Origin of the sequence: Flavobacterium polysaccharolyticum (assembly GCF_038739875.1) — a bacterium.
Taxonomy (GTDB): Bacteria; Bacteroidota; Bacteroidia; order Flavobacteriales; family Flavobacteriaceae; genus Flavobacterium; species Flavobacterium polysaccharolyticum.
Map to the genome: position 1 here is coordinate 57,672 of NZ_JBCGDP010000011.1, position 57,671 is coordinate 115,342.

Sequence of the window (57,671 nt, forward strand, 5' to 3'; positions counted from 1 at the left end):
TGAAATGAAGAAATTTATCAGAAAAGTTCACAAAATGAAGCGCAACATCAATGATTCTGCTTATTTAGGTGATTTATTAGTTACCGGTTATTCCATCTTTTCAAGAAACCGTATGTTTGGGAATATGATTGGTAAAGGCTATACTGTTCAAGCAGCTATGATGGAAATGAGTATGGTCGCCGAAGGATATTATGCCGTAAAAAGTGCATACAAATTGAACCAAGGCTATGGAGCCAAAACGCCAATTATAGATGCCGTCTATCAAATTCTATATGAAGGAAAAGAAGCCAAAGCCGTCTTTAAAAAACTAACAGAAGAATTAGATTAAACAACCATAAAACTATGCTTGATAGAAAAATAAAAAATGACATCTGCTGGGGGACAGATGTCATTTTCACAAAAAACACATAACTAACTAAATATAACAACCATTAAAACCATTATTCAAAAATCATTTCTATTTAATCAAAAACAATTTACGTGCCTAACTAAAAAAACCTTTATTTTAAAGGGATTGTACTATATTTAAAATCTTGAAAGTGTCCAATTAATGGAAAATTTTTCAAATTTTGGATAAAAAAGATACCATTAAAATTACAATCCGTCTTATATAATATAAATTGCAACAGACCATCTTAAGATTACAATATCTACAAAAAACAAGCACTTCTTCCATTTTTGCTTTCATTGATGCTATTAGCTTTGTTTTTTTTTTGAATTATAACTTTACCCTAATTCTGAATTAGAAATTTCCTACAACTAAATTTTTATTCAAAATCAAGAACTTTTTTCACGAATTTATATTTATAGTGAAATTCAAGATGCACTACACTTGGTTCTCCCATTTTTGAATTCAAAATACAAAAGTATTAGCTCATCAGTTTATATAACGTATAGGTATTCACTGAACTTTGTTTCCTTCTTCAAAAATAGAGCGAGAGCTCTTTTTTATTGAATAATTGAGTTTAGCGACGAAGTCCTGTGCAGTATCTAAATTTAAATAATTCATTATTAAATTTTACAATAATTTAGTTTCATATTAATATCTCTAAAAGTTATGGTTTTTAAACATAATACAAGCACCTAACTATTTGATGATAAAAAGAAACAGGCATATAACTCAAAAAAAAAAATGACATCTGATGGGGGACAGATGCCATTTTCGCTAAAAACACATAACTAACTAAATATAACAACCATTAAAACCTTTTCTTTAAAATCATTCTCTACTTACTTAAAAACAATTGGCATGCCAAACTAAAAAACCCTTTGTTTTAAAGGGATTGCAGTTCGGAAACCAACTTGAAACTGTCCAATTAATGGATTTTATTTCAAAATTTGGACAAAAAAAGATGCCATTGGAATTCCCAATGGCATCTTTCTTAGCATAAATTATCAATAGATTATCTTACAATTACTCCATCTACGAAAAGAATAGGCACTTCTTCCATTTCAGATTCGTTGATGCTATTAGCTTTAAATATAAATTTTTTATCGTACAACGTTCCGTCAATAAAATACGTGACCATAAACTCGTTATTGAGCGTAAGTACACTTTTCTCAATCATTTCTATTTTAACGACAGAAACAGCTGGTATTTCAACGAAAGCGTGACGCAAAAGCGATGTTTTCTTCATTTCTCCATCAATCGTTCCAAAAGCTTTAGAAACGACCATAATGCCTTCTAAATTAAAATCACTATCGTTTACCAAGTAGGCGTACCACACTTTTTCCATAAAGTCGTCGCTCCATTCTTGAACGGCAGCAATAAAAACATTTTCTACTACAGGTATGATGATGTCTTTTTTCATATTATAAAAAGTGAGTCCCTAGTACTTAGCCCTCAGTCAATAAATGCTATGACTAAAAAAGACTAACTGCTAAGGACTATTAACTAGTTACTAAATAATCGATTTAAATTGCTCTAAGAAACGCACATCGTTTTCATAAAACATACGGATATCACCAATTTGATACAACAACATAGCGATACGCTCTACTCCCATTCCGAAAGCAAAACCGTTGTATTCATCCGGATTGATACCACAATTGGTCAAAACATTAGGGTCTACCATTCCGCAACCACCAATCTCTAACCAACCAGTACCTTTGGTAATACGATAATCCGTTTCGGTTTTTAATCCCCAATAAATATCTATTTCGGCACTTGGTTCCGTAAACGGAAAATAAGAAGGTCTAAGGCGTATTTTTGACTTACCGAACATTTCCTTTGTAAAATACAAAAGCGTTTGTTTTAAGTCAGCAAAAGACACATCCTTGTCGATATACAACCCTTCTACCTGATGAAAGATACAGTGTGAACGAGATGAAATGGCTTCGTTACGAAATACACGTCCTGGAGAAATCGTACGAATAGGTGGTTTGTTGTTTTCCATATAGCGCACCTGAACCGATGAAGTATGCGTACGCAGCAACACATCAGGATTGGTTTGAATGAAAAAAGTATCCTGCATATCACGAGCTGGATGGTATTCTGGTAAGTTCAATGCAGTAAAATTATGCCAATCGTCCTCGATTTCTGGTCCCTCAGAAACATTGAAACCTATGGTAGAGAAAATATCAATAATTTGATTTTTTACTAAGGATATCGGGTGACGAGAACCAATAGTAATAGGCTCGCCCGTACGGGTTAAATCACCATAAATGCCCTTACTTTCTTGTTGATTCTCTAAACCTTCCTGAATTGATTTTACTTTTTCTTCTGCAGTAGTTTTCAGTAAATTAATAACTTGTCCAAATTCTTTTTTCTGTTCGTTAGGAACATTTTTGAACTCGGCAAACAACTCTCTCAAAAGTCCTTTACTACCTAAAAACTTAATCCTGAAAGCTTCTAATTCAGCACCATTTTGAGTAGAAAATGCTTGTGCTTCTGCAATGTATTCTTTAATCTTGTCTATCATTTTCATTCCATAATTGAGGTGCAAATTTAGCTTTTTTTGGTGACTAGTGAAAAGTAATTAGAGAATAGTCCAAAAAAACACATATTGCAAATCAGTAGTTGCTTTTCACTATAACTAATCAATCACTTCACGTTCTACGAAATAATTCACAATGGCTTCTTTCATCAAAACGGTTTGTTCACCGGCTTTCAAAGGTGGTAATTCCTCTTTTACTTTATAATGTGGCCAACCCTCTTCATCAAAAAAGTCAAACTCATAAAATCCATAGGGTTCGAGCAGCCTACAAATAGCAATGTGCATTAAATTGACCTTTTCGTCTTTCTTAAACTCGCGGTGCACTTGACCTAACTCTTGTACTCCAATGAGGTAAATAATGGCGTCTAAATCCAAATCTTCGCCTTGCGAAAACCGATCCGACAATAGGGTAACTAAGCGTTCCCAACGTTCTTTTAACTGTATATCTCTAGTCATTATTTTAAATTTAAGAAAAGAATTAAATGAATATAGGATTTGCGTACAAATACTTCTTATTTAATTCAAACTATTTTCCGCAAAGATAAGCACTTGAAAATTGAGTTACGGTATCGTCTATTTCTTTTATATTTGCCGTTTTAATTTTTTACCCTTAAAATATGACTTTTTTTGATCTTTTAATCGGTGGTTTATTGGCTTATGCCTTATTCAAAGGCATTCAAAACGGACTTTTTGCCGAATTGGCTTCTTTGGTTTCTTTGTTGATTGGAATTTACGTAGCGGTAAAATTCTCAGCACTTATGGCATCCATAATTTCAAGTATTGTAAAATGGAATCCTTATACTATACAGATAGTGGCTTTTATACTGACTTTCATTGTAGTGGTTGTTGGTATCTATATGCTCAGTAAATTCTTTACGGGTCTAGCCGATTTTGCTTATCTAGGTTGGATCAATAAAGTAGGTGGTGGCGTATTTCGAGTGTTGAAATTTGTACTGATTATCAGTGTATTTTTGACGATTTTCGAAAAAATCAATTACCATAATTTCTTAGCTAAAAAAGAAACCTTAGATAAATCACTATTTTTTAATCCCATACAAAAAACTTCTGCTTTTATTTTTCCTTCTTTAGAAAAGCTATACGATAAAGCTAAAAAATAAGAACTACATTTTTAAATTATACAAAAGCGCCCTTGGAATGCAGAATTTCAAGGGCGCATTTTATTATAAATTGTTAACTTATTGTACTTCTTTAATCTCATTTTCTTGTAAAAGCTTTACCTAAAAATAAGGTTGGTAATGGCTAAAAATAATTTTAAAAATAAAAAAGACAAGTAGGCTAAAACAATAATTATACAGAGAATCATACTTAACAGATAATTGAGTATAATTATTATATTAAATTAACTTAAAATAACTTTTTCAAGTAAAGATAACCTCAAATATTTCTAATCAAATTATGTCTTATCTGCAAATAGTAAACTTAAATAGAATAGAATCATCTCATCTATTTGTAACTGGTGTGTAAATCAACTATTGTCCACATTAAAACTCAATCTCTTTCATTAAAAAAAAAGGCTGTCAAAAATGACAGCCCCTTCGTTATACTTACAATTCGTTTTGTTTGAGTAATGGATTTGCATTAATCTCAGCAATAGGAATTAACCATTGCCATCTTTTATCTCCTGCTGGAACATTTAAAACACCTCCAACAAGTGAAGAGTTATGATTTGCTCCAGTTCTATCTAATGCAGCATTAGTTCTTTTTAAATCAAAAAATCTAAAACCTTCGCCCCAAAGTTCAATTCTTCTTTGTAACAAAATCTCATTAACCAAAGCATCTCCTGTATTTGTAGACAAAACATAAGATGGGTTTCTATTAGAGACTAAAGTAAATAAAACTTGATTTGCATCAGCTAAACCTAATCTTGCTTTTGCTTCTGCTTCAATAAGATACATTTCCGCAACCCTCATATAAGGAACATCACATCTACTATCTCCAGTACTAACCGATAAAAACTTCTGACTAGTATACGGAAATTTACTGTAACTTGAAGCCAATACTAAGTCAGTATGCTGACCTGTCTTGTCAAATATCTTTGACCTAACATCAGTACTAGGAATTAAATTATAAAGCTTGCTATTAATTGCCTTAGGACAAGAACGAATAACAGTAGAATTATAATTTCTAGACATAAAGGCACCAAAATTACCAAAATAGTCTGTATGTACTTCACTAATATGACTACCCCACATCCATTCTTTCGCACTATAATCATTAAACCCTTTTAGATATTCTTCGTTAGTCATTAAAGACAACCCAGATTTTGCTTTATTAGCATAATCAGCCGCAATAGCCCAGTTTCCTTGTGTTAAAGCAACTCTAGCTTTTAAACCTTGAGCAACGCTTAAATTTAGATGAGAGTTATTAGGCCTTTTATAAGCAACAAGTAAAACATTTGCTTCATCTAAATCTTTATTAATTTGGGCATAAACTTCTTCTACAGTAGCACGAGGCACTGGATCGTAGCCAACTGTTAAAACTAATGGAACACCCATTTGATCATTAACCGCACCATTAACATACCTTTTGCCATACAATTGTACTAATTGATAGTAAGAAAAAGCTCTATACAATAATGCTTGACCTTTTATTATATTTTTTTCTGCTAAAGTACCAACAGCTGAATCTGTATTATTTATTATTGTATTAGCATTTCTAATTACTCTATAATAAGTTCTATAAGGAAACCTAATTTCAGCTGAGTTAACATTAGCAACACCTGTCCAGTTATAAACAGTCAAAAACCAACTATTAGAAGCAGTAAAAACAACATCATCACCAACAATGTCTGCTTGTTGCATTAATGACCCCAACCCATTATGACTTTGATTATCCTCATATCTAATGTATAAGGATCTATGAATACCATTCAAAAATGCCATTAAACCATCTGTTGTACCAACAGCAGCCTCTGTATCTACAAATTCCGTTGGTTTCTTATCCAAAAAATCCTCTGAACAAGAAACAATAGTAAGTACTAATGTTACTAAGAATATATTTTTAAAAAAATTTGCTTTCATATACGATTTTTAAAAGTTTAAGTTCATCCCTAATGTAATTACTCTTGAAGGAGTAAATCTATTTTGGGACGTTCCATTAAATGTTTGCGAAGGATCTAAGCCCTGACGTTTAGTAAATAACAGTAAATTTTCACCATTTACATACAAAGTAGAGTTATCTATACCTAATCTTGTCGTTAATTGAGAAGGCAAGTTATAAGATAAATTAACTTGTCTAAGTGACAAGAAATCAGAACTTATTAACCATCTATCCGACTGAGCTGTAGACTGAGTGTTTCTATTGATATCCATTCGAGGAACGTTAGTGATATCTCCAGCTTTTTGCCATCTATCAAGCGCATCTACACTCAAAGCACTACCATAAGTAATACCTGTATGCATTAAAGCTGCGTAGTTAGAATCATAGGTCAAACCTCCTAATTGATAAGAGAATAAAACATTTAATTTCAAGCCTTTATATTCTAAATTTGTACCAAAACTTCCAAATAAATCTGGAATTGATGAACCATTATAACTATATAGTGCTTTATTTTGATCGGTTGTTACGTTAACACCATTAACAACTCTTTGGGTTGTATCTCCTGCAACAATTAATGCTGGATCAGAAACATACAAAGCATAGCCATCAGCTGGATCAACTCCGTACCAGTCTCTTAACCAATAATCATAAATAGAGCTACCTACTGTAAACTTTTTGGTACCATTAATTATCTCTTTTTGAGGTAAACTAGTAATTTCATTTTTAATAGTTGAAGCACTTAAATTAAGACCCCATGTGAAATCTTTTGTTTTTATAACTTTTCCTTCTAATGTTACTTCAAAACCACTATTAAACATAGATCCAATGTTTTCAATTCTATTATCAAGACCGGAAGACAAAGGATTTGGAACAGCAAATATTAAACCATCCGTACTTCTATTATAATATTCAACGCTACCATTTAACCTATTATTAAATAAACCAAATTCTACAGCAACGTCTTTTTGGGTGTTTTTTTCCCATTTTAGGTTTGGCGCCCCTTGGTCATTTGTTAAAAGCCCTCCCTCGTTACCATTATCAAATCCTAAACCAAATGTTGGTTGCGAAGCATAAAAACTTAAACCGTCATTACTAGTATGAGAATCATTACCTACTTCACCAATAGAAGATCTTAATTTCAACTCATTTAACCAAGAAGAGTCAGTTAAAAAATTCTCTTTAGAAATTACCCAAGCTCCACCAAAGGACCAAAAATTACCCCATCTATTATTTTTGGCAAATTTTGAAGAACCATCCCTTCTAAGTGAAGCGGAAACTATATATTTATCCATGAAATCATATCCTACTCTTGTAAAATACGATTCAGTTGCATAACCTCTTTGATAAGAACTTAATGCCGTAGGTGTTACATAATTAATAAACTCAGTATTGTCTAATGTAGTTTCTGTAGTCTTTGTGGCATTAAACCAATCAAAACGATAATCAAAAGATTCATGACCTAATAACGCTGAAAAAGTATGATTCCCAATTTTTTTATCATAATTTAACAATTGATTATACGTTAAACCAGTGATTATCCTATTTTCTTTAGACAATAAACCATTTGGCGCACCATCACCAATTTCTTTATTATAAGCAAAAGTTCTGTTAAAATACGATTTGTCTAACGAAGCATTAACAGTAAATTTAAAGTTTGACAAAAACTTAAATTCAGCAAAAGTTCTTGCAGAAAGCGCTAATCCTTTTTGATTATCTTTATTATTTAAAGTTTCATAAACAATATTTCTACCATTTGAGGCTCCAGAACCTCTAACTGTAGAATAGACCTTATTCCCCGCTGAATCATAAATATAACTTCCGTCAGCAGCATGATCAAAAACAGGATAAATTGGTCCCATATATCTTATCGTCCTAAATGGATTGTTTATAGAAGTCGAGTTTGCTACTCCGTCAACTGCCAAATTAGAATCAGTAGTTGTTCCTGATAAATTAATACCGGTTTTAAACCAATCGTTGAAAGAAGTATTCAAATTTAAACGCGCTGAAACTCTTTCATAATCGGATTTTTGAATGTATCCTTCTTCATTAAGGTAACCAATAGAGGCAAAATAATTTGACTTCTCAGATTTTCCTTGATAAGAAAAGTCGGCATTCTGACGAACACCAGCTCTTTCTAAATGTTTGCTCCAATCTAAATCTTCAGGATACAAAAGTGAAGCGTTTGGATTTAATTTACCATCCAAACCAACGATTTGTGTATTAGGAACATTAAAAGGATTAACCACTAATTCTTGTGCTACTCTATTTGACGCATAAAGATTAGCGGCATCAATCTGAGCAGTTGTACCCATTGCACGACTATTTCTAATAGATTCCCAAATTAGCGGATAGTAATCATAAGCATTAACTCGTTCATATTCTTTTATCATTCTAGAAGACAAACCTTGGCTGATGTTTACTGAAAACTTATCCTTTGAAGATTTACCAGATTTAGTAGTGATAATAATCACTCCATTTGCTGCTTTTGATCCATAAAGAGAAGTTGAAGAGGCATCTTTAAGAATGGTCAAGCTTTCAATATCATTAGAATTTATATTGCTAATATCACCTGCAAAAGGCACACCATCAACAACATATAGAGGTGTATTAGAACCATTTACAGAACTGAAACCACGAATCCTTACAGCAGGAGCTGTTCCAGGTTGTCCTGATGCACTTTGAATTTGAACTCCAGATGTAGCTCCTTCAATAGCAGACAAAACGTTTGTTACGGCTCTATTCTCAAGAACTTCAGCCTTTATCGCAACGGCAGACCCAGTATAAGAACTTTTTTTAGCCTTTCCATAAGCTACTACTACTACTTCTTCTAATTTAACTGTCCCTTTCATTTTAACATCAAACACAGAAGAGGCATTTACAGTAACTTTCGTATTGTCCATACCTAAAAAAGAAAACAACAAAACATCTCCTTCTTTAGCTTTAATAAAATAAGTTCCATCAAAACCTGTTTGAGTTGATGTTTTAGAACCTACAACAACTATATTGACACCTGGCAAAGCACCTGTTTCATCGCTTACTGTACCAGATACGGTTTTCGTTTGAGCGAAAATAAACTGTATTGACAACATCAATAAAAAAGAAAAAATCCATTTGAATTTTGATCTCATAAATTTAAATTTAGATTTGGTTATTGCGCAAAAATGATAAGATTTTGTTAATAAAAAAAACTCCTTAGTACTCGCAACCCCTTTAAATCCTAGAAACTGATAAAAATTCAAAATAATTTTAACGCTATATATAAAATTAAATTCACACAATTAGTATAGAAAAAACACTATCCATAATTTTACCTGAATTCATATGCTTTTTTCACATAATGCACCAATTGCTAATTTTAACATAATCTCATTTAAAAAACATTGATTTTTCTAGGGTTTTAAGCAAAAAAAAGGGTGTTTCCTCAGTCTAGAAACACCCCTCTTTTAATTAAATTTAACTTACTATTTTATTTTACTTCCTTAATCGCACTAGCATTAAGCCAACCCTCAGTCCCATCTGTGAGTTGTACTTTTCGCCATTGCTCTAAATTTTCCAATACATAGACTTTGGCACCTTCGTGTAACATTATAACTGCTGGACTGGAGTTCTGTGGTTCGCTTTTGACTTCTGTCATAGCTACAAAAAGGATGGCTGGTCGATCATTTTTAAAATGACTTTGCTCAAAATAACCTGCAAAAACACTTATCAAAACGAAAAGTAGTCCAAAAAACATTCCAAAGAAAAAAACACGTTTCGCTAAAGAAGTTTGAGTAAAATAGTATCCTAAAAAAAGGAATAGAACTACAACAGCAAACCCAATCGAGATCCATCCCCAAGTATCATAATGAAAGAAAGCGGTAAAATCGTGTACTAGTTTCTCGAAACCTACTTTGGGAACCACTTTAATTTCATCGATGGTTTTCTTTTGGGCAAATTTCAAATTGTTTAGAATTTCTGAATCATTGGGCTTTAAAACCAAAGCTTTCTCGTAATTATAAATAGCTGGTGCTACTTGATTGAGTTTGTAATAACAATTGCCCAAATTGAAATACAAATCGGCCGATTCTTTTTTCTCCGTTTGCACCACCGATTCATAGGCCTGAATGGCTTGCTCGTATTGCCCTTTTTTATACAATGCATTCCCTGCTTCAAAACCATTTTGAGCAGTTAAAACACTGGTTATAAATAATAATAAATAAACTATATTTTTCATATGTTGATTTAATTTTAAACACAAAGATCATAAAGAAAGCACTAAGGCCACTATTTTAAAGTGTACCGTTTAATTATTCTTGATTACACTTCTATTCTTTGTGGTTTACACAATTTGTTTTTCTAATCCCGAAATAATTTCAACGGCTTTATCAAAATCTTGCTGAATCGAGGCGCTAGAAGAAGGCGCATAACGAGCAATCTCACAATTTTCTGTCAAGGCAATAAAATCGTTTACAGCTTCAGGATTGGCTTTTCTCGACAACAATAACTCTTGAATATTATCCTTACTCATTTCTGAGGTTTCGATGTGTAATTTGGCTTTTAAGAAATTATGCATCGCTTTTTCGAGTGCCACATAGAATAACTCTTTGTTTGCAATTTGTTTTTTGGCTTCCGACAAATATTTCTTGGCCAACTTATTGTTCATTTTGATTCGATTACCAAAGACATCGCTATCTATGGCTTCTTTTTTCTTTTTGAAAATCACAATCAAAGGAATTATTCCAAAAGGAAGCAATAACAACACATAAAAGCTATTGGAACCTAAGAAATCCTTTGCGTGAACATCGGCAAGTTCTGTTTTGAGCTTGATGAATTTGAATTGCTCTACATTACTGATTTTATTTTTAGCGGTGCTCGCCACTGCAGTACTATCTGTAGCCGTCGGACCATCTAAAACAGTGACTAAAATTTCGGGTGAAGTAATCGTTTTATAGCTGCCCGAATTCAAATCAAAATAAGAGAACTGCATTGGTTTGATTGGATAGGTTCCTTTGAACTGCGGAATAATGGTATAACTATCCGAAATCTTACCTGTCATTCCAGAAAGTGGCGTATTTACCGATTCAGTATGAACCGGATCATACATTTCTAAGGCGTTTGGAACAACTGGTTTAGGCAAGGTAAATAATTTAAGATTGCCTTTTCCAGCAGCGCTTACTACCAATTCTAAACTTTCTCCATTGTGAAGCGTTGTTTTACTTGGTGTAACTTTAAAATCAAAACTTCCCACGGCACCTGAAAAATCTGCTGGCTTGCCGGATTCTGGTAATCCTTTTACCGCAATAGTTTTTGATCCTGCAGACACTCTTTTGCTCGTTTCTCGAATCATCATTTGCCCAAACATATCTCTTCTGTTAGTAGGCAACTGTACATCTATGTCGAGCGATAACGGTTCTATTTCGAGTTTTCCTGATTTTTGAGGATATAAAACAGTCTTTCTTAGCACTACATAACGGAAACGCTCACCTTTGAACATCCCTTCCTCAGCAACTAATTGTTTGATATCAATATTTTGACTCCAAAAATCATTGTATTTCGGTTTACTTAACTCACGCCAATTTGAAATTCCGATATTATAGCTGAAATACAATTTATAAACTACAGTTATTGGCTCATTAATATACGGATTGGTTTTAGAAACATCGGCTACTAAATACAAATTATTATCTGCAGAAATTTGTCCGTCATTCTCTTCCTCCGATTGCTGTACTGCGTTAGTTACATTAATTTTGACAGGATTTGTTTTATAGACTTGTCCATTAAATTCAATAGCTGCTTGTTTGATTACCAAAGCTCCTTTTCGGGTAGGAACTAAGAAATATGAATACGCTTTCTCGAATGAACTTCTTCCGTTGACCCACGATTGGCTTACTTGTTGACTAGGTCCTGCAATGATTCGGAAGCCATCGAACGAAGGTTGAATAAAATTATCACCATCTACATTCATAATAAAATCAACACGAAGGCGTTCGTTTAGTGCCAAAGTGTTTTTACTCACTCGTGCCTCGAACTGAATTTGAGCCAGAAGTGGGTTAGCAATTATAAAAAGTGCAACTGCAATAAATTTTTTCATTTTAAAATGCGGTTTTTGAATTACCAATCTTTTTCGGTTTGAACTGGTTTTCCTTGGCCTTGTTTGGCTTTTACTTTATCTTGAATTTTCTTTTCTTCGTTGTTTACAGCATCCAAAAGGTTTTCTAAACGGTCTTTAGAAATGTCTCCAGGTTTTGGTTTGGGTTGTCCTTTTTGGTCTTGATTTTTGCTGTTTTTTTGCTCGTTTTGATTAGGATCTTGTTTTTTATCCTGATCGCCTTTATCCTCTTTTTTGTCTTTGTCTTTATCTCCGTCTTTTTTGTCGTCCTTCTTATCTTTGTCTTTTTTATTATCCTTATCGTTTTTCGGTGGATTGTCTTTTAGCATTTTTTTGGCCAAAGCATAATTATAACGCGTTTCTTCATCTTCGGGATTAGAACGTAGGGCGTTTTTATAGGCATCAACTGCAGCTTCGTAATTTTTATCTTTCATAAAAGTATTGCCCAAATTGTGCAATATTTTGTGCTTTTGCGATTTTACTTTTGCTTTGCGTAGTGCTTCAACATAGGCGTATTGTGCTTCGGCATTTTGATTTTGCTTGTAAATTGCATTTCCTAAATTGTAAGGAGCGACCGTTCGGTTAGGGAATTTAGATTGTGAAACTCTATAATTTGCCTCCGCTTCTACAAACTTTTTTTCTGCAAATTCTTCATTCGCTTTTGGTAATGCTTTGTCTTTTTGTTGAGCAAATAGGCCTCCTAGCCCCAAAAGGGAAAACAAGAAAAGGAATATGAAATATTTTTTAATCATTTGTAATTTTGTATTTTATCACTTTCAAGTACATTTATCAACTTCACATTGAGTTTAGAAAACATTATTTCTCGTTAAACAAATTCAATTTTTTCACCCAACTTGTTTTGCGCTCTAATAGAAATACATCTACCAAAAGCAACAGAAAACCAATCGCTAAAAACCATTGAAATTGAGATTGATACTCTGCCATTTCGGTCGCTTCAAATTCTGTTTTTTGGATTTTATCCAAAGTGTTTTTTACGAATTCTAACACTTCTTTGGTATTTGCACCGTTTACATAATTCCCATTCGTCGCTTTTGCGATACTTTTCAAGCTTTCTGGATTCAGTTTTGTGATAACGATTTGATTGTCTTTGTCTCTTTTATAGCTTTCAATCACACCGTTACGACGCAAAGGAATCGTACCACCCTTCTCCGTACCAACACCAATAGTGATGATTTTCATACCAATTTTATTGGCTTCTTCGGCGGCACTTTCGGCTCCTTCTGAATGGTCTTCTCCATCCGAAATCATAATCATCAACTTGCTTGTTTTGCTTTTTTCGTCAAAATAAGTAGCCGATAATTTAATCGCTTCGTCTAAAGAAGTTCCTTGAGACGAAACAATGTCGGTATTCATACTTTGCAAAAACATCTTCGCCACACCGTAATCTGAAGTGATTGGCAACACTGGAAAAGCACTTCCAGCATAAGCTACAATACCAATGCGGTCACTGCCGAGTTGATTGATGATTTGCGATACAATTTGCTTACTTTTTTCTAAACGACTTGGCGCGATATCCTCTGCCAGCATACTTTTAGAAACATCGACCGCGAAAACAATATCAATACCTTCACGCTTCACCGTTTCCATTTTGGTGCCAATTTTAGGATTTACCAATCCTAAAATCAAGGATGCAAAAGCCAATACGATAACAATTAGTTTCAATACCGATTTAAAACTAGAGCTATCTGGACTCAACTTTTGCACCATTTCAACCGAACCAAATTCACGTTGTTTTTTTCTTTTCCAATACAAATTGTACAAGAAAACCACTACCAAAAGAGGCAATAGGATGAGTAGGTATAAATATTTTTTTTCGTCTAATTCCATTTGTATTTAACCACTAAGGGCACTAAGTTTTCACTAAGTTCACAAGTTAAATTGCAAACTGATATTTATTATTTTCTTTGTTTTAACTTTAAATAAAACTTCTGTACACTGTATTTCTCAAACCAACTTCAATGAGCAACAATAGTCCCGCTAGCAATACAAAAAATCGGAACTTTTCATCGTAGTCATAGAACTTCAATTCTTCTATTTCTGTCGTTTCGAGTTTGTTGATTTCGTTGTAAATCTGTGCTAGTTTGTCATTGCTCGTCGCTCTAAAATATTTACCGTCGGTTTTTCGGGCAATGTTTTTCATTAATTGCTCATCGATTTCTACTTTCATCATTTGGAACAAAAAGCCTCCATTCGGTGCGATAGCATAAGGAAACATTGCCATTCCATTTGTTCCAATACCGATAGTGTAGACTTTGATTCCGTATTGTCTAGCAATGTCTGAAGCGGTTTCTGGTTCAATAAAACCAGCATTGTTTACACCATCCGTCAAGAGAATAATGACTTTACTTTTAGCTTTGCTGTCTTTCAAACGGTTTACAGCTGTCGCCAATCCCATTCCAATTCCAGTTCCGTCTTGCAAAACGTTGTCGTATTTTATGCTTTTGATAGCTTCTTGAACAATCGCTTTATCACTAGTCACAGGAGTTTTGGTATACGATTCGGCAGCATACACTACCAATCCAATACGGTCATTGGGTCTTTCGTCAACGAAACTGGCTGCCACACGTTTTAGGGCTTCCATTCGGTTGGGCTTTAAATCTTTGGCCAACATACTTCCAGAAACGTCAATCGCCATCACGATATCAATTCCTTTGGTGGTTTTCGTTCTATTGCTCACATCGACTGTTCTAGGTCTTGCCATTGCCACAATCAACAACGCTAAGGCCAAAATTCTAAACACGCTCAAGTAAGGTTTCAACTGCACCCAAAATGATTTTTTTCCTTGAAAGCCTGCTGTTGAACTCATTTTAAGCGCAGCCACTTGATGATTTCTTTTCCAGAATAACCAAGCAATCACCACTGGCAGTAACAAGAACAACCAAAAAAATTCTGGATTTAAAAACGTTATCTTTTCCATTAGTTTCTTGCTAGTTTTAATTCAACAGAATTCAATATACGTTCTGCTATTTTTGTGGCGTACTCATCTCCTTCTTCGTGCAAAATCATAATTTGCTGCAATCCGCCATTTTGACTAAACAATAAAATCTCATAATACAATTTCGTACTGCTATTGGATTTATCGTCAACTTTGGAGAATGTTCCGTAACCTTTGATACCTTTTAATCCTTCAGGAGTTTCAAAATCCTCTTGTTTAACGAGCATATTTTGAGCGCCTTGTAATTCCATCATTTTTATAGAACTTTCGAGGGCTTTTGACAAATCAAGGGCATTTTCTTGTTTGAAACTATAAGTGGACACCATCAAATAGAAATCTCCTAAAAAGCTTCCATAACCAAAGGATTGCATATCTTTAATTAATGCCAAACCTTCTTTTGGTAATGCTTTTTTCAAATCGACACGCGTCAATACTTCTGGAGTTTCAATGATTACACCTGGATTTCCGTATTGACTTTTCACCCATTCCCCTTCTAATAATTCTTTGGTTTGATGTCCGATAATAGAGTGTACCGTATACATAAACCCATTGGTCACCACAAAAAATAAGAATACTCCGACTACGATTCCTACACCAACACCAACATAAGTTCTAATTTTGGCTTTGCGTTCTTTTTCTAATTGTAGTTGTAGCTGTTTTTGTTTTTGTGCTTCGTTCAACACATTTTCCTCTTCAGATTCAACTACAACAGGTATTGCATTATCAAGGGTTAAAATCGCTTTTTGAATTTTATTTCTATCTTCAGTGATTTCAAAATCTAGAGGTTTAGATTTGGCAAATTTTACCAAATCCGCTTGTTTCAAAACACGTTCCAAGTTATCGATTGTTTCTTGAGACAACTTCATTTTCTTTTTCTGAGAAGCCGCTTTTAGTCCCGCAACTAATTCCGCTGTGGTACTTTCCATCGCTGGAATGGCTATGGCTTCTTCAATATAATTTCTAGCAATATCCGTCAATTCACTATAATATGCTTTTACATCGCCTTTTTGCCAAAGCTCTTTTTGCTCCAACGTATTCAATAAACTCGTGGCTTTTTCGATAGGCGTTTTGAAAACAACAACTTCTGGAGCCACTGTTTTTTTACGAATTTTGAGGTACCAATAGGCTACTGCTCCAATGATAACAAGAGCAATCAAAAAATACAACCACCAATTGCCCCAAGAATCTTGCGCTTTGATGATGCCTTTGATGTCGTACATTTTTTGTTTCAATGTATCAACAGCAACATTAGCGACTTCGACTTTAATAGAATCCGAGAAAAAAGGCTTTTTATCAATTAAAATTTTAACCGAAGGAATCGTGTATTTTCCAGAATCAAACTGAGTCAAACCATATTTTTTGATCAACTCCAATTGGTCATTTTTTTTAACCGTATCAATTGGATAGGATTCGATAACTTCTAATGGTCCTATATTTTTTAGGTTAGGAAAAGCAACCTTTGAAGTAGTTTTTACCGTAGTCTTTAGAGTTAGTTTAAACTCCGCGCCAATTTTATTTTTGGTGGTGTCTATAGACGTGAGCACTTGTTTTTGCTGAGCAAAAAGAGAAGTCGATAGCGCTATAAATAATAGGTAAAGTTTAATTTTCATTTGTTTTTAACTTTAACCCTTACAGAGTTTAAACTCTGCAAGAATTAGTTTAACGAGATTTAAAATAACTCAATAGTTTAGTCACGTAACTTTCATCAACTCTTGTGTTCACAACTCCTGAGCCTGACTTACGAAAGGTTTCCTTAAAATAATTCACTTTATCTTGATAGTGCTTTTCATAATTCATTCGAACTGTTTTTGAACCTGTATTGATTAATTGAGTTCGTCCTGTTTCGGCATCGAGCATCGTCACCATTCCTAAATTGGGCATTTTTTCTTCGCGAATATCGTACACTCGTATTCCAGTAATATCGTGCTTTTTGGAAGCAATCTTCAGGGTTTGCTCGTAGTTTTCACACATAAAATCAGAAATCATAAAGACAATCGCTTTCTTTTTTTGAGTACTTGATAGAAATTTCAAAGCTTGAGCAATATCCGTTTTATGGCTTTTAGGCTCAAATTCGATTAGTTCACGTATCAGACGCAAGACGTGAGAACGTCCTTTTTTGGGTGGAATGTACAATTCTATTTCATCCGAAAACAAAATCAAACCTATTTTGTCATTATTTTGAGTGGCCGAAAAAGCCATAGTTGCGGCAATTTCAATGACAATTTCTTTTTTGAACTGAGTGGTAGAGCCAAAATTTTCAGAACCCGAAATATCGACCATTAACATCATAGTCAATTCGCGTTCTTCTTCAAAAACTTTTACGTGGGCTTCGTTGTAACGGGCAGTTACATTCCAATCGATAGCGCGAATGTCGTCACCATATTGGTATTGACGCACTTCGCTAAACGTCATTCCGCGGCCTTTGAAAGAGGTATGATACTCACCAGAGAAGATATGATCACTCAATCGTCTGGTTTTGATTTCTATTTTTCGTACTTTTTTTAAAAGCTCTTTTGTATCCATTTTTTATTAGTGTTCAGTAATCAGTTAGAAAGTGAACAGTAAAAGTTCAAATTCTAAAAGCCTTTCTATATTATAAGTGTTCCATTAAAAGTATTGATTGTAAAGTGAATACTAAAAACCTGAACACTGAGCACTTATTTTAAGGTACTTCGATTTCGTTTACGATTTTGTTGATGATGTCTACCGAAGTTACGTTTTCAGCTTCGGCTTCGTAGGTTACTCCGATACGGTGACGCAATACATCGTGAACCACAGCGCGAACATCTTCTGGAATTACATAGCCACGACGTTTGATAAACGCATAACATTTAGCCGCATTGGCCAAATTGATACTTCCACGAGGCGAAGCTCCAAAACCAATCAAAGGTTTCAAATCGGCTAGTTTATATTTCTCAGGGTAACGCGTTGCGAAAATAATATCCAAGATATATTTTTCTATTTTTTCGTCCATATACACTTCACGAACCGCTTCTTGCGCACGTAAAATTTGTTCGACAGAAACAACTGGATTTACTTTTTCGTAGCTTCCTTTTAAATTTTGACGAATTACATAACGTTCGTCTTCCATTTTCGGATAGTCTATTACTGTTTTAAGCATAAAACGGTCCACTTGAGCTTCTGGCAACTGGTAGGTTCCTTCTTGCTCAATCGGGTTTTGTGTGGCCAATACCAAAAAGGGTTTGTCTAATTTGAAGGTAGTATCACCAATGGTTACTTGCTTTTCCTGCATCGCTTCTAGCAAAGCTGATTGTACTTTTGCAGGCGCACGGTTAATCTCATCGGCAAGCACGAAATTGGCAAAAATGGGCCCTTTTTTGATAGAGAATTCATTTTGCTTGATGTTATAAATCATCGTACCTACCACATCGGCAGGCAATAAATCTGGGGTAAATTGAATTCTGCTAAAAGAACCTTGAACAGCTTGTGATAGGGTATTGATGGCTAATGTTTTGGCTAATCCTGGCACTCCTTCTAACAGAATGTGTCCTTGACCTAAAAGCCCGATTAGCAATCGCTCTACCATATGTTTTTGTCCCACAATAACTTTGTTCATTTCCATTGTAAGCAAATCTATAAAAGCACTCTCCCTTTCTATTTTCTCATTGATTGCTCTAATGTCTAAAGTTGTTGTATTTTCTTCCATTGTTTAGTTTTTATTCTCTTTGATATTTGTCCCTTGTTTTGATGGTGCAAATTGAATTTTTTTTTAGACGTTTGGTGTTAAAAAATGGTTAAAAGTTCGGAAGATTCCCGAATTTTAAGTAAGAATTATGATACTATCTATTAAATTTTAAGAACTTTGAAAAAATTACTTTATTTCCAAAGTTAAATTACATTTTAATCACATTTTAAGCATGACTAAATCTTCATTATCCCCTATTATTGCTGGTGCGATGAATTGGGGCGTTTGGGACAAAAATCTCAAAACAAAAGAGATGGAAAATCTCATCCACATCTGTTTTGAAAACAAAATAACCACTTTTGACCACGCCGATATTTATGGCAGTTATACCACTGAAGCTCAGTTTGGAAAAGCACTTTCGAATTCAAAAATTAAAAGAGAGCAAATTCAATTGATTTCGAAATGTGGCATTCAAATGCTGGCCGAAAAAAGAAACAACACCATTAAACATTATGATTATTCTAAAGACTATATTCTATGGTCTGTAGAAAACTCTTTGAAAAACCTAAAGACGGACTATCTTGATATCCTTTTATTGCACCGACCAAGTCCGTTGATGCAAGCCGACGAAATTGCTGAAGCGGTTGAGAAATTAAAATCCGAGGGAAAAATCATTGATTTTGGAGTGTCGAATTTTACGAGTTCACAAACCGAATTGATTCGACAAAAAACTCCGATTTCGTTTAACCAAATTCAATTTTCGGCTACGGATTATCAGCCGATGCTTGACGGAAGTTTGGATTATATGCAACTGCATCAAATTCGTCCGTTGTCTTGGAATCCGCTGGGAAGTGTTTTCCGTCAAGAAAATATGCAAACTTTCCGCTTGCGCAAATTATTGGCAACGCTAGTTTCTAAATATGAAATTGGTGCCGACACGATTTTATTGGCTTGGATTTTAAAACACCCTGCTCATATTGTTCCAATTGCAGGAACGGTAAATGTGGCTCGTATTCAGTCGTTGATGAAAGCTACTGAATTACAATTATCGCAAGAAGATTGGTTTGCGATTTGGACCGAAAGTATGGGTAACGAAGTACCTTAGTGGTCCTATAAATGATGCCAAAAAGGTAATTTGTTGCCTTTTAACCCCGATAGGAGCGGCATCCTTTTGTAGCGTTGGGTTTCTGTAAACCCAGCGCTACAAAAGATATAGCGGATAGCGGGACTTTGTCTCCTGATAATTCCCTTTGTTACTGTTCCTAAAAATTCTTAAACTCTTATCAACTTACATTTTATGATAAAAACTGCCTTAATCACTGGTGCTACCAGCGGTATCGGAAAAGCAACCGCAACATTACTCGCTCAAAATAATTTTAAAATTGTGCTTTGTGGCCGAAGAAAAGACCGATTGGAAGCCTTGGAAAAAGAATTGAGCGCTTTTACTGCTGTTCACCATTTGTGTTTTGATGTTCGCGATAAAAAAGCGGTTTTTGAAAGCATTGCTTCTTTACCGGAAGCTTTTGCGGATATTGACATTTTGGTAAATAATGCTGGAAATGCCCACGGTCTTGATTCCATCCAAAATGGGGATATGGACGACTGGGACGCTATGATAGATATTAATGTCAAAGGATTGCTGTATGTTTCTAAAGCGATTATTCCAAAAATGATTGCCAAAGAATCTGGACACATCATTAACATTGGGTCGATTGCTGGGAAAGAAGTGTACCCGAATGGCAATGTGTATTGCGCCTCAAAATATGCGGTAGATGCGCTAAATCAGAGTATGCGAATCGATTTGAATCCTTACGGAATTCGTGTGGGAGGAATTCATCCCGGAATGGTTGAAACTGAGTTTAGCGAAGTGCGTTTTAAAGGCGATACCGAACGTGCTGCTACTGTTTACAAAGGATTAACACCTTTGAAACCTGAGGATATTGCGGATATTATTCACTTTGTGGTGACACGACCTTATCACGTCAACATTGCTGACTTGATTGTGTACCCAACGGCTCAGGCTTCGCCAACTATTGTAAAAAGAAATTAACTATTTTTAATGTAGTAGAACTATTTATCTTTAGTTACATTTAAAAAAGCTAGATAGTTCTTTTTCTTATTTTACTATCAAAAAAGTGTACTTTTAAGAACCTAAAGTCTATGTAAGACCACCCAAGTCATGATTAATAAACGCTTGCTTATTAAGAACCTATTGGCTCATAATGATGAGAGCAGTTTTTATGACAAAAAAAGACAATTGAATTTGCATTCTAGAGAGGGAAAAGCCAAGTTTTTGAAACACATTTGCGCTTTGTCCAACTCCAATCCTACCAATAATTCATACATAGTCGTCGGCGTTGAAGACCAAGATAATGCCATTGTGGGCGATGATTTTTTTGATGATAGTCGGATTCAGAATTTAGTCAATGCCTTTCTGGAAAATCCTCCTCAGATTCAGTATGAAAATGTGCCTTTCCCCAACTTACCCAAAGACAAAGTAATTGGTTTAGTAACCATTAAACCCAATCCGAAGACCTCTTTCTTCAAAAAAGGAATTCATACGATACTAGCCAATAGCATTTTTATACGTAGAGGCAGCAATACACTTCCAGTCGAAGGTGAAATAGAACGCAACTATCAAAATACAGAAACGGTTATTGGGATTGAAAACAATTCACGCAACAGTATAGCATATACACTTGATGGTGTGATTGATTTTATGAATTTCCGTCATAAAGATATGTCTCCTAAATATAAAGTTTTCAAGGAGTTGTTCGTGATTTGCTGGGCGGGAATAGCCAAACATTACAAAGGAAAAACGTATTTGTCTAGAGTAGACATAGCCCTTATCAACGAACAAATTAAGCTGTTTTACTCCGCTCAAGATGTGGTAGAAATTACTTTTGACGAAGATACCTTTACGATTATAGAGTATGTGCCTTTGGGATTGAATGACAAAACCAGTTATTATCCTTTGGAAAAACAAACCTTGCGTTTTCACGACAATGGCTATTACAAAATCGACAGGGATTTTCTGTTTGAACCACCCGAATTCAATACCAAAATGTTGTATCACATTTATAATGCTAATAGTGCTTTATTGAACAAACTTCAAAAAGGGCAATTGCTAAACGATAGAGAATTAAAAGACCTAGAAAATCTACCTTCTACTTTGATGATTTGCTACCTCAACGGATTTGAGGATGCGAAACAAAAATTAATTGATGCCAAAACTTTTCTTAAACCATTCCCTCAAGTGTATTTGTCTTTCAAAGAAGCCTTGAGGATTTTGAGAAAAATGAAGTATGATGGGCAGTCGGCAGCAAATTAAAGTTATCGCGTAACTTCTTCAATCAAATAAAAAATAGAAGTAAACGACATTCCGCTGGCTTTTTCTAAACCAATTTCGCAAGTTCTACTAGTAGAATAGCCATTGGTACAGTGGGTTGGAATTTGCTGTTTCAAGTCTTTAAGTCCGTGTTCGTTCAATACTGGAACCAAAAAACCGCGATCGCCCGCGAAGCCACAACAATTGCTGTCAATCATCGTCACTTGCTCTGCACAATGCTGGGCCAAAGCCAATAATTGATCCATTTTTCCGATTTTTTTAACCGAACAAACGGGAAAAATAGCCACTGCTTCCTTTTTCTTTTTTATGGTTAATTTAGGCAACACAAAGTCCAACATAAACTCTATGGGGTCTACTATCTTCAAAGCACTAGTGAACTCTTCTTTGGAATGGTAAAAACAAGGACTCATATCGTACAAAATAGGATAATTGCCATTCTCTGAAACACGAAGCAAATCAGCTTCTAAAAGTTGGGATTGCTTATGATTCACGGCAACAAAACCTTTACTAGAAAAAGGCATTCCACAACAATGCGCATCCAATTCTTTTGGATAAATAATGGTATAACCCGCCCGCACCAACAACTGATGAGTCAATGCTGTGAGTTGTAAGTCTTCTTCTTTTTGAAATTCGTTTTTTCCCATCGCACGGTTGATGCAGGAAGGGAAATACACTACTTTTAAATCAGCCATATTTATTTATTTTTGCCACGAATGCACTAAATCTTAAAATTATTTCACCGCAAATTCGCAAATTAAGTTTTACAACTACTTAAATTAAAATTTGCGAATTTGCGGTTATTTCCTTTATGCTATTCCAATTAAAATCTGCAAATTAGTGACTCTTTTTTTAAAACCAATTCGTGAATTAGTGGCCAATCTTTCGCTTACTTAATTTTATCCGCTCCTTTCGGGATTTGAGGAATCCATTTAGGAATATTGCCACCTGAAATCCAATGTAATCCACTAGAAATCGATGACATAACACTTGTACCCAAAATCGAATGAAAAAACGACACCACTTTTAATCCCGCTCGCATTATCGCGGTGGTACTTGCCATATTTGAACCAATGTAGTTAGCCACTTTCTTTTGCGTATCGGTAATCGCATCGGCTCGCCAATGTTTGACAAACTTGCCCGTATCAATATGAACAGGACAAGCCAAAGCACACAAACCATCCGTGGCACAAGTTTCATCCAATTGATAGGTAACGTCTTTTCTAATATCGGCCAATCGTTGCGGGTCGTCATTAGTTGCTTCTAATCGACTGATTTCTCTAGCAATAACAATGCGTTGTCTAGGTGAAAGCGTTAATCCTTCGGAAACACAATGCGGTTCACAGAATCCACATTCCATACATTTATCAATAATAGCGTGAGATTCTGGTAAAGGTTTTAAGTGTTTCAAATGCGCTTTTGGATCGGGATTGATCAAAACATCGGGATTGATTTGGTTCTTTGGATCAAAGATCTTCTTTATCCGCTTCATAATATCATAAGCCGCCGCTCCCCATTCTTTTTCCACAAAAGGCGCCATATTACGCCCCGTTCCGTGTTCCGCCTTCAGAGAGCCTCCAAATTGATCCACTACAATTATCGCCAATTCGGCCATTAAGTCTTCATAGCGTTGTACTTCCTTCGGATTCGAGAAATCTTGCGAAAACACAAAATGCAAATTCCCTTCTAGCGCGTGTCCAAACAAAACCGCGTCGTGGTATTCGTATTTTTTGAATAAGGCTTTTAATGCCACACAAGCTTCTGCCAATTGAGGTAACGGAAAAGCCACATCTTCAATAATCACCGTCGTTCCTGTTTTTCGCAAACCACCTACTGTGGGCAACAAACCTTTTCTTGCCTTCCAATTAAAATAATATTGTTTGGGGTCTGATGTGAATTCATAATCCGTAAAAGTCGGTATACTCACAATTTGAGCTTTCACTTGTTGTTGTTTTTGCAACAACACTTCTTTATCATTGTCTCTGCATTCTACCAATAAAGCACAAGCGTCTTCGTGTAACGTTTTAAAATAATCCGGTGCTTCGGTATCATTTTCTACTGAGCGAATGGAATCTCTGTCAAGCAATTCTACTGCAGCAACAGGACTTGATTTCAACAAAATCGTCGCGTTGCAAGCGTCCTGAATCGAATTGAAAATCAACAACGAGCAAGATTTATGCTTTTCGTCTACAACCGTTTTAAAAGTCACATTCGAAATAAACGCCAAAGTCCCTTCAGAACCCACCATCAAATGCTTGATAATTTCAATAGGGTCTTCATAATCCACCAAAGCATTGATGCTATAGCCCGTAGTATTTTTGATTTTAAATTTCTGACGAATGCGCTCCTCCAAAGCTGGATTCGTAACAATCGTATGTCGCAAGTCTTTAATTTCCTCAATTAAATGCGCCTGAGTTTCATAAAACGAAGCCACACTTTCCGTATCGGCTGTGTCAAGGACTGTCCCGTCGTGCAAAATCATTCGAATATCAGCAATGGTTTTATAGGAATTCTGAGCCGTTCCGCAGCACATCCCGCTGGCGTTGTTGGCTACAATTCCACCAATCATCGCCGCACCAATAGAAGCCGGGTCGGGACCAATCTTTAATCCGTGTGGCGCCAAAAAAGTATTCGCCCTAGCGCCTACAATTCCGGGTTCTAGTTTTATCTTTTGCTTGTCATCGAATAATTCGTAATGCTTCCAACCGTGCGTCGCCACGACCAAAACCGAGTCCGTTATCGCTTGTCCCGACAAACTCGTTCCCGCCGCTCGAAACGTCAAGGGAATATTCAAGGCATTTGCCGCTTTGATAATCGCCACCACTTCGGCTTCAGAATGTACCAAAAGCACCATCTTCGGAATCAACCGATAAAAACTCGCATCCGTTCCATACGCCAAGGTTTGCAAAGGATTCGTCAATAGGCGCTCCGAGTCGAGCACAGCTGCAATTTGGTCTTTAAACTTTTGATAAGAAGGAGATAATGACATTGTTTTGCGTAATAAAAATGTAAATTTAAGCATTAGCGACCATTAATTTCACCCCAAGCCGCACCATTGTTTTTAGGAGCAGCAAAAAATGGGTACATCAGTAAGCAAAGTCCCGCTGTCCTTCCAATCTTTTTATCCCGAAAAAGGGATAAAAAGGATTTTCCCTCCCATCGGGGCTAAGAGTAAGCATAGTCTTTTTTTGTAAACATTTCTTTGACTTTCTTGCACAAAAAAACGAAGCACTAGGCTTCGTTTTCATATTATTTTTGGAATGTTTTCCTAATTTTTCAAGTCTTTTATTACTTTAAAAGCTACATCTACTTCATTCTCACTCACCAAGATTGTAAACTCATTCGAAGTCGAAATCACCTCATTGATAATGATTCCTTCCCAAGCCAAACGCTGAAAAATGAAGTAATAAATACCCGGAACCACTATATTTTCTTTGGGCAATTTAACCGTAATCGAGGCCAAATTTTCTAATTTCTGAATTAATTTCTCACTAGAAAAATGCTTTTCAACCAAGTGATTCACGCTGTTACTCACCACAATGTTAATCTCATTAACTCCACGTGAAGAAGTATAGAAAATATCCGAAAACGTATTAATGTCGGTAATCAAATCAGCTTGCTTGTTCAAAACAGTGTCAGAAACCGCAAAAGTGTAATCCGTCAGCTCCGAGCGTACGGTAATTTCACCAATGTTTTTGATTACTTTATTGATTTTATGATTCAACTTGAAATCCAATTCTTCTGTTAATCGTTTCAAAGCCATCACCACAGCGCCTTGTTTTACCTCTTTACCAAATTCACTTTCTAATTCGGTCATAATATTCCGAGATAATGAAGTCAAATTGATAATACCCAAAGAAAGAGCGTTCAATAAAAAAGGTTTGGTTTTGATGTAATTTTCAACAATTGAAGAAACAGTTTTCATAACAAATACATTTTTAATTTTTTTAGAGAAAGATTAGATTTAACTGACAAAATGTGTTAAATCTCTTTGCAAATATAAATAAAAAACAATTTGTTACAAATATAACATCGGATTTTTTTTGATTAAAAGTGAAAAAAAGCGTCGGTAAGGTGTTCAATTGCAAAGGATTCCTTCTCTTTATGAATCGCAATAATGTCAAATCGTACATTTACATCGATTTCGTTGAGGGTCACATAAGCATCGACAGCTTTTACCAATAATTGGATTTTTTTGGGTTTTACAAAGTCTTGTGGCAATCCAAACTCGATAGAAGACCGTGTTTTGACCTCAACTACCGCCAAAATATCTTCTTTTTGAGCCAAAATATCAATCTCAGCCTTCTGAAAAATCCAATTCGTTGCTAAAATCGTGTAACCTTCTTTTTTCAGAAAATCAACCGCTAGCTCCTCTCCTAGTTTTCCTAATTCGTTATGTGCTGCCATATTTTAAATCAAAATCCTTTTGAAATTTTAAACATATAAGTCATATTAGTTTTTTTAAATTCACCATATAAGGCATATAAGGTCATTTAAGATTTGAATAGAAATGGGCTTTAGCCCATTCACTATAATGCAAACCCACATCAGGCTTTAGCCAAAATACAGCATAATTTTGGCTAAAGCCTTTCTAGATTCACATTAAAAAACATCCCGCTAAAGCAGAATGCAATTGATGATTATGAAAATTATTACTCTCGCTATTTCAATGTGTAATCAGTTTTTGAACCATATAAGGTATTGAAGGTCATTTAAGAACACTGATTGTTGTGAATTACCAGAGTAAAAGTAAACCATCTTTCTTAGTGAACTTTGTGCAAATCTTTGTGAACTTAGTGGTTAAACCAAAGTATTATTTTTCAAACCCAACTTATATGCCCTTCAATACCTTATATGGTTCAATAAAATTATAATTGTAAACTTATATGACTTATATGTCTCAACCAAAAAACTATTCAAAAACCACAGTAGTGCCTGTAGCTGTGACTTCAAGTGTGATGGTATTTCCTAAAATCAACGCGCGATTATCCTTAATATGCCCCGCTGGGAAATTATATACCACGGGAATGTTATAGGATTTGGTTACGTCTTCAATAATTTCAAGCGCATTTTTGCCCCAAGGAATATCATTATCTTTCATTTTGGTCATACCGCCTACGATAATTCCTTTGATGCTTTCCAAACAACCATTGCGTTTCAAATTCATCATCATACGGTCGATGTGGTACAAATACTCATCTAAATCTTCGATAAAAAGAATTTTATCCGAACAATCAATAGCAGAAGGCGAGCCAAACAAACTATACAAAATCGATAAATTCCCACCTACCAATTCTCCTTTGGCTTTGCCAAAACGATTCATTGCCGTAGGTTCAATAGTGTAGGCTAATGGTTGTCCAAACAAGGCTTTGTACAAAGTAGCTATCGATTCAGGAGCGGTTCTAGGAATACTCACAGGCATCGTTCCGTGGATAGTTTTGTAACCCAACGTATTCAAATGATTGTGTAAAACCGTAACATCACTAAAGCCTACTATCCATTTAGGGTGCTTTTTGAAAGTAGAAAAATCCAATAAATCAATCATTCTCACCGTTCCGTAGCCGCCACGAGCACACCAAATGGCTTTAATATTAGGATTGTCCATTTGCTTTTGAAAATCGGCGGCACGTTGCGCATCTGTCCCCGCCAATTGATTTTGGTCTAAACCAATGGTGCTTCCAATCACCACTTCGAGTCCCCAACTGTGTAGCAAATCGATAGTAGGTTGTAAATTATCTTCGATATTTTTTCGAGCGGTAGCCACAATGGCAACGGTATCTCCTTTTTGAAGTACGGGTGGTGTAATCATCTTTTTTTGAGCTTGACTGTTAGTAATCGAGCATACAAAAACAAAAAACAAAGCTTGCCATAAAAAATGACCTTTGCTATTGGCTTTTGCTTGTCCGTTGTTAGTAGTAATGTTTAAATTGGGTTTCAATAGATTCAAAACTGAGTTATAAAAACAAATATAGGCAAATCCTAAAATATGCAGCGGTTTCTAATGGAAATCCCTTAACTTTACTTGTAGCGATTTTAGTATAATATATATGAAGTATAACTGGTTGATTTTTGGACTCTTTCTTGTTTTGGGGACATCGCCTCTATTTTCACAAACCAAAAAATTCAAAATACATACGGTTGCGTTTTACAATTTTGAAAACCTTTTTGACACCATCAACGACCCCGATACTTTTGATGAAGAGTGGACACCCGATGGTTTGCAACGATGGACAAAAGCAAAATACCAAACCAAACTCCATCATTTAGCACAAGTCCTTTCAGAAATTGGTACGCCAGAAAACAAAGAATTGCCCACCTTTATCGGCGGATGTGAAATCGAAAACAGAGCCGTACTCGAAGATTTGATTCAACAATCTCAACTACAAGAGGGCGAATATGGTATCATTCACTTTGATTCACCCGACAAGCGTGGCATTGATGTGGCTTTGTTATACCGAAAAAAATGGTTTCGACCCACAAATTACAGTGTGATTCCCTTGTATTTGAATGCTACTCCAGAGGCTGAAAAAACCAATACTGCATCATCATTGGCTGAAAAAACAGAAGATGATGTTCCTATTTTAGCACCAACCAAAAGGATTTACACTCGAGACCAATTGCTAGTTAGTGGCTATTTGGAAGGAGAAGAAATCCATCTCCTTGTCAATCACTGGCCTTCTCGTTCTGGTGGCGAGCAAAAAACAAGTGCGTACCGAGAAGCCGCTGGAAAACTGAATAAGAAAATTATCGATTCGTTGCAACAACTCAATGTCAATGCAAAAATCATTACGATGGGTGACCTCAACGATGGGCCTCATAACAAGAGCATAAAGGTGGCTTTGGGTGCCAAAGGAAAAAAAACAGCGGTAGCTCCACACGAAATCTTCAATCCTTTTGAAGCTTTGTTGAGCAAGGGATTGGGTACGATTGCACACCAAGATGCTTGGGATGTTTTTGACCAAATTATGCTTACTGGCACTTGGCTCAATTCAGATTATTCGACTTGGCAGTATTGGAAACCAGGCATATTCCAGCGGAATTACCTCATTCAAACGCAAGGAAAATTTAAAGGCTATCCACTTAGGCATTCCCTAACCGAAGTTGGATATAGCGACCATTTCCCAGTATATGTCTATTTGATTAGAGAAGGCAAATAGGAGCTCGGTATTCGCGTTTAAAAATTTCCGCCACGAATTCACTAATAAATAACGAACTACAATATGTTTTAATGACACAAATTATTAACGTTGATGGAATTCGTGAAATTTGATTTCAATTTCGATTATAATTAGTGGCAATTGGTGTAATTAGTGGCTAACTTTTTTAAAGCGAATTCCCTGAAGTAGGAAGAGAAACGGTTTTTGATAATATCATTTGATAGTATCATTTTCCTTATCTTAGCCTTTCCAATTTTAGCACAAAAACAATGGCCATAGCAAAACCCTTCAACCTCAACCAATGGATTCAAGATAACCGTGAGTTATTAAAACCACCCGTTGGCAACAAAAACCTTTATGTTGATTCTGGCGACTATATCGTGATGATTGTGACGGGACCGAATGCCCGAAAAGATTACCACTACAACGAAACAGAAGAGCTGTTTTACCAACTCGAAGGCAGTATAAAAGTCATCATTCAAGAAGAAGGGCAGCGCAAAGAAATGGAACTGCACGCAGGAGATATGTATTTACACCCCGCTAAAATTCCGCACTCACCTGTACGTTCCGAAGGTTCTATTGGGCTAGTGATTGAACGCAAAAGAGCCGGTTTGGGCTTTACCGATGGTTTGCTTTGGCATTGTGAGTCTTGTAATCATAAACTGCACGAAGTCTATTTTGAACTCCACAACATTGAAAAAGATTTTCTGCCTCATTTTCAACATTTCTATAGCTCTGAAGCGTTGCGTACTTGCCAAAATTGTGGCACCGTGATGGATACCGACCCAAGATTTATGGGGAAGAAATAAGCATTGAACTAAATTTTTTAAAACATATAAGTCATATGAGTTTGTTCTTTGTGAGCTTTGCAATTTTTAACCGCAAGGTTCGCAAAGAAAAAACGCAAGGCACGCAAGGTTTTGCACTTTGTTGTTAATTTGAAAAGGGTTAGATAAAATTATACAAATCGGCAAAAATTAAAAACAAAAGAAACTTTGCATTCCTTGTGGCTAATTATTCAAACACAGATTTACACAGATTTACACAGATTTACACAGATTTACACAGATTTACACAGATTAAAATACAAAATAACTTTGCGACCCTTGCGTAAACCCTTGCGCCCTTTGCGGTTAAGCTTTTTACCACAAAGCAATACTCTTTCACTTTGCGTCCCTTGCGAAAACCCTTGCGAACTTTGCGGTTAAGTTATTTACCACAGTACGGATTTAAACAAAACTTAAATGACCTTTAATACCTTATATGATTGAAAAAAATCGAGACAGACACAAAAACTTAAATGTCTTATATGTTTTGAATAATACCCTATAACTCCATACGCACACCTTGTTCAGGAAATACAAAAGTCAATCCCAACTCGTTTGGAGCCGCTAATTGTTGCTTTATTTTTTGGATAGAGGTTGCAGGAGGTTTCAAATGGGTAATGATGATTTTGCATTTTTGCAAGGCTTCTTTTCCAGTGAGTGCTGCTAAAACCTGCATTTCTTTCATCAAATGTTTAGGCGTTAAATGTCCGAATAGGAACGCATCGGGTTGTTCGTTAGGAAACGAAACTTCTATAAAAATCCCTTTCAACTCTTGTTTTTGAATCAAGGGCGCGATGGCTTTCCAAAGGTCGGCTAGGTTTGTGGTTTTTTCTACAGAGTCAGGTCCTGTGTCGCCTAAATACAAGACCGCATTGTTGTCTTTTTTGATTAAAAATGCTGTGCTTTCGTAAGGATTTACGTGACTCAACGGAAACGCTTGCACCGTCATCGAAGTGTTCGAAATGGGTATGGTTTTTCCAAAAGAAAGGGTTTCGAAATGGTATTTTTTTAAGGGCTTCCCCAAACCGTCATCGCCAAAATTCGCCCAAGTCTGGTCGTTAAAATAATGGTTTTGCATCATTTTCATTGCAGGAGATATGGCGTAAACCGTTTTAGTCGAGTCCGCGGGTGAATTGATAATCAAACCCGACACGTGATCCAAATGCGCGTGTGAAATACAATAGCCTTTGATGTATTGGCGTAAAACAGTACTCGAAGGAACGGAGAAAGTGCCTTTTTCGATTGCTTTTTCAATGCCCGAATGAACGGTTCCAGCGTCTAAACAAACGTATTCCTTTGTTCCGATAGGAGCCACTAAATAGGCCGATAAATTTCGTTCATCGATTCCGCCATACACCCCCAAAGGGACGACTTCAAAAACGGGTTTCGTCTTTTGTCCAAAAGAAACTAATGTGCTCACAAAAAATAGCAGTAGCAAACCCAATACTTTTTTCATCTTTTCTGTATTGAAAATTAAAGGTTAAAAGTACGGCTTCTGCTGAAAATGGCTGTTATTTTTAAATGAAACCACCTTAATTTTGCGATTTAGGTTACTTTTACGGCATTTTACAAGGACTTCAATTAACAGAAAGTCTTGATTTTTTGGTGTTTACTAATTTTAACTAGAAACACTTCTTTGAAATTTGCATCTAAATACTATCTTTACGAAAAAATATAACAATTTTAACTAAAAAAGTTACAATGACAACAATAGCAACTCAATTCGGAATGAACGAAGCCCTAGCGCAACTAGGTATTAAAGCAGTAAATGAAGGAACTTCTACTGGAACGCAGCACTTTGCGAGCGGTTCATTGTTAGAAAGTTACTCTCCTGTAGACGGACAATTAATTGCATCGGTAACGACAAGTTCTGCTGCGGATTATGAAAAAGTGATGCAAACTGCGACAGCTGCTTTCAAAACATTTCGATTGATGCCAGCCCCACAACGTGGTGAAATTGTACGTCAGTTTGGAGAAAAATTACGCAAAAACAAAGAAGCTTTAGGGAAATTGGTTTCTTATGAAATGGGGAAATCGTTGCAAGAAGGCTACGGCGAAGTTCAAGAAATGATTGATATTTGTGACTTTGCAGTAGGATTGTCTCGTCAGTTACACGGATTGACAATGCACTCCGAACGTCCAGGACACAGAATGTATGAGCAATACCATTCGCTTGGGGTAGTAGGTATTATTTCTGCCTTCAACTTTCCTGTAGCAGTTTGGGCTTGGAATACGGCTTTGGCTTGGATTTGTGGCGATGTTTGTGTTTGGAAACCTTCTGAGAAAACGCCTCTTTGCGGAGTAGCTTGCCAAAATATTATTGCCGAAGTGTTAAAAGAAAACAACCTTCCAGAAGGAATTTCTTGTTTGATTAACGGTGATTACACTATTGGTGAATTGTTAACCAAAGACACTCGTGTTCCGTTAATTTCGGCTACAGGTTCTACTAGAATGGGGAAAATTGTAGCACAAACGGTAGCAGGGCGTTTAGGAAAATCGCTTTTAGAATTAGGCGGCAACAACGCTATAATTGTAACTCCTGATGCTGATATCAAAATGACTGTTATTGGCGCTGTTTTTGGCGCTGTTGGAACCGCAGGACAACGATGTACCTCAACCCGTAGATTGATTATCCACGAAAGTATGTATGACAAAGTAAAAGACGCTATTGTGGCGGCATATGGGCAATTGCGAATTGGAAATCCATTGGATGAAAAAAACCACGTGGGACCACTTATAGACAAACAAGCCGTTGAAATGTATAACCAAGCGTTGACTAAAGTAGTAGCCGAAGGCGGTAAAATTTTAGTTGAAGGTGGCGTACTTTCGGGTGAAGGATATGAGAGCGGTTGTTATGTAAAACCAGCTATTGCTGAAGCTAAAAACAATTTCGAAATTGTACAACATGAAACGTTTGCTCCTGTATTGTATTTGATGAAATACAGTGGCGATGTTGAAAATGCGATTGAAATACAAAATGGTGTAGCGCAAGGTTTGTCCTCTGCAATTATGACCAATAATTTGCGTGAAGCAGAACGTTTCTTGTCAGTAGCAGGATCGGATTGTGGTATTGCCAATGTGAATATTGGTACTTCTGGAGCGGAAATTGGAGGTGCTTTTGGTGGAGAAAAAGAAACTGGTGGCGGAAGAGAATCAGGTTCTGACGCTTGGAAAGTATATATGCGTCGCCAAACGAATACGATCAATTATACGACCAATTTGCCTTTGGCACAAGGGATTAAATTTGATTTGTAATATCGATTTATAGAAATGAAAACCCTTTCAGTATGAAAAACTGAAAGGGTTTTTTATGGCTAATTGTTTCCAAAAAATGACTAATGTAACTCCTTAGCCCCGATGGGAGGGAAAATCCTTTTTATCCCTTTTTGGGGATAAAAAGATTGGAAGGACAGCGGGACTTTGCTCCCAAAAAAGCCTAATGACTACTGCTCCTAAAAAACTTTAATTTCTTCCTTTTTCATCGAAATATAACTGATGTAAGGGTTCACTTTGCCAGTATTCTTTGGTATCGATATCTAGAATGGTAAGTGGTCCTTTGAAGGCGGCGCCGGTGTCTACATTCCAAACATTGGCCATTTGTACTGGTGTGGTTTGTTCTAATCGGGTAACTGGGGTATGGCCTATATAGATTTCTTTATAAAGAGTCAATCGTTTGGGATAGGAAAGATGGTCTTTTGGCAACGATTTATCTAAGGCAACAGCCGTTTCCCAAAGGGTTCGATCCCAATAAAATAAGCGAGGAAAGTATTCGTAATGAATTCCATTAAGATTGGTAAAACCCGCGTGAATAAACAATCGATTGTGCTCGTCTAGGTAATAATTTTCTAAAGAGTGTAAGAATTCGATATGTTGTTGAATGGTAGCATCGTCCACTTTTTCATAAGCCAATACGGTTGCTTCTCCACCGTGTTTGTACCACAAGGGATTGTCTTTGCCGCTATCGAGGTAGTCCAAAAAAAGTTCATCGTGATTCCCTTTAATACAGATTATGTTATGTGTTTTTTTCATTTGGATGAGTAAATCGATAACTTGTGGAGATTGGCTCCAGCCGTCGACATAATCGCCCAAAAAAATCAATTGATCGGAGGGCGTAACTTTTGCTCGCTCCAACACTTGATGCAAGGCACGCAAACCGCCGTGTATATCTCCAATAACTAATGTTCTCATATCGTGTGGTATTCTAAAATAGAAATGCAAAAATAGGGGAAAAAAACGCTTGAATTATTTTAAATTATTTGCTAGCGACACTATTAACCTCTATCCAATACCCATCTGGATCCTGAAAATAAACTTGCTGAATTCCATCAGCACGGGTGGTAATTTTGTTGGGTTCTCCTGGCCAATCGGAATACGGAATGTGTTCTTTTTGCAATTGTGCTATCAATTCGTCAAAATGTGGTGTGGTTAAAGCAAAATGCACCGCTTTGTTGATTGTCACAGGCGAAGTAATCGTGGAAACCAAATGCAACTCTTTGTCATCGCCTAAAGAAAACCAACGAATGCCTTCTTTTTGAGTGCGATTGGTAATCTCGGGCAAGTACAAGATTTTGGAATAAAAAGTCGCTGCTATATTGACATCTTTTACCGAAATAGCCAGATGATTCAAGGTTAATCCTAATGTTGTTTTTTCTTGAGAGTACGAGCAAATTACCCAAAGAAATAAAATATATGTAAATGCTTTTTTCATGATTTTCAGGGTTTTGAATATGAATTAAAGATAGCTTATTTTTAAACTTTTCGTTATCTATAGCAAAATTTTTCAACTCGTTAATAAATACAAACCAAAGAATGTTCTTATTTTAAGATGATGAAGACGAATGATTACTTCATAACGAGCATGAGGAATAGCTTATTTTTGAATAAAACCAATAAACTTTCACAACAAAAAAAGGAATAACAAATAAGTTTTTCATTTATAAGGGATTACTTGAAAAAATAAATTACTTTTGTGAAAAAGCTTACAAAAATGACAAAAAACTACCTGCTGCTATTGTTGATTTTTCCATTATTATGCTATTCACAATATAATGACTCAGCACCTTGGCTTGAAGAAAATGCGAATACCAATAAAACCTCAACATCAAAAGAAAAAAGCATTAATGAATTGAGAGCATTATTCAATGAATATTGGAAAAATCACGACAAAACAAAAAAAGGAAGCGGCTACAAACCTTTTATGCGTTGGGATTTTAATTGGAGTAATAACACAGATGAAAAAGGCTTTTTAATCACTCCTGCAGAAACATGGAAAGCCATTGCACAAAAAAAAGAAGCAAAACTTAACAAAAGTGCCAGCTTACCAACAAGTGTTTGGGAGCCTATTGGCCCATATACCAATACACCGACAGGAACTTGGTCAAATGGACAAGGTCGTGTAGATGTTGTGGCAGTAGATCCTTTAGATAAGAATACAATTTATGTTGGCACACCTTCGGGTGGAATTTGGAAATCAATAGATGCTGGAATGAGCTGGACACCAATGTCGGATAATTTACCACAAATTGGGGTTTCTGGAATAGCAATTGATCCAACAAATTCTAAAATAATTTATATTGCTACTGGCGACAAGGATACCTTTTCGACCTACTCCATTGGAGTTTTAAAATCAACTGATGGAGGAATTACTTGGAATACAACTGGATTAACATTTACAGGATCTTATTATGCAAGTGGTGATATTATCATTAATCCAAACAATACTAAAATATTATTATGTGCAACAAATAATGGTTTGTACAAAACTATCGATGGGGGTGATACATGGTACCAAGTGGTCCCTGGAAGTTTTTCCAAAGGATCACTACGATACAAACCTGGTAATGCAAATATAGTTTATGCAGTAAATAACACTGGTTTTTTTCGCTCTACTGATGGGGGATCTAGTTTTTCAACCATAACAACTGATTTAAACTCCTCAAGATCATTACTTGATGTTACACCCGCTAATCCAAATTATGTATATATACTCACTAGTGTTGGTGATAAATTCAAAGGGATTTACAAATCAATAAACGGTGGAGATACTTTTACAAAAACAGCAGAAACAGAAAATATTTATGAATCAAACCAATATTATGCAGATTTAGCCTTAGCGGTTTCTGATAGTAATCCCGAAGAAGTATATGTTGGTTGCTTAAATATTTGGAAATCGATCGACGGAGGCAATTCCTTTAATGTCATTAACTCTTGGAATGAACCGAATAGCAGTTCGTATACTCATGCCGACATCCATTTTTTAAAATTTATCAACTCCAATTTGTATGCTGGGACAGACGGAGGCATCTATGTTTCAGGTGATGGTGGTTTAAACTTTAAAAATTATACGGATGGATTACAAATAAGTCAGTTTTATAAAATTGCGGTTTCAAAACAAACCGCTAGCAAAATGACGGGCGGACTTCAAGACAATGGCGGTTTTGCATATAACAATAACAAATGGTATAATTTTCATGGTGCAGATGGAATGGATACTGCCATTGATCCAAATAATAGCAATAACTACTATAGTTTTGTTCAAAATGGAGGTATGATGCATATTAGCAATACAGCTGGAGCAAATTTAAATTCATGGGTTCCCGCTCCCGAAGGTGAAACTGGAAACTGGATTACGCCGCTAGTATTTAACCGTTCTGGAGAATTGTTTTCTGGTTATACTAAATTGTATAAATTATCAGGAAAAGAGTGGAAAGTGGTTAGCAACACAACTCTTGGATCAGACAGTATAGAACTAATTGGAATTGACCCCAGCAATGACAGCAATATTTATGTTGTAAACGAATATACTCTCTACAAAAGTACCGACAAAGGAAATACATTTAAAATCACTTATACAGCCAATAAACTAATCACATCTATTTGTATACATAGTACAGATAGTAATATTATCTACCTAACCACTTCAAATACAAACGGAGAAGTGTTACAATCAAAAGATGGTGGTAAATCTTTTGTTTCTATTTCTACTGGTCTGCCAAATGTTGGAAAAAATGTAATCAAACATCAAGGTAGAAATTCCCTTAATCCTTTATATCTAGGTACAAAATTAGGCGTATATTATCGAGATGATTCCATGGCAAAATGGGAACCTTTTGACACAAATTTACCAAATGTAAGCGTAACCGATATTGAATTTAATTATGTAGATGCCAAAATTATAGCTTCTACCTATGGAAGAGGAATTTGGCAATCAAATATCAATATAGAAACATTTTCAGATGACATTCAACTTACAAATGTACAATACCCAAATACAGATATCTATTGCACAGGAATAATTCCAAAAATAGCTGTGAAAAATATTGGTAAAAATGATGTAAAAACTGTTACAGTCAATTATACCTACAACGATACTCCACTTTCCTATAATTGGACTGGAACAATTCTCCCAACTGCGACTCAAATCATAGATCTTCCCGAAATTAAAGCGGAAAACGGTGCCTATTTGCTTAATATTTCGACCATAATTACAAACGATAATGATCCGGATAACAATCATACTTCGGTTCCCTTATACATTAATAACTTTGGAACTGCTGGCGTAATAAACACATTTGAAAACAACAATTCATCCAACTTGTTAACATATAATGACGGTGCCACTAATAGTTTATGGACTAAAGGTATCAGAACAAATGATGCATTAGCAACAGCTACCAACAATGTGTATACAACAAGTTTAACGGGTAATTATCCAAATAAAACCAAAGCTTATTTAGTATCACAATGTTATAATTTAAACCAGATTTCTAGTCCAGAAATTAGTTTTAAAGCAGCCTTTGATTTAGAGCCCAATTGGGATATTTTCTTCGTAGAATACACTACCGATTTCGGAAAAACATGGAAGATACTTGGACAAAAAGGAACCAACTGGTACAATAGCTCCAGAACAAAAGCAAGTTCGGGAAGCGCAAATGATTGTACTAATTGCCCAGGTGCACAATGGACGGGTACAGATATGACCTTAAAAACCTATTCCACCTCTTTAAGTGGATTAACGAACGAAAAAAATGTAATCTTTAGAATTGTATTTTGGTCAGATGATTTAGAGAATCAATTAGGGGTTGTCATAGATGATTTCGTAATTAATGGGGTTACACTATCAAGACAAGATTTCGAAATCAATCAAGTGGCTCTATATCCGAATCCCACCAATGGTGTTTTCAACATTAAAATGGATGGACTTTTACCAAAAACGTTAGAATTATATGACTTAAAAGGACAAAAAATATTTTTCAAAAACGAGTTCACCAACACAGAAGAAAAAATCAAAATTGATATTTCTTCAGTCCCTTCAGGAATTTACTTTATCAAAATAGAAACAGAAAACAACACCATCACCAAAAGAATTATTAAAAACTAATTTTACAACTATTTCTTAAAAGTAAAGGCTTTCATTTTAATTAAAATGAAAGCCTTTTTTGACTCTAAACAGTAAATCATTAATTTGAAATAATTACACTCGCAAACTACCTCTAAACCCTCTGGCTGCATAATAAGATGATGCGCCGTTATGGTATACAAAAACCGTTTTGTAACGGTAATCGCCAAACAAAGCACCACCTAAAGCGCGAATTGGAGCTGGGGTGAACAACCAGCTAGAGGTCTTGGTATCGAATGGTCCCAATTGTTGCAAATAGCGGTATTCGGATTCGTTTAGTAGCGTAATTCCCATCGCTTCAGCCACTGCTACGGCCGAATTTTCGGGTTTAAATTCTTTTCTTTCGTCCAAGGCTTTTGCATCATAACACCAACTGCGACGTCCTTTGGGGCTCTCGACCGAACAATCATAAAAAAGATACTCGTTAGTAGCCTCATCATACCCCACCACATCTGGTTCACCACCAGTTTCTTCCATAGCTTGGAGCGATTGCAACTTCAACGGTTGTTGCTCTAATTTTGTTACTACGTTCTCCCACTGTATGCCTTGATGGCGATGGCTATTTTGCTCAAAACGTTTTTGTAGCAGATGCAACAATTGCTTATGTTCTTCGGAAGTAAGGGGTTGTAGAGGGAGCATAGGTTTTGAATTAGAAAATTATAATCGAAATTCCTTTTCGAAATCGAATATAAAAAGAAGAAAACAGAAATTATCTAACTTTTCGTTTTTCTGAATCTTGTCGATTATCCCGAAAAGCTACAATTTCAATAGTATTTCTCTCGTACCTCATAAAAAATCAAGTACTTTTTTACTGGAATAACACGAGTAAATTTGTTCGAAGTTAATCTTCCAATAAAAGGTGTTTTGGATAACGTTTCTAATAAATCTTCTACTTCCGATAGAAATTTCATACTGTAATCTGCATTTCCATTTCTGAAGTAATAAAACTCAAGAATCGTTTTGAACTGAATTTCGGATAAAGTAGACCAAACTATTTCTTTTGGAGCCATTCTCTCAATTCTGAAATTACTTGGTCGTTTTTACGAAATTTACCTTCTTGTAATTCTGATCTCGAAATTTCGATTGACGACTGTTGTTCTGCTGTCAGCTGATACAGTTCTTGCTCGGAGGCATCAAAAATGGTCTGTAGAGCACTTAAAAAATTTACATCCTTTGACTCTTTTATCCTTGAAATCAAATTTTTCTTTAGTTGTGAAGTACTATCCATTGTGCCAATTTTTTAATTTCAAAAATAAACAATTTATTTCTAATTCACAGAAAGTTACAAAACCTTTAAAAGTACAATAGTTATATTACTTCAAACAAAATGAATAATTTGAAAGTAAAACAATTTTCTTCTTAAAACCTACTTCTCCCCTCCCAATAATTCCATCAACTCCAAACATCTTCGGGTGGTTTTAGCATTGTCGAAAGTCAGCAACAAACGCAGGCCTGCGGGGGTTTGCTTTTCTTTCATTTTGCATAGATTGGAATGCTTTTGTACAAAATCCAAGACTTTATTGAAGCGATTCGATTGGTAAAAATCCGATTGTTGGTCGGAAACAAAATACCCAATCATTTTGCCTTGTTTGAGTACTAGTTTTTCGATACCTACACGAGTGGCAATCCACTTAATGCGAATGCTGTTCATTAAGGCATTGGCTCTTGCTGGCAAAGGTCCAAATCGGTCTATCAACTTGTTGATGAAAACGGTCAGTTCTTCTTCGCTTTTGACTTCTCCTAATTCGTTGTACAACAGCAATCGCTCCGAAACGGTATTGATGTATTCATCTGGGAATAACAACTCAAAATCGGTGTCGAGTTGCAGGTCTTTGACGTATTGTTTAGTTTCGATGTTGTTCTCTTCTGGATACAAATCTTTGAATTCATTTTCCTTAAGCTCCTCGATGGCTTCGTTCATAATTTTTTGATAGGTATCAAAGCCAATCTCATTGATGAATCCACTTTGTTCCCCTCCCAGTAAATCTCCTGCGCCACGAATCTCTAAATCCTTCATCGCAATATTGAAACCGCTACCCAATTCGCTAAATTGTTCCAAGGCTTGGATGCGTTTTCGGGCTTCTTCGGTCATCGCAGAATACGGCGGACAAATGAAATAACAAAAGGCTTTTTTGTTGCTTCGTCCCACACGTCCTCGCATTTGGTGCAAATCTGATAGTCCAAAATTATTCGCATTGTTAATAAAAATGGTATTGGCATTAGGCACATCCAATCCGCTTTCGATGATGGTGGTGGCTACCAAAACATCGAATTCGCCGTTCATAAATGCCAACATCAATTCTTCGAGTTTTTTACCATCCATTTGGCCGTGACCAATGCCTACTCGTGCGTTGGGCACCAAACGCTGAATCATACCCGCGATTTCCTTAATATTTTCGATGCGGTTATTGATGAAATACACTTGACCATTGCGCTGAATTTCATACGAAATCGCATCTCGAATGGTTTCTTCATTAAACCCAACCACGTGCGTTTCTATCGGATAACGATTGGGCGGTGGCGTAGTAATTACCGACAAATCTCTGGCCGCCATCAACGAAAACTGCAAGGTTCTTGGAATAGGCGTGGCCGTAAGGGTTAGCGTATCTACATTAGCCGCAATGGTTTTGAGTTTGTCTTTTACATTTACCCCAAACTTTTGCTCCTCGTCTACTATCAATAAACCTAAATCTTTGAAGACTACATTTTTGTTGACCAATTGATGCGTACCAATAAGAATATCTAATTTACCCTCGGCGAGTTGCTTTAGGGTTTCTGCTTTTTGCTTGGCGGTTCTAAAACGGTTCAAATAACCCACAGTCACAGGCATATCTTTCAATCGCTCGCTAAACGTTCGGAAATGTTGGTAAGCCAAAATCGTGGTTGGCACCAAAACCGCTACTTGTTTGCTATTGTCCACGGCTTTGAAAGCAGCACGAATGGCCACTTCGGTTTTACCAAAACCTACATCACCACAGACCAATCGGTCCATTGGGCGTTCGCTTTCCATATCGGCTTTGACATCCTGAGTCGATTTTACTTGATCAGGGGTATCTTCGTAGATAAATGAACTTTCTAACTCGTTTTGCAAATAACTATCAGGCGCAAATTGAAAGCCTTTTTCCAAACGACGTTTGGCGTACAACTGAATCAAATTGAACGCAATATGTTTGACTCTCGCTTTGGTTTTTTGCTTTAACGCTTTCCAAGCATTCGAGCCTAATTTGTAGATTTTGGGTGGCATTCCGTCTTTACCGTTGTATTTGGAAATTTTGTGAAGCGAATGGATGCTCACATACACAATGTCATTATCAGCATACACCAACTTAATGGCTTCTTGGGTTTTGCCCTCGACCTGTATTTTTTGCAAGCCTCCAAATTTCCCAATTCCGTGGTCAATATGCGTCACGTAATCGCCAACCGAGAGTGAGGTCAGTTCTTTGAGCGTTAAATTTTGCTTTTTCGAATAGCCGTTTTTGATGCTGAATTTGTGATAGCGTTCAAAAATCTGGTGGTCGGTGTAACAAGCAATTTGGTTTTCTTCGTCGATAAAACCCTGATACATCGGCAACACGATAGTATGGTATTGCTTTCTAATGTTTTCGGCATTGGCTTCATCTAATGACTCAAAAATATCGTGAAAGCGTTTTACTTGTCCGTCATTGGAACAAAACAAATAATTTTTATAGCCATTAAAATGGTTTTCGTTCAGGTTATTCAATAACAAATCGAATTGTTTGTTGAATGACGGTTGTGGCTGAAAATGAAAAGGAAACGTTTTTATAGTTTTAAAAACTGCTTTGCTCCCCCATTCTACGACCGAAAAATCCAAAGCGCGTTTAATAAAACTGGCTTGATTCAAGAACAATTGCTCGGGTGTGGAGCGCTTGATTTCTTGTGATAATTTCGCGAAAGCTTCTTCGGCTTTGCCAAATTGTTTGTCTAAATCGGCCAACAACAGCTCGGTATTTTGAATAAAAATTACCGTTTGCGGCGAAATATAATCTAGAAAAGATTCTCGATTTTCTTGAAAAAAAGAGTTTTCTACATTGGGAATAATCGTGATTTTTTTCTTGGTTTCAATTGATAATTGAGTGGCGACATCAAAGGTTCTAATACTTTCGACTTCGTTGCCAAAAAACTCAATGCGGTACGGATTATCATTCGAAAACGAAAAGACGTCTACAATTCCTCCGCGCACCGAAAATTCTCCAGGTTCGGTAATAAAATCAACTCTTTTGAACTCGTATTCAAACAACACCTCGTTGATAAAATCGATAGAAATCTTATCATTAACGGCGACTTTCAAGGTGTTTTTGTCCAATTCCTTTCGGGTGACTACTTTTTCAAAAAGCGCTTCGGGATAAGTGACAATTACGGCGGGTTTTTTACGCGAATTGATGCGGTTCAATACCTCAGCGCGTAACAAGACATTGGCGTTGTCAGTTTCTTCTATTTGATACGGTCTTCGGAAAGAGGCGGGATAAAACAACACGTCTTTTTCGCCCACCAATTGCTCCATATCGTTCAAGTAATAGGCCGCTTCCTCTTTGTTATTGAACACCAACAAAAAAGGCAATTCGGTCTGGGTAAACAACGAACGCGTCACAAATGAAAATCCAGAGCCTAGCAAACCTGTCAAATGCCATTTGCTGGCGGGTTGCGCCGTCAAACTCGAACTTATTTGAATACACTTAGGTGATTTCTCGTAGGTACTGTATAAAATCGGCTTACTCAACGCGTGGGGTATTTTGTGAAGGTGGCATACTAGATGGAATCGCTCTTGCAGTATCTCTTATCATTTGTAACATTTCAGACTCTCCTGCTTCAACAGGTATCTTACTTTTTACGTCAATCTTGTCCATTTCGCGTTGCAAAGCAATCAATTCCAAATTAATTTCAGCAACTTGTTTGACTACTTTTTTATGTGGAATTTGAGTCAAATGCAAGTACATATCCAACAAACTTACATTGGTTATCAAAATCGAAATCCTGCTTTTGATGGCGGGATTGTTGTATTGTCCTGGAATATTATCTTTTAATTCCAACGCTTTTTTGGTCAATACTTTGGATTTCTTTTGAAAAGCACTAATTGAACTTTTTGGTTTCTGTGACAATTCATCCATAAACGTACGCCACTGAGGCCAGAAAGACATACTGTTTTCTGCAACAGCATTTATTGGCGCAGACTGAAAAACCCAGCCTTTGTTGATATTGATAAAAATGATTTCATTTTTTTGGGCTTCCTTTTTTTGGGCTTCCATTCGGAGTTTGTTGTCATCGTTGCAAGAAGACAAAAAAAGTACGACTACAAAAAGGAACCAGAATTGGTGTTTCATCTGAAGAATATATTAAAAGCACAAAGTTACAAAGTAAATTTAAGTTATAGGATTTTCCATTTTGGGTTTTCAGAATTCTTTGTGTTATTACCAATGCAAAGAGCCCAGTACAAGACCGAGCTCATTTGCTTCAAACAAAACCAATTGTATCCGTAGATTCCAAACGATGTTTAGGAATTATTTTTTGATTTCCACAATACTTACAGCATATCCTCCGCCTGGAGCAGCATATTGAGACAATTGCGATTTGCTGTTTACCTTCACTTTTCGAATGGTATACGCTTGTGGATTCGTTTTGTAATGAGCATCTTTAGCATCAGCATAAATGGTGGCTTCATACGTTTTTCCTTTATCCAAAAAGTCTAGTTTTATTTTAGAAGTTCTTGGCGTTTCGCCGTTGACGTTTCCAATGAACCAGTTGTTTGTTCCTTTGGCTTTTCTAGCTACAGTAATGTAATCACCTGGCTCGGCTTCTAGATACTTACTCTCGTCCCAATCTATCGCAACGTCTTTGATGAATTGAAAAGCATCAGCAAATTTGTTGTAATGTTCTGGGAAATCGGCCGCCATTTGTAAAGGGCTATAAAGAGTTACATACAACGCCAACTGATTGGCCAAGGTACTGTTGACATGCGATTTATTATTTGGACTAAACGAACTGATATTCATTTCGAAAATACCGGGTGTATAATCCATAGGGCCGCCTAACAGGCGCATAAATGGCAAGAGAGTCACATGATTTGGTTTGGAACCGCCAAAAGATTGGTATTCTGTCCCTCTAGCCGATTCATTACCAATCAAATTAGGATAGGTTCTGCAAATTCCTGTAGGACGCACGGCTTCGTGTGCGTTGACCATAATTTTGTATTCGGCTGCTTTTTCTACCGCGTATTGATAGTGGTTATTGGTCCATTGGCTGTAATGATTAGAGCCCAAAGGAAGGATATTGCCCACGTATCCGCTTTTTACAGCATCATAACCATTGTCTTTCATGAATTGGTACGCCTTGTCCATATGACGCTCATAATTACGAATCGATCCAGAAGTTTCGTGATGCATGATCATTTTTACTCCTTTGGACTTCGCATAGTCACGAATTCCTTTGACATCAAAATCTGGATAAGGAGTTACGAAATCAAAGACATAATCTTTGGAATGGCCAAACCAATCTTCCCATCCTTCGTTCCATCCTTCTACCAAAACCCCGTCAAATCCGTGTTGCGCAGCAAAATCAATGTATTTTTTCACATTTTCGGTAGTAGCTCCGTGACGACCGTTGGGTTTTACTTTAGTGAAATCGGTAACACCAAGTTGCACCGAAGGCAATTCATCGGTATACGCCCAACTACTTTTATCGGTAATCATTTCCCACCAAACCCCAACATATTTCATAGGTTTTATCCAAGAAGTATCTTCAATTTTACAAGGATCGTTTAAATTCAATGTCATTTTAGAGGCCAAAATATTTCTGGCATCATCGCTCACTATAATAGTACGCCATGGTGTATTGTGTGGCGCTTGCATCAAACCTTTGTCGCCAAATTGGTCTGGGGTCAACCACGATTCGAAAATCATGTTTTTGTCATCCAAATTCAAATGCATGCACGAGTAATTGATCAACGCGGCTTCGTGTAAGTTGATATACAATCCTTCTTTAGTTTTCATCAACAAAGAAGTTTGCACACCGGTTGGAGAGAAGGTAGTTTGGGATAAATTGGCCGTTTTGGCTTTTTCGCTAAATCCTCTAATTTCAGATAATTTCGAAGTGGTATAATCGTATTCTTGTGTGTCATAATCTCCCGGAATCCAAAAAGCCGTGTGATCTCCGGTCATAGCAAACTGTGTCTTTTCTTCTTTGATTACAAAATAAGATAGGTTTTTTTGCAAAGGAAATTCATAGCGAAATCCTAGTCCTTCGTTAAATAAACGAAAGCGAATCACCATTTGTCGTTGGGTTTCTTTATGATTTAAAGTAACCGCCAATTCGTTGTAATGGTTGCGAATGGAAGCCACTTCTCCCCAAACTGGTTTCCAACTTTCATCAAAAGTTGCCGTTTTGGTATCGGCAATTGCGAAATCATTTCGTAAGGATTTTTTATCGTTTTTCAATTCGAATCCTAAAGTACTGGGTTTTATAACTTCTTTGCCTTTATAACTAAGTGTATAACTTGGAGTGCCATCCGAAAGCAATGAAAATGTCATTACCAATTGTTTATCGGGTGATTGCAATTGCTGGGCTTGTGCCGAAATCATTCCGACACAAAAAAGGAATGCGGAGAATAAGAAGTGTTTCATTTTTTTTTGAATAAAAAGGATTAAACGTTTAGTAGATGCGATGCCAAAAAGTAATCAATACAAAGTGAGAAATTCATCGAAATCGATGTAATCAGTAGCCTTAAAAATTCCTTTTCGGTATAAAAAACTATACCAACAAAATTAGTCGCTTTATCACAGTGAAAACGATAGCGTAAAAAAAAAGTAGATTTAAAATATTACAAAACACTATATTTCAATTATTTACAAAATAAAAGTGAACAAAAAAAGTGGTAGCAATACGAATTAAAAGTGGTTATTTTTCCTGAGCAGTTCCAATTAATAGCACTTGATTTTCGAATTCTTCTCTTGGACCGCGTGCTTTGTTTTTTAATTGTGAGCGGTAATTGTAAATGGTAGAAACAGAATATCGCAAAAACACGGCAATTTTGGCACTGTCTTTTATCCCTAAACGAATCAAAGCAAAAATGCGCAATTCGGTGTTGAGTAGCTCTCCTTTTTTTAGTTGTATCGTGTCTGTATCGACTAATAAATTGGAAAAATCTTGAATAAAAGAGGGAAACAATTCCAAGAAAGTTTGGTCAAATTGGGTGTAAAATTCCCTTAATTCATTTTCAACAGGCGCATTCGATTTGACCAATTTGAGCAACTCATTTACTTTTCCAGCCGTTGCCATTACTTTAAGCTTTTGACTATATTCCTCAAGTTTACCAATATAATCCGAACATTGGTCCATATAACGGCCAATATAAATTTCCTTCAACAAACTCGCTTCGGCCAAGGTTGCATTGGTATCATTTAGTCGTTGATTGATTTCTTTTAAATCTTGATTCAAATTAGAAAGTTGTTCATTGGCCAAGGTAAGGGCCTTTTGGGCCGCAGCTACTTTTCGCATTTGTTTGAAAAGCAATACCAAAGCGCCTAATAGGATTAACGACAAAATGCTTACCGCTAACAGAAAAATGGTCAATTGTGTACGATTGGTTTCGTTTTTATTTTCGTAAGCTTGGTTAATGATGGGCAGCATTTTAGAAATTTCATAAGTCCGTAGTTTGGCATTACAAAACAAGGCGTCTTCCAAAGATCGCTTGATGTAGGTGTACGCCCGATCAATATCGCCTTCTTCATACAAGATAAAAGCTATTTTACGCAACGAAATATTTTCTTTTTTGGCCAATTGTACATCAGAAATAGCCGAAAGAATCAACCACTTTTTTTGTTGTTCTTTATCTTTTTTTAATCGATAGCCTTCTGCAATCAAATACGCTAAAACCGCTTGATCGGGATCCTGAGCAGATGTTGACGTGTAAAAACGAAGTAACGCAGCAATCGCTTGATTGTACAGCTTTTTTTCAAATAAAACATCGGTATTTGCAATACAAAATTCTCGACTTTTCGGCTGAAAATACAACATAGAAGAATCTCGGTAGCGTTGAGTCAATGCCTTGTACTTTTGTTTTTCTAAAGCCGAAGCCGCATATTCAGTCAAGTAACCATAGACAATTCGGTACGTGCCGAAATAATATCCTTTGATACTTGGTGTGGTGTTCACGGGTATGGACTCCAACAAGTCAATCGACTCTTTATACATACCTGAAGTACCTAATATCATCGCTACATTGAGCTGAGCCCCGTTTACTTTTTCTAAATCGTTTAAAGCTAGGGCTACTTGCCAACTTTTTCTAGCATAAGTAAGCGCCGAATCCAATTGAAAGGCTGTATACTCTGAATGAAGTTGTACATAAATCGCATACCGTTGCTCGTTAGAAGTACTGTAACGCAACTCATCTTTGAGATACTGTAACCGCTTTTCTTTTTTGGTAATAGCATTCGGATAGTCTGCAACGGTGTGATCCAATTGTTGTAACAAAGTAGTCACCTCACGCTGCCCCCAAAAACAGCTTGGAAAAAGGAGCGCTCCTAAAAGAAACACTTTCGTGATTTGTACCTTCAAATTCATTTGGTAAAAATAGCTATAAATTCATTTTCAACTCTATTATTTAAACCTCTTTAAGAGTTCCACAGCCATACTTCAACTAATTTGTTTTTCATAAAGACCAAAACCTCTAATTCTTTTCTCAACATTTTCAGAGCATCACTGGCTGCAAGTGAGTATTTTTTATTTACTATTTAATATTTTAAAGGAATTCAAAGCAACAATTACATTTTTTTATTAAATTTATTGTCATTTTTGCGAAATCGATATTTTTAAGATAAATTCTTATCTTTGTTCTCCTAAAACGGCAACTTATGAATCCAAAAATATTAATCATTGGCGCGTGTGGTCAAATCGGAACGGAACTGACCCAAAAATTGAGAAAAATTTACGGTACCGAGAACGTCATCGCCTCCGATATTCGAAAACTGAATGTAGATGTGGTCAACTCAGGTCCTTTTGAAGTCATCAATGCGCTCGATTTTAACCAAATCGAACATTTGGTCGAGGTACACCAAATCACCGATGTCTATTTGATGGCCGCTTTGCTCTCGGCTACTGCCGAAAAAAACCCCGCTTTTGCTTGGGATTTGAATATGAATTCCTTGTTTCACGTGCTGAATTTGGCCAAAGCCGGAAAAATCAAAAAAATATTTTGGCCTTCGAGTATTGCGGTTTTCGGACCTACTACTCCCAAAGAGAATACGCCTCAATACACCATAATGGAGCCTTCGACCGTGTATGGCATTAGCAAGCAATCAGGCGAAAGATGGTGCGAATACTACCACAACCTTTTTGGAGTAGACGTGCGCAGCATCCGTTATCCGGGCTTGATCAGCTGGTCTTCGCCTCCGGGCGGCGGCACTACGGATTATGCGGTAGATATTTACCACAAAGCCCTCGAAAACCAATCCTACGAATGTTTCTTGACGGCCGAAACCAAAATGCCTATGATGTATATGGACGACGCCATTGCGGCTACCATCCAAATTATGCAGGCGCCAGCGGAGCAAATCAAAATTCGTTCGTCCTACAACTTGGCCGCTATGAGTTTTACACCCACCGAAATCGCCGCCGAAATCCAAAAACACATTCCTGATTTCACCATCAGCTATGCACCCGATTTCCGTCAAAAAATTGCCGACAGTTGGCCTGCCAGCATCGATGACAGCCGTGCGCGCGAAGATTGGGGTTGGAACCACCATTTTGCCCTCGACAATATGACGGTAGATATGCTCGAACATTTGAAATAAAACGGCAACTGACTGCTGTTTTCAACATTTAAGTCATTGAAGTTTTTCTTGCAATAGCAAACTGAAAGTAGCCCATAGAAGTTGCATTCTTGGCTGTTATTTAAACCATATAAGGCACATAAGGACATTTAAGTTATTCCTTTACTTAACTTAAATCTTTATGTGCCTTAGTTTTTTTGGTGCAATCAATAGGAGCACAAGAACGGCTATCTCCACACTTCCCTTCCCGTGATACGCTATATCTTTGCTGCCGAACCCCGTCAGCAAAGGATGCCGCTCCTCCCGGGGCTATAAGAGACGTATCGTTTTCAAAACGCTTAGTGTAAGTATAAATCTTTCTCCTGCAAGGTTTTAAAAACCTTGTAGGTGTTTTAGTCCTTGCTTTTAAACAGCTAGAAAATAATTAATTTGTAAGAATAATTGAATATATTTGAAGTTGAATTAAGCAAAACAGACCATTTCTAAACGTCACTATTATGGATAAATTGGACAAAGATTGTTTTGAATACGAATTATACAATGTAATTATTAACCAACTCACTGAAACAAAAAATGAAAGAAATAAATTTAATTTCATTACTTGATGCTTATCGAAAATTAGATACTGAAATATTTAATACATATTTGAATTACTATTCAATTAGTATAAAAAAAAGTGAATTAGACGATTTATCAAAGTTGGTTAATGAAATCAAGCAATTGAATCAAAAGGCAAATATTTTTGAAAATTATTTTATAGGTTACATAATCCCACAAATAAGTAAAGAATTTGATTTATTAAGAATTGACAACGATACCGTTTTAAATATTGAAATAAAGCAAAAAAGCACAATTGATAAAATTCAAAAGCAATTAGAAAGAAATATGTATTATTTAAGCTTCTTAAAAAAAGAAATCCATTGCTTTACTTATATTTCAGAGGAAAACAAACTTTATACTATTGACAACAATAATCAAATAACTAAAAGCAGTTTCAGACAACTATTGTCAATTATTGCTTCGCAAAATATAGAGAAGATTAACGAAATAAATTCACTTTTTAATCCTTCTAATTACTTAGTTTCTCCATTTAATTCAACCAATGAGTTTATCAAAGGGAGATATTTTCTAACAACACATCAAGAAAATATTAAGAAAGAAATTCTTGAAAAAATTTATTCTCAACCAACATCAATTCTATCAATAAAAGGAAAAGCTGGAACGGGCAAAACGTTATTAATATATGATATTGCAAAAGAAATCTACAAAAGACATGAAGTTTTATTAATTCATTGTGGACATCTAAATGAAGGACATAAAACTCTTATCCAAGACTTTAATTGGAATATAATATCCGCGAAGTATCTATTTGAGCAGGATTATTCGAAATACAAATTAGTAATACTTGATGAAGTACAAAGAGTTTATCCAAATTTCTTTGACAGAGTAATCAAAGAAGTTAAAAAAAACAATTCGAATTGTATTTTATCTCATGATGAGCAACAAACTTTACATAAAAGAGAAATAGATAATAAAATACCAACTAAACTGGAAGCTGAAATAACGCATCCAACTTTTGAATTAACAAATAAAATTAGAACAAATAAAGAAGTTGCAAATTTTATAGAATGTCTTTTCAATAAAGACAAACAATTTACTAAACAACTTAATACAAGCATTGAACTAACATTTTTTGAAAATCTTGATGAGACAATTGAATTCATATCATATCTAAAAACTAAAAACTGGAAAATAATCAATTACACACCCGATGGTTATAAAACATTTCCTTACGAAAGGTTTAAAATAATGGATGAACTAAATTCACACACTGTTATCGGCCAAGAGTTTGATAATGTTGTTGCAATTATTGATGAGCATTTTTATTATAAGATTAATCAACTATCTACACGTGGATATAAAAAAAATCCATATTATCACCCAACTAAAATGCTCTATCAAATTATATCTAGGACAAGATTAAAGCTTCATTTAATTGTTTTTAGAAATCAAGATGTCTTATCTAGATGCTTATCAATGTTAAAATAAAAAATCTAAACCTAAAGAGAGTTTGTCAATATGGCTGATTTAAAAAGAATCTAGGTTTCTCAAGCCTCTACATTGCCAATGGACAAAGTGCTCTACTTTAATTATTAAAATCGTCTATAATTATGGAAATAAAAAGTAACAAAATTGCAATAATAGTTGGTGCAGGTGCAGTTGAAAATGCGTGGGTTCCAATTATAAATGCCATTAAAGTTGTTACAGGTCAAACTGTAGATATAGATGGAGCAAATTGTTTTTTTGCAAGATTAATATATCTTCTTAGATTTTACTCAAAAATTCCACATAGTAATGCTAAAACCTATTTGAAAATTTCAAAAGAAAACGCAGAAACTATAAAAATTGGTATTTGTGAAGAAATCAAGATTGCACAAAAAAATGGAATCCTAAAACCAAGAAATGAATTTCGAAAAATTTTGAAAAAATTTGCTTTAAATAATTGTAGAAATAGTGTCGGCTTGATTTCAACTAATTGGGATACAGTAATAGACAATGATGTAAATAATTTACTTAAAGAAATTTATGAAGGAGAACAAACTTTAAAATGTTTTCATATTCACGGAAGCGTAGAATTTCCAAATCACTTATATCTTCCATCTGAAACTACTCAGGAAAACTATCGGTCAGATACTGAAAATAAAAATTTTGGGCTTAATCATGCTAAAACAATACAATTGTTGGAACAAGCTAATCAAATATTAATCTATGGTTTATCATTAGATCCATTAGATGCTGAACTTAGTCAGGTATTCGGAGGAGCCAGTTTTGCAAACAATCACATACAAGAAATCATAATTGTAAATCCTGATTACGAAAGAATTAAAAACCGTGTAAAAGTATTATTATATCCCAAAGTGGACATTAAAATTAGATGCTTTTCTCCCGATGATTTGGAAACAGAAAGATAACTTCTCATCAACTAATTTAATTGTGCAACTAAAGATTTCACAATAGTACAGATTTCACAATAATTAATGACAAATCACAACATTTACGATATCAAGAAACAGTATTTTTTTATGAAAACAAAAAGCCCTCGCCTAGCCCCGATGGCAGTGAAAATCCTCTTGTGCTGGGGTTCAGCACAAGAGATTGTAACGAACAGCGGGACAACTTGTGAGGTAAGCAAAGAAGTGCTGCTCCTAAAAAACAAACACGAATGACACGAATGCTTTCCTTCGAATTACCGTTTGTTGCAAGCGATAGTTTTTCCTTTAAGCAGTTACTTCCAGCTTGTATCCTTTACCGCGTACCACTACGATGTTAGTCTTTGGGTCTAATTCTAGTTTTTTTCTGAGTTTTGAGATGAACATATCCAGACTACGGCCCACGATGACGCCTTCGTCTTCCCAAATTTCTTTTTGCAAGCGGCTTCGCTCTATGGTTTCGTTGGGTGCTGAAGCAAAGATGCGTAACAGACGGGTTTCGGTTGCGGTGAGGACTTCGGTTGTTTCGTTGATTTGCAGTTGACGTTGTTGCGCATCAAACACCACCGAACCGAAAGTAAATAGCTTCTCATCCTCCGTTTTGGTTACCTTATTCTTCGGCTTAGCTGGCTTCAAAAAAATAAAACCAAGCAAGGCAAAAAATGACAAACCACCCAAAAGATAAGCATAGTTTGTTGCGATGCCATTGGGTTTAAAGGTAATGTTGATGGTATAACAAGCCACCGGTTGCTTTCTTCCTAGACAGGCTACAATATCGTCTTTTTGGTTTTTGGAAATGGCGTATCCATAAGTGACAGTCGAGTTGGCGCAATTAAGCACGCTAACCACATAATCGTTGGCGAGCGGGTCTTTGGCTAACCAACGCTGCGTCGTTTTCACCAGAGCATCGGGTTGAAAGCTAAACGCACTCTCAAAAGTGATTTGATATTCGTTTTCAGCTATCTTTTTTATAGGAAGCACTCTTGAAGTACTGTCGCCAGACTGCAGGAGTATCTCGTGTCCGATACGACGCAGTAACACTTCTCTTTTAGAGCTAGCATAGTTGTCATTATCCCCAAAGCTAAATCCAACGCAGATTACCACAATGAATAAGATGCCTATCCATACGAAGAGGTAGTTGTGCTTTCTGGAAAGGAGATGTTGACTAAATTGCATAGTGTCAAGTTTATATTTACAAAGTTTACATTTTTATTTACAATCCCAATTGCTTCAGCCTTAAAATATTCAAATACATTCGCAGTAACAATTTTAAAAAACGGCAACGCTATGAAAAAAACCATCTATTTATTGACCTTAGCCCTGACTTTAGTAAGCGGACTAGTACTGGCTAATTATGAAATGAAAAATGAAAACAAGTCCTCCAAAAAGCCAATGTCAATCGCTGACAAAAAAGCCAATGAAAAAGCAAGAAAAAAATGGGAGGCTTCTCCTGACGGCAAACGGTATACTGCTTGGAAGGTTTCTCCATTGGGGAAAAAAGTACAGGCTAGTTATGAAAAAATAAAGCCTTCTTTAAAAGCTTTCAGCAAAATGGAAGCCGTGGTTACTTGTATGAATTATCAGCGTCCAAGCACAAATAATTCGGGACCCAAATGGCTTATTGTGGAAATTAATGGCGAACGATATATGATGCAATTCATTCCTAAAGAATTCGAGCTATTAAAAGACCTGAAAGTTAACGACACAATAACTATCAAAAGCCGCAGCGCCGGACTTTCTGATAATCATCCCCATTTGATTTTATCAAGTGACTATATTGAGCACGACAATAAGGTGCTTTATGAACGTGATTTGAACAAAAATGATGGTTGCTAATACAACTTTTTGTGTAAATTTGTATCCAAACGAATACAATTTTAAATGTACTTTCTTGAAAAAACAACGGAATTTGATAAATGGTTGAGAAAACTGAATGACCTTAAAGCAAAAGCTAAAATCTTATTCCGACTTCAAAAATTAGAAAAAGACGAACATTTTGGCGATTGTGAAGCGGTTGGAGAAGGCATTAGGGAACTAAAATTAACTATGCAAAAGGCTACCGAGTCTATTTCAAAGAAATGGATGGCAAAATTATCATTCTGCTTATTGGAGGAGACAAATCAAGTCAACAAAGAGACATTGAAAAAGCAAAAGAGATTTGGAGAAAATTAAAACAATAGGAAATGGAAACATCAAAATTTGATATCTCAGATTATTTGGATAGCAACGAAATGATTGCCGAGTATCTAAATTCGGTATTAGAAGAAGGAAATGACACAGAAATGGTTACTGCTATCGGACATATTGCAAAAGCCATTGGTATGACTAAAATAGCCGAAGAAACAGGTATGAGCAGACCGAGTTTGTACAAAGCATTATCAGAAGGGGCAAATCCACAATTTTCAACTATAATGAAAGTTTTAAAAGCAATTGGTGGACAAATACAAATAAATCCATTACCCGCTTAAGCTCCATTGAGTAACCACAAAAAAAGCCCAACGTTTGTTGGGCTTTTTTGTGATATGCGTCAATCGATGCATTAATGGATAAAATAAAAGCCTTGCAAATCAATGTTTTTTTTGTCTAGTCTTCATTGATAGACTTACGATAACTAAAGTACAAAAAAGTGCCAAAAAACAGTTCAATACTTCCTCCAGCAACTAAGGTCACAAATGCTTGTGCGTGTAAACTAAACAATAAATAGGCAAATACACCCAAAGTAGCTCCTAATGCCCAATAGGATTTTTTACCATAAAGAGTTGAAAATGTTAAGTATCTTCCTCCGATAATCAATAACATTGATTGAAAAAACCAAGCTACATTTTGAGTTGAAAGACCATAGGCAATAGGAATACACATTAACATCCAGATAGTGTTTTCCATAGCTAAATTTTTTAATGGATTCCAAGCGCTATGCCCTTTGAGTCCAATAAGTTTTCCTAAAATGTTTGACACCGGACTTATCAAAGCACCACCAATTAAAAGGGACCAAATGGCTAGCTTAGGTGAATAATAATGAGAAACTAAAGCAGATACTAGCCACATCATTCCTGAAGTTATTATTCCTAATGAACCAAGGGCATAACCTTTGCACATATCCGCTTGCGCTTTCTCAAATGTACTATGATTCTCGAGAATTTCTTTTGCTGTTTTTTGAGTCATTTTGATGAATTTTTTAGTTTATAGTTCTTAATAAATCATTTAGCACACCAATTATGGTCACATTAGAAGGGAAAAATTTCTAGAATTTGGATAATTATTCTTTCAAGATAGGTCCCAAATAAATGGGATCTATTTCTTTTAGGTCACTTAATGGGAGTATGAAAGAAGTAGTTGTTTCTACTAAAAATCTTTTTTCTATGTTCCCATATGAACAATAATAACTTATCGCCATAACTATGAGCGAGGAATAGAATGGTAGAAAAAAATAATACAAAAAGTCAAATGAAATAGAGCAATACAATTGGTCTTTCAAAAAGCTTAGATTAAAATAATTGTTTTTCATCTGTTCAAATATTAAGTTCATAATCATATTCCAAAATTGAATAGAAAATAAACCAATATCATTCACCTAAGTTAACAAAGCTATTTCGTCATTCGACTTCTAATTCTACTGAGCGATTGAGGTTTGACCCCTATAAACGAAGCAATGAGGTATTGAGGAATACGTTGTGTTAGTTCAAAATAATTTTTCACAAAAAGAGTATACCGTTCTTCAGGCGTGTTTTTATTGAGAGAGACTAACTGATTGACTACTATTCCAAATCGATGCTCAATAATAAGACGACCTATTTTATTTCCGTTTAAAGTATCATTAAAAAATGTCTGTAATCCTTGATAAGAAACCACCAAAAGTACCGAATCCTCTATCGCTTTTATGTTGTGAATGGCGGGCTGTTGCGCTACAAATGTGTGGTACTCAGAAACGAATTCGCCTTCTTTTGTAAAATCGGTAACCGCTTCCTCATCATTTTTTAAGGCACTATAATAAACTAAACCGCTTACTAAAAAACCCACTTTATCGCTTTTATAACCCGCTTGTTGAAAATAGTCTCCTTTTGCTAAATGCATAGGTTTGAAAACTTTTTCAACCAGTTTTTTATCTTCTGAAGTTAATGGTGCTAAATGCTCAAAAATTGCTATAAGTTTTTCGTACATAGATAAAAATTTACTTTTGAGGACGCTTGAAATAATCTTTTAGTAATACAAAAAGTGCCATTACAAAGCTCAAAAGGTAAACCATATCAAGCATAGGCTTTTCAAATTTAAAATTTTGAAAGTCAAAATGGTTAAAGAGTTTGCTTCCCGTAAGAATAACAATAATCAATAAGAAAAAATTGAGTCCTTTTTTGTCTTTCATGATTTGTATTTTTTGTAAATATACTATTTTGAAAAACAGTTTAACAACATCATAACCTAATTGTTAGCTTCTTTTTTCGTTTAAAACGTAGGCTACCTTTTCAAAGAGTCACTTATTTGTGGTGTGTGTTGCGCAATGGTCTAACGGCTACCTAGATTGGGTTTAATCACGTTGCAATTCTTTTATGTTGGTAACATAATAGTAGTTTTAGGGATTCAAACGCTATAGCGTGTACACCACTCATACAGGGTATACACAGCGATTTTGAGAAATGTCTCCTGCTTTTTTTAGATAAAATAGTACAAATTAAAAAATTTGGCTATTTTAGCTATCGTTGTGAATCATAGAAGTGAAGATGCTTCGTAAAAGTCTCTATTAGATTTAAAGCAGCTACAGGTTTGATTATGTCACCTATTCTTGCTATTTATTCCAACGCCATGATCTAAAATTAAACTTTTAAAAAATAGTAATCAATATAAAATGACTAACAGAATATTATTGACAATAATTTTTCAAAAAACAAAAATGGACAAGCAATAAATATTGAAACAAATGCCTATTCATAGTAAAAGTGAAGCATTTTTTTGAAGTAAATGGTAATTATAGTATACTTTAATATGCTACACTTGGTGAATGTTGGCTTAAAATAGTGCAAACAAAAGTGTTGTTATCGGACTGCTTTTGACACAGGAATTTTCTCAAAATATAAATAAACAAAAAACAAAAAAATGGCACAAAAAACATCAACCGCGTTTGTTTCTGCTTCTTGGATAGCATTAGGCACAGGAATTATTGGGTATTTAATCGGACTTTTTGGATCTGAAATGCTTTTAAACGAAAAAGGGTATTATTTTACAGTATTAATTTTTGGTCTTTTCGCTGTAGTCTCGCTTCAAAAAAGTGTCCGTGATAGACTTGATGGCTATCCTGTTACAGACATTTATTATAACATTTGCTGGTTTGCGACAATTTTATCAATTGCATTATTAATCATCGGCCTTTGGAACGCAACATTATTGCCAAGTGAGAAAGGATTTTATGCTTTTGCGTTTCTTTTAGGGATGTTTGGTGCTATTGCCGTTCAAAAAAACACGAGGGACAACTTGCCTACAAATAAATCGGAGTA

48 protein-coding genes (2 of these 48 cut by a window edge) are annotated in these 57,671 nt (G+C 35.7%); 16 read left to right on the forward strand and 32 right to left on the reverse strand.

Translation table 11 applies throughout. From position 1 onward, the window contains the following. Positions 1–328, forward strand: partial view of an NAD(P)H-dependent glycerol-3-phosphate dehydrogenase gene (locus WFZ86_RS12050; protein ID WP_342692148.1) — the 3' portion only. It extends 668 nt beyond the left edge of the window; 328 of the gene's 996 nt are visible here — the last part of the coding sequence; its start codon lies beyond the left edge, outside the window; its stop codon occupies positions 326–328. 1,075 nt (positions 329–1,403) lie between these two features. On the opposite strand, the gene WFZ86_RS12055 is transcribed toward WFZ86_RS12050, so the two are convergent. The 3 genes from WFZ86_RS12055 to WFZ86_RS12065 form a co-directional block, all read right to left on the reverse strand. After that, positions 1,404–1,811, reverse strand: a complete 408-nt coding sequence (locus WFZ86_RS12055) for a hypothetical protein (protein ID WP_342692149.1) — start codon at positions 1,809–1,811, stop codon at positions 1,404–1,406. Positions 1,812–1,901: 90 nt separating this feature from the next. Beyond that, entirely contained in the window at positions 1,902–2,921 is a 1,020-nt protein-coding gene (gene pheS / locus WFZ86_RS12060) for a phenylalanine--tRNA ligase subunit alpha (protein WP_342692150.1), read from the reverse strand. Between the two features lie 114 nt (positions 2,922–3,035). After that, the gene (locus WFZ86_RS12065; protein WP_342692151.1) at positions 3,036–3,392 is read right to left on the reverse strand and encodes a hypothetical protein; all 357 of its coding nucleotides are present in this window, start codon (positions 3,390–3,392) and stop codon (positions 3,036–3,038) included. A gap of 161 nt (positions 3,393–3,553) precedes the next feature. On the opposite strand from WFZ86_RS12065, the gene WFZ86_RS12070 reads away from it, so the two are divergent. Further along, positions 3,554–4,054 (forward strand): CvpA family protein, encoded by a 501-nt coding sequence (locus WFZ86_RS12070; protein ID WP_159688593.1) that lies wholly within the window; start codon positions 3,554–3,556, stop codon positions 4,052–4,054. 447 nt (positions 4,055–4,501) lie between these two features. Here WFZ86_RS12070 and WFZ86_RS12075 read toward each other — a convergent pair whose 3' ends face one another. The 10 genes from WFZ86_RS12075 to WFZ86_RS12120 all read right to left on the reverse strand — a co-directional run bounded on the left by WFZ86_RS12075 (position 4,502) and on the right by WFZ86_RS12120 (position 18,707). After that, positions 4,502–5,977: a RagB/SusD family nutrient uptake outer membrane protein gene (locus WFZ86_RS12075; protein WP_342692152.1), complete on the reverse strand. Its 1,476-nt coding sequence runs from the start codon at positions 5,975–5,977 to the stop codon at positions 4,502–4,504. A gap of 9 nt (positions 5,978–5,986) precedes the next feature. Then, the gene (locus tag WFZ86_RS12080; protein WP_342692153.1) at positions 5,987–9,124 is read right to left on the reverse strand and encodes a SusC/RagA family TonB-linked outer membrane protein; all 3,138 of its coding nucleotides are present in this window, start codon (positions 9,122–9,124) and stop codon (positions 5,987–5,989) included. A 338-nt stretch (positions 9,125–9,462) separates the two neighbouring features. Then, positions 9,463–10,209, reverse strand: a complete 747-nt coding sequence (locus WFZ86_RS12085) for a tetratricopeptide repeat protein (RefSeq protein ID WP_342692154.1) — start codon at positions 10,207–10,209, stop codon at positions 9,463–9,465. A 105-nt stretch (positions 10,210–10,314) separates the two neighbouring features. Then, positions 10,315–12,066 (reverse strand): BatD family protein, encoded by a 1,752-nt coding sequence (locus WFZ86_RS12090; protein WP_342692155.1) that lies wholly within the window; start codon positions 12,064–12,066, stop codon positions 10,315–10,317. Between the two features lie 20 nt (positions 12,067–12,086). After that, on the reverse strand, positions 12,087–12,836 hold the full coding sequence (locus WFZ86_RS12095) for a tetratricopeptide repeat protein (protein WP_342692156.1): 750 nt from the start codon (positions 12,834–12,836) through the stop codon (positions 12,087–12,089). Between the two features lie 64 nt (positions 12,837–12,900). Further along, the gene (locus WFZ86_RS12100; protein ID WP_342692157.1) at positions 12,901–13,932 is read right to left on the reverse strand and encodes a VWA domain-containing protein; all 1,032 of its coding nucleotides are present in this window, start codon (positions 13,930–13,932) and stop codon (positions 12,901–12,903) included. An 88-nt stretch (positions 13,933–14,020) separates the two neighbouring features. Beyond that, on the reverse strand, positions 14,021–15,022 hold the full coding sequence (locus WFZ86_RS12105) for a vWA domain-containing protein (protein WP_024982511.1): 1,002 nt from the start codon (positions 15,020–15,022) through the stop codon (positions 14,021–14,023). Then, positions 15,022–16,650, reverse strand: a complete 1,629-nt coding sequence (locus WFZ86_RS12110; RefSeq protein ID WP_342692158.1) for a hypothetical protein — start codon at positions 16,648–16,650, stop codon at positions 15,022–15,024. Before WFZ86_RS12110 ends, WFZ86_RS12105 begins: the two co-directional genes overlap by 1 nt. Positions 16,651–16,699: 49 nt before the next feature. Further along, on the reverse strand, positions 16,700–17,563 hold the full coding sequence (locus WFZ86_RS12115) for a DUF58 domain-containing protein (protein ID WP_342692159.1): 864 nt from the start codon (positions 17,561–17,563) through the stop codon (positions 16,700–16,702). A 139-nt stretch (positions 17,564–17,702) separates the two neighbouring features. Next, complete coding sequence (locus WFZ86_RS12120) at positions 17,703–18,707, reverse strand: AAA family ATPase (protein ID WP_300977573.1); 1,005 nt, start codon at positions 18,705–18,707, stop codon at positions 17,703–17,705. A 211-nt stretch (positions 18,708–18,918) separates the two neighbouring features. Here WFZ86_RS12120 and WFZ86_RS12125 point away from each other — a divergent pair, with 211 nt between their 5' ends. The 3 genes from WFZ86_RS12125 to WFZ86_RS12135 all read left to right on the forward strand — a co-directional run bounded on the left by WFZ86_RS12125 (position 18,919) and on the right by WFZ86_RS12135 (position 22,017). Beyond that, positions 18,919–19,791 (forward strand): aldo/keto reductase, encoded by an 873-nt coding sequence (locus tag WFZ86_RS12125; RefSeq protein WP_342692160.1) that lies wholly within the window; start codon positions 18,919–18,921, stop codon positions 19,789–19,791. 192 nt (positions 19,792–19,983) lie between these two features. Further along, positions 19,984–20,736 (forward strand): SDR family NAD(P)-dependent oxidoreductase, encoded by a 753-nt coding sequence (locus WFZ86_RS12130; protein ID WP_342692161.1) that lies wholly within the window; start codon positions 19,984–19,986, stop codon positions 20,734–20,736. 129 nt (positions 20,737–20,865) lie between these two features. Next, positions 20,866–22,017 (forward strand): ATP-binding protein, encoded by a 1,152-nt coding sequence (locus tag WFZ86_RS12135; protein WP_315144786.1) that lies wholly within the window; start codon positions 20,866–20,868, stop codon positions 22,015–22,017. Positions 22,018–22,019: 2 nt separating this feature from the next. Here the strand turns inward: WFZ86_RS12135 and WFZ86_RS12140 are convergent, their stop codons facing one another. The 5 genes from WFZ86_RS12140 to WFZ86_RS12160 all read right to left on the reverse strand — a co-directional run bounded on the left by WFZ86_RS12140 (position 22,020) and on the right by WFZ86_RS12160 (position 27,841). Continuing rightward, the gene (locus WFZ86_RS12140) at positions 22,020–22,727 is read right to left on the reverse strand and encodes a heterodisulfide reductase-related iron-sulfur binding cluster (protein ID WP_342692162.1); all 708 of its coding nucleotides are present in this window, start codon (positions 22,725–22,727) and stop codon (positions 22,020–22,022) included. Positions 22,728–22,921: 194 nt separating this feature from the next. After that, a complete protein-coding gene (locus WFZ86_RS12145) occupies positions 22,922–25,054 on the reverse strand; it encodes an FAD-binding and (Fe-S)-binding domain-containing protein (protein ID WP_342692163.1) in 2,133 nt (710 codons plus the stop codon). Between the two features lie 246 nt (positions 25,055–25,300). Further along, positions 25,301–25,957, reverse strand: a complete 657-nt coding sequence (locus tag WFZ86_RS12150; protein WP_159688653.1) for an aspartate kinase — start codon at positions 25,955–25,957, stop codon at positions 25,301–25,303. A 122-nt stretch (positions 25,958–26,079) separates the two neighbouring features. Then, the gene (locus tag WFZ86_RS12155) at positions 26,080–26,439 is read right to left on the reverse strand and encodes a YraN family protein (protein WP_342692164.1); all 360 of its coding nucleotides are present in this window, start codon (positions 26,437–26,439) and stop codon (positions 26,080–26,082) included. A 505-nt stretch (positions 26,440–26,944) separates the two neighbouring features. Beyond that, positions 26,945–27,841: a S66 peptidase family protein gene (locus tag WFZ86_RS12160; RefSeq protein WP_342692221.1), complete on the reverse strand. Its 897-nt coding sequence runs from the start codon at positions 27,839–27,841 to the stop codon at positions 26,945–26,947. 238 nt (positions 27,842–28,079) lie between these two features. On the opposite strand from WFZ86_RS12160, the gene WFZ86_RS12165 reads away from it, so the two are divergent. Further along, the gene (locus tag WFZ86_RS12165; protein WP_342692165.1) at positions 28,080–29,189 is read left to right on the forward strand and encodes an endonuclease/exonuclease/phosphatase family protein; all 1,110 of its coding nucleotides are present in this window, start codon (positions 28,080–28,082) and stop codon (positions 29,187–29,189) included. A 269-nt stretch (positions 29,190–29,458) separates the two neighbouring features. Next, positions 29,459–29,998, forward strand: coding sequence for a 3-hydroxyanthranilate 3,4-dioxygenase (locus WFZ86_RS12170; protein ID WP_342692166.1), 540 nt, complete (start codon positions 29,459–29,461; stop codon positions 29,996–29,998). 517 nt (positions 29,999–30,515) lie between these two features. On the opposite strand, the gene WFZ86_RS12175 is transcribed toward WFZ86_RS12170, so the two are convergent. Next, positions 30,516–31,472 carry an MBL fold metallo-hydrolase gene (locus tag WFZ86_RS12175; protein WP_342692167.1) on the reverse strand — a complete coding sequence of 319 codons (957 nt, stop codon included), beginning with the start codon at positions 31,470–31,472 and terminating at the stop codon, positions 30,516–30,518. A gap of 245 nt (positions 31,473–31,717) precedes the next feature. On the opposite strand from WFZ86_RS12175, the gene amaB reads away from it, so the two are divergent. After that, the gene (amaB, locus tag WFZ86_RS12180; protein WP_342692168.1) at positions 31,718–33,271 is read left to right on the forward strand and encodes an L-piperidine-6-carboxylate dehydrogenase; all 1,554 of its coding nucleotides are present in this window, start codon (positions 31,718–31,720) and stop codon (positions 33,269–33,271) included. 207 nt (positions 33,272–33,478) lie between these two features. On the opposite strand, the gene WFZ86_RS12185 is transcribed toward amaB, so the two are convergent. After that, complete coding sequence (locus WFZ86_RS12185; RefSeq protein WP_342692169.1) at positions 33,479–34,204, reverse strand: metallophosphoesterase family protein; 726 nt, start codon at positions 34,202–34,204, stop codon at positions 33,479–33,481. Positions 34,205–34,268: 64 nt separating this feature from the next. Beyond that, entirely contained in the window at positions 34,269–34,724 is a 456-nt protein-coding gene (locus WFZ86_RS12190) for a VOC family protein (protein WP_342692170.1), read from the reverse strand. 279 nt (positions 34,725–35,003) lie between these two features. Here WFZ86_RS12190 and WFZ86_RS12195 point away from each other — a divergent pair, with 279 nt between their 5' ends. Continuing rightward, a complete protein-coding gene (locus WFZ86_RS12195; protein ID WP_342692171.1) occupies positions 35,004–38,396 on the forward strand; it encodes a T9SS type A sorting domain-containing protein in 3,393 nt (1,130 codons plus the stop codon). A 93-nt stretch (positions 38,397–38,489) separates the two neighbouring features. Here the strand turns inward: WFZ86_RS12195 and WFZ86_RS12200 are convergent, their stop codons facing one another. From WFZ86_RS12200 to WFZ86_RS12230, 7 genes are all read right to left on the reverse strand, one after another. Next, positions 38,490–39,053: a DUF4256 domain-containing protein gene (locus tag WFZ86_RS12200; protein ID WP_342692172.1), complete on the reverse strand. Its 564-nt coding sequence runs from the start codon at positions 39,051–39,053 to the stop codon at positions 38,490–38,492. A gap of 125 nt (positions 39,054–39,178) precedes the next feature. Continuing rightward, on the reverse strand, positions 39,179–39,424 hold the full coding sequence (locus WFZ86_RS12205; RefSeq protein WP_342692173.1) for a type II toxin-antitoxin system RelE/ParE family toxin: 246 nt from the start codon (positions 39,422–39,424) through the stop codon (positions 39,179–39,181). Then, a complete protein-coding gene (locus WFZ86_RS12210; protein WP_342692174.1) occupies positions 39,406–39,642 on the reverse strand; it encodes a hypothetical protein in 237 nt (78 codons plus the stop codon). Before WFZ86_RS12210 ends, WFZ86_RS12205 begins: the two co-directional genes overlap by 19 nt. A gap of 138 nt (positions 39,643–39,780) precedes the next feature. After that, a complete protein-coding gene (gene mfd / locus WFZ86_RS12215) occupies positions 39,781–43,152 on the reverse strand; it encodes a transcription-repair coupling factor (RefSeq protein ID WP_342692175.1) in 3,372 nt (1,123 codons plus the stop codon). After that, positions 43,145–43,753, reverse strand: coding sequence for a hypothetical protein (locus WFZ86_RS12220; protein WP_342692176.1), 609 nt, complete (start codon positions 43,751–43,753; stop codon positions 43,145–43,147). The genes mfd and WFZ86_RS12220 overlap by 8 nt, the downstream gene beginning before the upstream one ends. Before the next feature lie 177 nt (positions 43,754–43,930). Beyond that, the gene (locus tag WFZ86_RS12225) at positions 43,931–46,048 is read right to left on the reverse strand and encodes a glycoside hydrolase family 97 protein (RefSeq protein ID WP_342692177.1); all 2,118 of its coding nucleotides are present in this window, start codon (positions 46,046–46,048) and stop codon (positions 43,931–43,933) included. A gap of 274 nt (positions 46,049–46,322) precedes the next feature. Next, entirely contained in the window at positions 46,323–47,981 is a 1,659-nt protein-coding gene (locus tag WFZ86_RS12230; RefSeq protein WP_342692178.1) for a DUF6377 domain-containing protein, read from the reverse strand. Positions 47,982–48,277: 296 nt separating this feature from the next. Here WFZ86_RS12230 and WFZ86_RS12235 point away from each other — a divergent pair, with 296 nt between their 5' ends. From WFZ86_RS12235 to WFZ86_RS12245, 3 genes are all read left to right on the forward strand, one after another. Continuing rightward, a complete protein-coding gene (locus WFZ86_RS12235) occupies positions 48,278–49,216 on the forward strand; it encodes an L-threonine 3-dehydrogenase (RefSeq protein WP_342692179.1) in 939 nt (312 codons plus the stop codon). A gap of 552 nt (positions 49,217–49,768) precedes the next feature. After that, positions 49,769–51,244 carry a DNA/RNA helicase domain-containing protein gene (locus WFZ86_RS12240; protein WP_342692180.1) on the forward strand — a complete coding sequence of 492 codons (1,476 nt, stop codon included), beginning with the start codon at positions 49,769–49,771 and terminating at the stop codon, positions 51,242–51,244. Positions 51,245–51,366: 122 nt separating this feature from the next. Then, entirely contained in the window at positions 51,367–52,167 is an 801-nt protein-coding gene (locus tag WFZ86_RS12245; RefSeq protein WP_342692181.1) for a hypothetical protein, read from the forward strand. 306 nt (positions 52,168–52,473) lie between these two features. Here WFZ86_RS12245 and WFZ86_RS12250 read toward each other — a convergent pair whose 3' ends face one another. Then, positions 52,474–53,361: a winged helix-turn-helix domain-containing protein gene (locus tag WFZ86_RS12250; protein ID WP_342692182.1), complete on the reverse strand. Its 888-nt coding sequence runs from the start codon at positions 53,359–53,361 to the stop codon at positions 52,474–52,476. Positions 53,362–53,472: 111 nt separating this feature from the next. Between WFZ86_RS12250 and WFZ86_RS12255 the strand changes: the two genes are divergently transcribed. The 3 genes from WFZ86_RS12255 to WFZ86_RS12265 are packed head-to-tail and all read left to right on the forward strand — an operon-like array spanning position 53,473 to position 54,653. Continuing rightward, positions 53,473–54,021 (forward strand): hypothetical protein, encoded by a 549-nt coding sequence (locus tag WFZ86_RS12255; RefSeq protein ID WP_342692183.1) that lies wholly within the window; start codon positions 53,473–53,475, stop codon positions 54,019–54,021. A gap of 45 nt (positions 54,022–54,066) precedes the next feature. Beyond that, positions 54,067–54,357: a type II toxin-antitoxin system RelE/ParE family toxin gene (locus WFZ86_RS12260; RefSeq protein WP_342692184.1), complete on the forward strand. Its 291-nt coding sequence runs from the start codon at positions 54,067–54,069 to the stop codon at positions 54,355–54,357. Positions 54,358–54,368: 11 nt separating this feature from the next. Continuing rightward, on the forward strand, positions 54,369–54,653 hold the full coding sequence (locus WFZ86_RS12265; protein ID WP_064715997.1) for an addiction module antidote protein: 285 nt from the start codon (positions 54,369–54,371) through the stop codon (positions 54,651–54,653). Between the two features lie 115 nt (positions 54,654–54,768). On the opposite strand, the gene WFZ86_RS12270 is transcribed toward WFZ86_RS12265, so the two are convergent. The 3 genes from WFZ86_RS12270 to WFZ86_RS12280 form a co-directional block, all read right to left on the reverse strand. Beyond that, positions 54,769–55,347, reverse strand: a complete 579-nt coding sequence (locus WFZ86_RS12270) for a DUF7010 family protein (RefSeq protein WP_342692185.1) — start codon at positions 55,345–55,347, stop codon at positions 54,769–54,771. Between the two features lie 423 nt (positions 55,348–55,770). After that, a complete protein-coding gene (locus WFZ86_RS12275) occupies positions 55,771–56,343 on the reverse strand; it encodes a Crp/Fnr family transcriptional regulator (protein WP_342692186.1) in 573 nt (190 codons plus the stop codon). A gap of 10 nt (positions 56,344–56,353) precedes the next feature. Further along, positions 56,354–56,545, reverse strand: coding sequence for a hypothetical protein (locus tag WFZ86_RS12280; RefSeq protein ID WP_315144705.1), 192 nt, complete (start codon positions 56,543–56,545; stop codon positions 56,354–56,356). Between the two features lie 728 nt (positions 56,546–57,273). Between WFZ86_RS12280 and yiaA the strand changes: the two genes are divergently transcribed. Continuing rightward, positions 57,274–57,671, forward strand: the 5' portion of a protein-coding gene (yiaA, locus tag WFZ86_RS12285; RefSeq protein ID WP_315170491.1) for an inner membrane protein YiaA. It continues 1 nt past the right edge of the window; 398 of the gene's 399 nt are visible here — the first part of the coding sequence; its start codon is at positions 57,274–57,276; its stop codon straddles the right edge of the window (only 2 of its three bases are visible, at positions 57,670–57,671).

Excerpts from the sequence above, each read along its gene's own strand:
- WFZ86_RS12055 (WP_342692149.1), bottom strand. The coding sequence starts at position 1,811 with ATGAAAAAAGACATCATCATACCTGTAGTAGAAAATGTTTTTATTGCT.
- pheS (WP_342692150.1), bottom strand. The coding sequence starts at position 2,921 with ATGATAGACAAGATTAAAGAATACATTGCAGAAGCACAAGCATTTTCT.
- WFZ86_RS12065 (WP_342692151.1), bottom strand. The coding sequence starts at position 3,392 with ATGACTAGAGATATACAGTTAAAAGAACGTTGGGAACGCTTAGTTACC.
- WFZ86_RS12070 (WP_159688593.1), top strand. The coding sequence starts at position 3,554 with ATGACTTTTTTTGATCTTTTAATCGGTGGTTTATTGGCTTATGCCTTA.
- WFZ86_RS12075 (WP_342692152.1), bottom strand. The coding sequence starts at position 5,977 with ATGAAAGCAAATTTTTTTAAAAATATATTCTTAGTAACATTAGTACTT.
- WFZ86_RS12080 (WP_342692153.1), bottom strand. The coding sequence starts at position 9,124 with ATGAGATCAAAATTCAAATGGATTTTTTCTTTTTTATTGATGTTGTCA.
- WFZ86_RS12085 (WP_342692154.1), bottom strand. The coding sequence starts at position 10,209 with ATGAAAAATATAGTTTATTTATTATTATTTATAACCAGTGTTTTAACT.
- WFZ86_RS12090 (WP_342692155.1), bottom strand. The coding sequence starts at position 12,066 with ATGAAAAAATTTATTGCAGTTGCACTTTTTATAATTGCTAACCCACTT.
- WFZ86_RS12095 (WP_342692156.1), bottom strand. The coding sequence starts at position 12,836 with ATGATTAAAAAATATTTCATATTCCTTTTCTTGTTTTCCCTTTTGGGG.
- WFZ86_RS12100 (WP_342692157.1), bottom strand. The coding sequence starts at position 13,932 with ATGGAATTAGACGAAAAAAAATATTTATACCTACTCATCCTATTGCCT.
- WFZ86_RS12105 (WP_024982511.1), bottom strand. The coding sequence starts at position 15,022 with ATGGAAAAGATAACGTTTTTAAATCCAGAATTTTTTTGGTTGTTCTTG.
- WFZ86_RS12110 (WP_342692158.1), bottom strand. The coding sequence starts at position 16,650 with ATGAAAATTAAACTTTACCTATTATTTATAGCGCTATCGACTTCTCTT.
- WFZ86_RS12115 (WP_342692159.1), bottom strand. The coding sequence starts at position 17,563 with ATGGATACAAAAGAGCTTTTAAAAAAAGTACGAAAAATAGAAATCAAA.
- WFZ86_RS12120 (WP_300977573.1), bottom strand. The coding sequence starts at position 18,707 with ATGGAAGAAAATACAACAACTTTAGACATTAGAGCAATCAATGAGAAA.
- WFZ86_RS12125 (WP_342692160.1), top strand. The coding sequence starts at position 18,919 with ATGACTAAATCTTCATTATCCCCTATTATTGCTGGTGCGATGAATTGG.
- WFZ86_RS12130 (WP_342692161.1), top strand. The coding sequence starts at position 19,984 with ATGATAAAAACTGCCTTAATCACTGGTGCTACCAGCGGTATCGGAAAA.
- WFZ86_RS12135 (WP_315144786.1), top strand. The coding sequence starts at position 20,866 with ATGATTAATAAACGCTTGCTTATTAAGAACCTATTGGCTCATAATGAT.
- WFZ86_RS12140 (WP_342692162.1), bottom strand. The coding sequence starts at position 22,727 with ATGGCTGATTTAAAAGTAGTGTATTTCCCTTCCTGCATCAACCGTGCG.
- WFZ86_RS12145 (WP_342692163.1), bottom strand. The coding sequence starts at position 25,054 with ATGCTTAAATTTACATTTTTATTACGCAAAACAATGTCATTATCTCCT.
- WFZ86_RS12150 (WP_159688653.1), bottom strand. The coding sequence starts at position 25,957 with ATGAAAACTGTTTCTTCAATTGTTGAAAATTACATCAAAACCAAACCT.
- WFZ86_RS12155 (WP_342692164.1), bottom strand. The coding sequence starts at position 26,439 with ATGGCAGCACATAACGAATTAGGAAAACTAGGAGAGGAGCTAGCGGTT.
- WFZ86_RS12160 (WP_342692221.1), bottom strand. The coding sequence starts at position 27,841 with ATGATTACACCACCCGTACTTCAAAAAGGAGATACCGTTGCCATTGTG.
- WFZ86_RS12165 (WP_342692165.1), top strand. The coding sequence starts at position 28,080 with ATGAAGTATAACTGGTTGATTTTTGGACTCTTTCTTGTTTTGGGGACA.
- WFZ86_RS12170 (WP_342692166.1), top strand. The coding sequence starts at position 29,459 with ATGGCCATAGCAAAACCCTTCAACCTCAACCAATGGATTCAAGATAAC.
- WFZ86_RS12175 (WP_342692167.1), bottom strand. The coding sequence starts at position 31,472 with ATGAAAAAAGTATTGGGTTTGCTACTGCTATTTTTTGTGAGCACATTA.
- amaB (WP_342692168.1), top strand. The coding sequence starts at position 31,718 with ATGACAACAATAGCAACTCAATTCGGAATGAACGAAGCCCTAGCGCAA.
- WFZ86_RS12185 (WP_342692169.1), bottom strand. The coding sequence starts at position 34,204 with ATGAGAACATTAGTTATTGGAGATATACACGGCGGTTTGCGTGCCTTG.
- WFZ86_RS12190 (WP_342692170.1), bottom strand. The coding sequence starts at position 34,724 with ATGAAAAAAGCATTTACATATATTTTATTTCTTTGGGTAATTTGCTCG.
- WFZ86_RS12195 (WP_342692171.1), top strand. The coding sequence starts at position 35,004 with ATGACAAAAAACTACCTGCTGCTATTGTTGATTTTTCCATTATTATGC.
- WFZ86_RS12200 (WP_342692172.1), bottom strand. The coding sequence starts at position 39,053 with ATGCTCCCTCTACAACCCCTTACTTCCGAAGAACATAAGCAATTGTTG.
- WFZ86_RS12205 (WP_342692173.1), bottom strand. The coding sequence starts at position 39,424 with ATGGCTCCAAAAGAAATAGTTTGGTCTACTTTATCCGAAATTCAGTTC.
- WFZ86_RS12210 (WP_342692174.1), bottom strand. The coding sequence starts at position 39,642 with ATGGATAGTACTTCACAACTAAAGAAAAATTTGATTTCAAGGATAAAA.
- WFZ86_RS12220 (WP_342692176.1), bottom strand. The coding sequence starts at position 43,753 with ATGAAACACCAATTCTGGTTCCTTTTTGTAGTCGTACTTTTTTTGTCT.
- WFZ86_RS12225 (WP_342692177.1), bottom strand. The coding sequence starts at position 46,048 with ATGAAACACTTCTTATTCTCCGCATTCCTTTTTTGTGTCGGAATGATT.
- WFZ86_RS12235 (WP_342692179.1), top strand. The coding sequence starts at position 48,278 with ATGAATCCAAAAATATTAATCATTGGCGCGTGTGGTCAAATCGGAACG.
- WFZ86_RS12240 (WP_342692180.1), top strand. The coding sequence starts at position 49,769 with ATGAAAGAAATAAATTTAATTTCATTACTTGATGCTTATCGAAAATTA.
- WFZ86_RS12245 (WP_342692181.1), top strand. The coding sequence starts at position 51,367 with ATGGAAATAAAAAGTAACAAAATTGCAATAATAGTTGGTGCAGGTGCA.
- WFZ86_RS12250 (WP_342692182.1), bottom strand. The coding sequence starts at position 53,361 with ATGCAATTTAGTCAACATCTCCTTTCCAGAAAGCACAACTACCTCTTC.
- WFZ86_RS12255 (WP_342692183.1), top strand. The coding sequence starts at position 53,473 with ATGAAAAAAACCATCTATTTATTGACCTTAGCCCTGACTTTAGTAAGC.
- WFZ86_RS12260 (WP_342692184.1), top strand. The coding sequence starts at position 54,067 with ATGTACTTTCTTGAAAAAACAACGGAATTTGATAAATGGTTGAGAAAA.
- WFZ86_RS12265 (WP_064715997.1), top strand. The coding sequence starts at position 54,369 with ATGGAAACATCAAAATTTGATATCTCAGATTATTTGGATAGCAACGAA.
- WFZ86_RS12270 (WP_342692185.1), bottom strand. The coding sequence starts at position 55,347 with ATGACTCAAAAAACAGCAAAAGAAATTCTCGAGAATCATAGTACATTT.
- WFZ86_RS12275 (WP_342692186.1), bottom strand. The coding sequence starts at position 56,343 with ATGTACGAAAAACTTATAGCAATTTTTGAGCATTTAGCACCATTAACT.
- WFZ86_RS12280 (WP_315144705.1), bottom strand. The coding sequence starts at position 56,545 with ATGAAAGACAAAAAAGGACTCAATTTTTTCTTATTGATTATTGTTATT.